General features: G+C 56.7%; 49 protein-coding genes, 2 tRNA genes and 1 rRNA gene (1 of these 52 running past the window's edge). 24 read left to right on the top strand and 28 right to left on the bottom strand.

Translation table 11 applies throughout. The features are described 5' to 3' along the window. Positions 1 to 36: 36 nt before the first annotated feature. From rrf to ACWKXX_RS20945, 3 genes are all read left to right on the top strand, one after another. Positions 37 to 152 (top strand): 5S ribosomal RNA (gene rrf / locus ACWKXX_RS20935). Positions 153 to 207: 55 nt separating this feature from the next. Next, positions 208 to 284: transfer RNA gene (locus ACWKXX_RS20940), tRNA-Asp, on the top strand. Between the two features lie 52 nt (positions 285 to 336). Then, positions 337 to 412: transfer RNA gene (locus ACWKXX_RS20945), tRNA-Trp, on the top strand. Between the two features lie 99 nt (positions 413 to 511). Here the strand turns inward: ACWKXX_RS20945 and hdfR are convergent. Further along, complete coding sequence (gene hdfR / locus ACWKXX_RS20950; protein WP_045339136.1) at positions 512 to 1333, bottom strand: HTH-type transcriptional regulator HdfR; 822 nt, start codon at positions 1331 to 1333, stop codon at positions 512 to 514. Positions 1334 to 1451: 118 nt separating this feature from the next. Between hdfR and ACWKXX_RS20955 the strand changes: the two genes are divergently transcribed. Next, positions 1452 to 1790, top strand: coding sequence for a DUF413 domain-containing protein (locus ACWKXX_RS20955; protein WP_006808641.1), 339 nt, complete (start codon positions 1452 to 1454; stop codon positions 1788 to 1790). 27 nt (positions 1791 to 1817) lie between these two features. Here ACWKXX_RS20955 and ACWKXX_RS20960 read toward each other — a convergent pair whose 3' ends face one another. Beyond that, a complete protein-coding gene (locus ACWKXX_RS20960; protein WP_032620478.1) occupies positions 1818 to 3338 on the bottom strand; it encodes a YifB family Mg chelatase-like AAA ATPase in 1521 nt (506 codons plus the stop codon). A 340-nt stretch (positions 3339 to 3678) separates the two neighbouring features. Here ACWKXX_RS20960 and ilvL point away from each other — a divergent pair, with 340 nt between their 5' ends. The 7 genes from ilvL (at position 3679) to ilvA (ending at position 10229) form a co-directional block, all read left to right on the top strand. Further along, positions 3679 to 3777, top strand: a complete 99-nt coding sequence (gene ilvL / locus ACWKXX_RS20965) for an ilv operon leader peptide (protein ID WP_001311244.1) — start codon at positions 3679 to 3681, stop codon at positions 3775 to 3777. An 86-nt stretch (positions 3778 to 3863) separates the two neighbouring features. Beyond that, positions 3864 to 3914, top strand: coding sequence for a peptide IlvX (gene ilvX / locus ACWKXX_RS20970; RefSeq protein WP_166792073.1), 51 nt, complete (start codon positions 3864 to 3866; stop codon positions 3912 to 3914). Positions 3915 to 3916: 2 nt separating this feature from the next. Beyond that, positions 3917 to 5563 (top strand): acetolactate synthase 2 catalytic subunit, encoded by a 1647-nt coding sequence (gene ilvG, locus ACWKXX_RS20975; protein WP_023304625.1) that lies wholly within the window; start codon positions 3917 to 3919, stop codon positions 5561 to 5563. After that, the gene (ilvM, locus tag ACWKXX_RS20980) at positions 5560 to 5823 is read left to right on the top strand and encodes an acetolactate synthase 2 small subunit (protein WP_003860184.1); all 264 of its coding nucleotides are present in this window, start codon (positions 5560 to 5562) and stop codon (positions 5821 to 5823) included. Before ilvG ends, ilvM begins: the two co-directional genes overlap by 4 nt. Before the next feature lie 18 nt (positions 5824 to 5841). Further along, a complete protein-coding gene (gene ilvE / locus ACWKXX_RS20985) occupies positions 5842 to 6771 on the top strand; it encodes a branched-chain-amino-acid transaminase (protein ID WP_003860182.1) in 930 nt (309 codons plus the stop codon). Between the two features lie 60 nt (positions 6772 to 6831). After that, the gene (gene ilvD / locus ACWKXX_RS20990) at positions 6832 to 8682 is read left to right on the top strand and encodes a dihydroxy-acid dehydratase (protein ID WP_045339876.1); all 1851 of its coding nucleotides are present in this window, start codon (positions 6832 to 6834) and stop codon (positions 8680 to 8682) included. Positions 8683 to 8684: 2 nt separating this feature from the next. Continuing rightward, positions 8685 to 10229, top strand: coding sequence for a threonine ammonia-lyase, biosynthetic (gene ilvA, locus ACWKXX_RS20995; protein WP_086524719.1), 1545 nt, complete (start codon positions 8685 to 8687; stop codon positions 10227 to 10229). A gap of 97 nt (positions 10230 to 10326) precedes the next feature. Here ilvA and ilvY read toward each other — a convergent pair whose 3' ends face one another. Next, positions 10327 to 11217, bottom strand: coding sequence for an HTH-type transcriptional activator IlvY (gene ilvY, locus ACWKXX_RS21000; RefSeq protein WP_017693777.1), 891 nt, complete (start codon positions 11215 to 11217; stop codon positions 10327 to 10329). 152 nt (positions 11218 to 11369) lie between these two features. On the opposite strand from ilvY, the gene ilvC reads away from it, so the two are divergent. Continuing rightward, the gene (gene ilvC, locus ACWKXX_RS21005) at positions 11370 to 12845 is read left to right on the top strand and encodes a ketol-acid reductoisomerase (protein ID WP_006808634.1); all 1476 of its coding nucleotides are present in this window, start codon (positions 11370 to 11372) and stop codon (positions 12843 to 12845) included. Positions 12846 to 12883: 38 nt separating this feature from the next. Here ilvC and trmL read toward each other — a convergent pair whose 3' ends face one another. The 5 genes from trmL to lldP form a co-directional block, all read right to left on the bottom strand. Continuing rightward, the gene (gene trmL / locus ACWKXX_RS21010; RefSeq protein ID WP_003860178.1) at positions 12884 to 13357 is read right to left on the bottom strand and encodes a tRNA (uridine(34)/cytosine(34)/5-carboxymethylaminomethyluridine(34)-2'-O)-methyltransferase TrmL; all 474 of its coding nucleotides are present in this window, start codon (positions 13355 to 13357) and stop codon (positions 12884 to 12886) included. 45 nt (positions 13358 to 13402) lie between these two features. Beyond that, positions 13403 to 14743 (bottom strand): MFS transporter, encoded by a 1341-nt coding sequence (locus tag ACWKXX_RS21015; RefSeq protein ID WP_032651952.1) that lies wholly within the window; start codon positions 14741 to 14743, stop codon positions 13403 to 13405. A gap of 180 nt (positions 14744 to 14923) precedes the next feature. After that, positions 14924 to 16111, bottom strand: coding sequence for an FMN-dependent L-lactate dehydrogenase LldD (gene lldD, locus ACWKXX_RS21020; protein ID WP_261665901.1), 1188 nt, complete (start codon positions 16109 to 16111; stop codon positions 14924 to 14926). After that, the gene (lldR, locus tag ACWKXX_RS21025; RefSeq protein WP_006808630.1) at positions 16108 to 16881 is read right to left on the bottom strand and encodes a transcriptional regulator LldR; all 774 of its coding nucleotides are present in this window, start codon (positions 16879 to 16881) and stop codon (positions 16108 to 16110) included. Before lldR ends, lldD begins: the two co-directional genes overlap by 4 nt. Further along, positions 16878 to 18533: an L-lactate permease gene (gene lldP, locus ACWKXX_RS21030; protein WP_003860175.1), complete on the bottom strand. Its 1656-nt coding sequence runs from the start codon at positions 18531 to 18533 to the stop codon at positions 16878 to 16880. The genes lldR and lldP overlap by 4 nt, the downstream gene beginning before the upstream one ends. 1098 nt (positions 18534 to 19631) lie before the next feature. Between lldP and ACWKXX_RS21035 the strand changes: the two genes are divergently transcribed. From ACWKXX_RS21035 to ACWKXX_RS21050, 4 genes are read left to right on the top strand one after another with little or no spacing between them, the layout of a single operon-like run. Beyond that, positions 19632 to 20213, top strand: a complete 582-nt coding sequence (locus ACWKXX_RS21035) for a fimbrial protein (protein WP_015572771.1) — start codon at positions 19632 to 19634, stop codon at positions 20211 to 20213. A 30-nt stretch (positions 20214 to 20243) separates the two neighbouring features. After that, positions 20244 to 20918: a fimbrial biogenesis chaperone gene (locus tag ACWKXX_RS21040; RefSeq protein ID WP_261665902.1), complete on the top strand. Its 675-nt coding sequence runs from the start codon at positions 20244 to 20246 to the stop codon at positions 20916 to 20918. Positions 20919 to 20922: 4 nt separating this feature from the next. Then, complete coding sequence (locus tag ACWKXX_RS21045; protein ID WP_032651950.1) at positions 20923 to 23403, top strand: fimbria/pilus outer membrane usher protein; 2481 nt, start codon at positions 20923 to 20925, stop codon at positions 23401 to 23403. Between the two features lie 9 nt (positions 23404 to 23412). After that, positions 23413 to 24507, top strand: coding sequence for a fimbrial protein (locus tag ACWKXX_RS21050; protein WP_261665903.1), 1095 nt, complete (start codon positions 23413 to 23415; stop codon positions 24505 to 24507). A gap of 32 nt (positions 24508 to 24539) precedes the next feature. Here ACWKXX_RS21050 and ACWKXX_RS21055 read toward each other — a convergent pair whose 3' ends face one another. The 4 genes from ACWKXX_RS21055 to ACWKXX_RS21070 form a co-directional block, all read right to left on the bottom strand. Next, entirely contained in the window at positions 24540 to 24902 is a 363-nt protein-coding gene (locus ACWKXX_RS21055) for a YibL family ribosome-associated protein (protein ID WP_015572767.1), read from the bottom strand. 58 nt (positions 24903 to 24960) lie between these two features. Further along, complete coding sequence (gene mtlR, locus ACWKXX_RS21060; protein WP_261665905.1) at positions 24961 to 25551, bottom strand: mannitol operon repressor MtlR; 591 nt, start codon at positions 25549 to 25551, stop codon at positions 24961 to 24963. Continuing rightward, on the bottom strand, positions 25548 to 26696 hold the full coding sequence (mtlD, locus tag ACWKXX_RS21065) for a mannitol-1-phosphate 5-dehydrogenase (protein ID WP_017382581.1): 1149 nt from the start codon (positions 26694 to 26696) through the stop codon (positions 25548 to 25550). The genes mtlR and mtlD overlap by 4 nt, the downstream gene beginning before the upstream one ends. Before the next feature lie 101 nt (positions 26697 to 26797). Further along, complete coding sequence (locus ACWKXX_RS21070) at positions 26798 to 28705, bottom strand: PTS mannitol transporter subunit IICBA (RefSeq protein WP_261665906.1); 1908 nt, start codon at positions 28703 to 28705, stop codon at positions 26798 to 26800. 436 nt (positions 28706 to 29141) lie between these two features. Here ACWKXX_RS21070 and ACWKXX_RS21075 point away from each other — a divergent pair, with 436 nt between their 5' ends. The 3 genes from ACWKXX_RS21075 to selB all read left to right on the top strand — a co-directional run bounded on the left by ACWKXX_RS21075 (position 29142) and on the right by selB (position 33074). Beyond that, a complete protein-coding gene (locus ACWKXX_RS21075) occupies positions 29142 to 29750 on the top strand; it encodes a glutathione S-transferase (RefSeq protein ID WP_045339422.1) in 609 nt (202 codons plus the stop codon). 103 nt (positions 29751 to 29853) lie between these two features. Continuing rightward, the gene (gene selA, locus ACWKXX_RS21080; RefSeq protein ID WP_023304616.1) at positions 29854 to 31239 is read left to right on the top strand and encodes an L-seryl-tRNA(Sec) selenium transferase; all 1386 of its coding nucleotides are present in this window, start codon (positions 29854 to 29856) and stop codon (positions 31237 to 31239) included. Continuing rightward, the gene (gene selB, locus ACWKXX_RS21085; RefSeq protein ID WP_063151746.1) at positions 31236 to 33074 is read left to right on the top strand and encodes a selenocysteine-specific translation elongation factor; all 1839 of its coding nucleotides are present in this window, start codon (positions 31236 to 31238) and stop codon (positions 33072 to 33074) included. The genes selA and selB overlap by 4 nt, the downstream gene beginning before the upstream one ends. 3 nt (positions 33075 to 33077) lie before the next feature. Here selB and ACWKXX_RS21090 read toward each other — a convergent pair whose 3' ends face one another. Next, on the bottom strand, positions 33078 to 33962 hold the full coding sequence (locus ACWKXX_RS21090) for an ROK family protein (protein WP_015572761.1): 885 nt from the start codon (positions 33960 to 33962) through the stop codon (positions 33078 to 33080). Positions 33963 to 34128: 166 nt separating this feature from the next. Between ACWKXX_RS21090 and aldB the strand changes: the two genes are divergently transcribed. Then, entirely contained in the window at positions 34129 to 35667 is a 1539-nt protein-coding gene (gene aldB, locus ACWKXX_RS21095; RefSeq protein WP_006808612.1) for an aldehyde dehydrogenase AldB, read from the top strand. Positions 35668 to 35804: 137 nt separating this feature from the next. Here the strand turns inward: aldB and ACWKXX_RS21100 are convergent, their stop codons facing one another. Further along, positions 35805 to 37754, bottom strand: coding sequence for a glycoside hydrolase family 127 protein (locus ACWKXX_RS21100; protein WP_454540877.1), 1950 nt, complete (start codon positions 37752 to 37754; stop codon positions 35805 to 35807). A 10-nt stretch (positions 37755 to 37764) separates the two neighbouring features. Continuing rightward, the gene (locus ACWKXX_RS21105; RefSeq protein ID WP_261665908.1) at positions 37765 to 39165 is read right to left on the bottom strand and encodes an MFS transporter; all 1401 of its coding nucleotides are present in this window, start codon (positions 39163 to 39165) and stop codon (positions 37765 to 37767) included. Positions 39166 to 39390: 225 nt separating this feature from the next. Here ACWKXX_RS21105 and ACWKXX_RS21110 point away from each other — a divergent pair, with 225 nt between their 5' ends. Then, on the top strand, positions 39391 to 40209 hold the full coding sequence (locus ACWKXX_RS21110) for an AraC family transcriptional regulator (protein ID WP_032649828.1): 819 nt from the start codon (positions 39391 to 39393) through the stop codon (positions 40207 to 40209). Here the strand turns inward: ACWKXX_RS21110 and araD are convergent, their stop codons facing one another. The 8 genes from araD to yiaK all read right to left on the bottom strand — a co-directional run bounded on the left by araD (position 40210) and on the right by yiaK (position 47788). After that, on the bottom strand, positions 40210 to 40905 hold the full coding sequence (gene araD, locus ACWKXX_RS21115; protein WP_045339157.1) for an L-ribulose-5-phosphate 4-epimerase: 696 nt from the start codon (positions 40903 to 40905) through the stop codon (positions 40210 to 40212). It abuts the gene before it with no gap. After that, entirely contained in the window at positions 40899 to 41759 is an 861-nt protein-coding gene (locus ACWKXX_RS21120; protein WP_017693794.1) for an L-ribulose-5-phosphate 3-epimerase, read from the bottom strand. The genes araD and ACWKXX_RS21120 overlap by 7 nt, the downstream gene beginning before the upstream one ends. Before the next feature lie 2 nt (positions 41760 to 41761). After that, positions 41762 to 42415: a 3-keto-L-gulonate-6-phosphate decarboxylase UlaD gene (gene ulaD / locus ACWKXX_RS21125; RefSeq protein ID WP_454540878.1), complete on the bottom strand. Its 654-nt coding sequence runs from the start codon at positions 42413 to 42415 to the stop codon at positions 41762 to 41764. Further along, positions 42412 to 43917: an FGGY-family carbohydrate kinase gene (locus ACWKXX_RS21130; protein WP_015572756.1), complete on the bottom strand. Its 1506-nt coding sequence runs from the start codon at positions 43915 to 43917 to the stop codon at positions 42412 to 42414. The genes ulaD and ACWKXX_RS21130 overlap by 4 nt, the downstream gene beginning before the upstream one ends. Positions 43918 to 43993: 76 nt before the next feature. Beyond that, a complete protein-coding gene (locus ACWKXX_RS21135) occupies positions 43994 to 45313 on the bottom strand; it encodes an MFS transporter (protein WP_022652031.1) in 1320 nt (439 codons plus the stop codon). 45 nt (positions 45314 to 45358) lie between these two features. Next, entirely contained in the window at positions 45359 to 46285 is a 927-nt protein-coding gene (locus ACWKXX_RS21140) for a DUF4862 family protein (protein WP_047740780.1), read from the bottom strand. Positions 46286 to 46311: 26 nt separating this feature from the next. Next, positions 46312 to 46779: a YhcH/YjgK/YiaL family protein gene (locus tag ACWKXX_RS21145; RefSeq protein WP_015572753.1), complete on the bottom strand. Its 468-nt coding sequence runs from the start codon at positions 46777 to 46779 to the stop codon at positions 46312 to 46314. Between the two features lie 10 nt (positions 46780 to 46789). Then, the gene (yiaK, locus tag ACWKXX_RS21150; protein WP_015572752.1) at positions 46790 to 47788 is read right to left on the bottom strand and encodes a 3-dehydro-L-gulonate 2-dehydrogenase; all 999 of its coding nucleotides are present in this window, start codon (positions 47786 to 47788) and stop codon (positions 46790 to 46792) included. 224 nt (positions 47789 to 48012) lie between these two features. Between yiaK and yiaJ the strand changes: the two genes are divergently transcribed. Then, positions 48013 to 48831: an IclR family transcriptional regulator YiaJ gene (yiaJ, locus tag ACWKXX_RS21155; protein ID WP_015572751.1), complete on the top strand. Its 819-nt coding sequence runs from the start codon at positions 48013 to 48015 to the stop codon at positions 48829 to 48831. Positions 48832 to 48834: 3 nt separating this feature from the next. Continuing rightward, entirely contained in the window at positions 48835 to 49290 is a 456-nt protein-coding gene (locus ACWKXX_RS21160; protein WP_023295598.1) for a 4Fe-4S dicluster domain-containing protein, read from the top strand. Positions 49291 to 49297: 7 nt separating this feature from the next. On the opposite strand, the gene avtA is transcribed toward ACWKXX_RS21160, so the two are convergent. Both avtA and ACWKXX_RS21170 read right to left on the bottom strand, forming a co-directional pair. Beyond that, positions 49298 to 50551 (bottom strand): valine--pyruvate transaminase, encoded by a 1254-nt coding sequence (gene avtA, locus ACWKXX_RS21165; RefSeq protein WP_015572749.1) that lies wholly within the window; start codon positions 50549 to 50551, stop codon positions 49298 to 49300. Between the two features lie 624 nt (positions 50552 to 51175). Next, positions 51176 to 53206: an alpha-amylase gene (locus ACWKXX_RS21170; RefSeq protein ID WP_063660257.1), complete on the bottom strand. Its 2031-nt coding sequence runs from the start codon at positions 53204 to 53206 to the stop codon at positions 51176 to 51178. 314 nt (positions 53207 to 53520) lie between these two features. Here ACWKXX_RS21170 and ACWKXX_RS21175 point away from each other — a divergent pair, with 314 nt between their 5' ends. After that, positions 53521 to 54345, top strand: a complete 825-nt coding sequence (locus ACWKXX_RS21175; RefSeq protein ID WP_071888809.1) for a protein bax — start codon at positions 53521 to 53523, stop codon at positions 54343 to 54345. A 35-nt stretch (positions 54346 to 54380) separates the two neighbouring features. Here ACWKXX_RS21175 and xylR read toward each other — a convergent pair whose 3' ends face one another. The 3 genes in view from xylR to ACWKXX_RS21190 are tightly spaced (at most 33 nt apart) and all read right to left on the bottom strand, a layout consistent with a single transcriptional unit that may run on beyond the window. Beyond that, positions 54381 to 55559 (bottom strand): D-xylose utilization transcriptional activator XylR, encoded by a 1179-nt coding sequence (gene xylR / locus ACWKXX_RS21180; RefSeq protein WP_003860152.1) that lies wholly within the window; start codon positions 55557 to 55559, stop codon positions 54381 to 54383. A 33-nt stretch (positions 55560 to 55592) separates the two neighbouring features. Further along, positions 55593 to 56774 carry a xylose ABC transporter permease XylH gene (gene xylH / locus ACWKXX_RS21185; RefSeq protein ID WP_003860151.1) on the bottom strand — a complete coding sequence of 394 codons (1182 nt, stop codon included), beginning with the start codon at positions 56772 to 56774 and terminating at the stop codon, positions 55593 to 55595. Further along, positions 56752 to 57671 carry the 3' portion of a xylose ABC transporter ATP-binding protein gene (locus ACWKXX_RS21190; RefSeq protein WP_261665912.1) on the bottom strand. The gene runs 622 nt beyond the window's last position, so only the last 920 of its 1542 coding nucleotides appear in the window; its start codon lies off the right edge, out of view; it ends in the stop codon at positions 56752 to 56754. The genes xylH and ACWKXX_RS21190 overlap by 23 nt, the downstream gene beginning before the upstream one ends.

The following is a 57671-nucleotide window of genomic DNA, read 5'->3' on the forward strand; positions in this document are numbered from 1 at the left end:
TCAAATTTCAGCTTTGATACAGATTAACAGAATTTGCCTGGCGGCTTTAGCGCGGTGGTCCCACCTGACCCCATGCCGAACTCAGAAGTGAAACGCCGTAGCGCCGATGGTAGTGTGGGGTCTCCCCATGTGAGAGTAGGGAACTGCCAGGCATCAAATTAAGTAGTAAGCCGGTGCATTAATCCGGTGGTTACAGAAGTATTCGGTGGAGCGGTAGTTCAGTCGGTTAGAATACCTGCCTGTCACGCAGGGGGTCGCGGGTTCGAGTCCCGTCCGTTCCGCCACTTATTAAGACATTAAGCCTGCCCTTCCGGCAGGCTTAATGGCAAAAACTTTAGGGGCGTAGCTCAGTTGGTAGAGCACCGGTCTCCAAAACCGGGTGTCGCGAGTTCGAGTCTCTCCGCCCCTGCCATATAGAATCCTTTGCTTCGGCAAAGGATTTTTTTTGCCTGCAAAACAGCTCAACACCTTCCTGAAGAATAAGCAGCCTGCGTTTCCGCAGGCTTTTGCGTTAATCCAGTATGCTGGTTTTTAACAGATCTTTTATCTGCGACTGCTTATCGCTGTTTTGCAGCCAAATGGCATACAGCGGCCTGGAGAGCGTTGTCGAATCGGTGACAACATGGAGTGTAGGTTTATTATCCGCCCAGCGAACAGGTAACCAGGTACAGCCTTTCAATGCGGGAAGATGCTGGCATGCGATCTCCGCTGAGCTTGTCGTGAGCTGCGGGATATCATCGCTGGCAATTAACCCCGTCTCGTGTTGCTGAAAATCAGGCCCCCATTCCAGGCGTAAATAATTCAGGTCGGCCTTCATCATTGCAGGCTCCGATGCATAGAGCGCCAGGCTAAACTGTCCAACAATCTGGCTGCTAAATTCGTCCATCTTGGGGGCTTCTGTGGTGATCAGCAGATCAAGCTGCCGCTCGTGGAGTTGCTTAACCAGCGACTGACGTTGCGCAATCCTCGCCTCAAATTGCAGATGGTTGTGTGTGCGATATAGCCGCATAAGCCATTGGCTGAGCATGCATTCCCATAGCGATGCGCTGGCACCGATCGAGAATTCATTATGCCGGGAGGTGTGCGCAACCTCCTTTCGCGCTGCCTGCCAGGTATTCATCAGGGTTTCTGCATAAGGCAACAACTTTTCACCAGCCGGAGTTAAACGAATATTGTTGCGATGGCGGGTAAAAAGGTTCACACCCAGTTGATTTTCCAGCTGTCGAATACGAAAACTGACTGCTGACTGCGTCAGGTAGAGGGCTTCAGCTGCTCGCCCAAAGTGTCGCGTTCTGCTCACTTCGAGGAAAGTTTTTAGCAATTCCGTATCCACATCTTTCTCCACAAAATTATTTGTCGTTATGATTTAAATGTTTTGTTTTACACTCTGTCAAGCGTAACTAATACTCCGCGCCATAAATAGCTCGGCCAAAGAATTAGGAGCGTGTAGGATGGCGGAAAGCTTTACGACGACTAATCGTTTTTTCGACAATAAACATTACCCGCGCGGGTTCTCTCGTCACGGCGATTTCACTATCAAAGAAGCTCAACTTCTTGAGCGCCATGGTTATGCCTTTAACGAGCTGGATCTGGGTAAACGTGAACCGGCAACCGAAGATGAAAAACAGTTTGTCTCTGTTTGCCGTGGTGAGCGTGAGCCGCAGTCTGATGCAGAACGTGTATGGATCAAGTATATGGCTCGCATTAAGCGTCCTAAGCGTTTCCATACGCTGTCTGGCGGTAAGCCGCAGATGGAAGGTGCAGAAGACTACACCGAGTCTGACGATTAAGAAGAGAAGGGGCTACGGCCCCTTTTTTTATGCCAGCATTTTTTGCAGATGCAACAGCAGCCGATCGATCGCACGATAACTTAATGCCTCCTGCAAATGCCGCCTCTCTATTCCGGGGCAGCCCTCCACGTCGGCGACCGTGCGCGCTACTTTCAACAAACGCTGCCACGCGCGAATGGATAGCCCAAACCGCGTCAGTGTCTCTTCCAGCCAGCCTGCATCTTCAGCGTTGAGAGAACAAAACTGTCGGATCCCGCTGTTATCCAGCCGGGCATTCAGCCTGTTCTGACGAGCATACTGCCGCGCCTGCGCCGCAATAACCCGTTCACGCACAGTTGCTGAGCTTTCGCCCCTAATACCGGTTTGCCTCAGCAGACCGGGCGGGGGCAGGGGGATCTCGAGAGATAAATCAAAACGGTCGAGAAAGGGGCCAGACAGCTTACTCAGATAGCGCAGCGTCTGCTCCGGCGTACAGCGGTTATGATTGCCCTGATAATGACCCGTAGGGCTAGGGTTCATCGCCGCGACTAGCTGAAACTGCGCAGGGTAGCTTATTTTGGCCCGAGTACGAGACAAATGGATTTCGCCGGATTCAATCGGCTCCCGCAATGCATCCAGCACGCGGCGTTCAAACTCTGGCAATTCATCCAGAAACAAAATGCCGTTGTGCGCCAGTGAGATTTCACCCGGTCCGGGGATCGAACCCCCGCCCACCATCGCGGTAAGAGACGCACTGTGGTGTGGAGAGCGGAAAGGACGGCGGCGCCACTGTTTATGCAGCGACGTAGAACTGACCAGGCTAAATATCGCGGCGCTTTCCAGTGCTTCATGATTATTGAGGGGTGGCAACAGGCCGCTCAATCTGCTCGCCAGCATCGTTTTCCCCGTGCCTGGCGGACCTATCAGTAACAGGTTATGCCCACCCGCGGCCGTTATCTCTAACGCCCGCTTACCCTGTTCCTGACCCATAATATCGCTGAGATCTTCGGGCGAAGCTGGCGCCACCTCGTCATTCTCCTGCGGCTCGGCAAGCTCGTGTCGGCCTTCCAGCCAGGCGCAAACCTCTTGCAAATGTCCTGCGACAAGACACCCCTTTTCGGCGATAAGGCTTACTTCAGAGGCATTTTCATTGGCCACAATGATTTGTCTTCCCGCGCGTATGGCTTCAAGCGCACCCGAGATTGCTCCGGGAACGCCTCTTAACGCGCCTGTAAGCGCTAATTCACCCACGAACTCACACGAGCTTAGCCCTGGCGTATTGAGCTGTTCAGAAGCCGCGAGAAGCGCTATAGCAATAGGTAAATCATATCGCCCTCCCTCCTTTGGCAAATCGGCGGGCGCAAGGTTAATGGTGATCTTCTTCGCCGGAAAAGCATAACCGCTATTAATAATTGCGCTGCGCACGCGATCCCTCGCCTCTTTAACGGTCGTTTCTGGTAAGCCGACCAGCGTCAGTCCGGGCAGTCCATTACTTAAATGAACCTCTACAGAAATAAGCGGTGCCTTCACGCCGATGGCCGCGCGTGTATAAACAACTGACAGTGACATAAGCCCTCCTTGGCGGTGACTATGCCAGCATCATTTTTTCCTGTTTAGCACTAATTCACTGAATTACGGCGCTCGTTCCAGCCTTTTAGCGGCAAAATGTAATCCTTACATGTCGGTGGAATCGGCCTCGCAGAAAAGAAATCATGCGCGCCTTGCCGGATGAAGCAGGACAAAAAAATGAAAAATCTTCATTTCTATTTTTTCCCTATATAAAACAACGATTTTGAAAGAAATAGTTCGCATGCTACAGATATAGGTCATAAAAAAATCTTGTGTCAGATGAAATATCTGTGGTAACTCTTTAGGTATTCCTTCGAACAAGATGCAAAAAGAACTGAAAATGACAGCCCTTCTACGAGTGATTAGCCTGGTCGTGATTAGCGTGGTGGTGATTATTATCCCACCGTGCGGGGCTGCACTTGGACGAGGAAAGGCTTAGAAATCAAGCCTTAACGAACTAAGACCCCCGCACCGAAAGGTCCGGGGGTTTTTTTATGACTAAAAAACTTAAATGAGGAGCAGAGAATGACGACTAGCACAAAATTCTGTTTCTCCAGATTTATGACGGGGAACTAACTATGAATGGGGCACAATGGGTAGTACATGCGTTGCGCGCGCAGGGAGTCGAAACCGTATTCGGTTATCCGGGTGGCGCAATTATGCCGATTTACGATGCACTGTATGACGGCGGCGTGGAACACCTGTTGTGCCGACACGAGCAGGGCGCAGCGATGGCCGCCATCGGTTATGCCCGTGCGACCGGTAAAACCGGCGTCTGTATGGCCACCTCCGGTCCGGGCGCAACGAACCTGATCACCGGCCTGGCTGACGCGCTGCTCGATTCCGTACCCGTGGTGGCGATCACCGGCCAGGTGGCCTCTCCGTTCATCGGCACCGATGCCTTCCAGGAAGTGGATGTGCTCGGTTTATCGCTGGCCTGCACCAAACACAGCTTCCTCGTTCAGTCTCTCGAAGAGCTGCCGCGGGTGATGGCCGAAGCGTTCGAGGTTGCCAGCTCTGGCCGTCCTGGCCCGGTTCTGGTTGATATCCCGAAAGATATCCAGGTTGCACTCGGCGATCTGGAGCCGCATTTCTCTACCGTGGAAAGCGATAATGCGTTCCCGCATGCAGAGGTGGAAGAGGCGCGTCAGATGATGGCGCAGGCCAAACAACCGATGCTGTACGTAGGCGGCGGCGTGGGCATGGCGCAGGCTGTTCCGGCGCTTCGCGCGTTCATTGCGACCACGCAAATGCCCGCCACCTGCACGCTGAAAGGTCTCGGTGCGGTAGAGGCGGATTACCCGTACTACCTCGGCATGCTGGGGATGCATGGTACCAAAGCGGCAAACCTGGCGGTGCAGGAATGCGACTTGCTTATCGCCGTCGGCGCCCGTTTTGACGACCGCGTTACCGGCAAGCTGAATACCTTCGCGCCGAACGCCAAAGTGATCCATATGGACATCGACCCGGCGGAGATGAACAAACTGCGTCAGGCGCATGTCGCGTTGCAGGGCGATCTTAACGCGCTGTTACCGGCGCTGGAGCAGCCGCTGGATATCAACCCATGGCGTCAGCACACCGCTGATATGCGTACTGAACACGCGTGGCGTTACGATCACCCAGGCGACGCCATCTATGCGCCGCTGCTGTTGAAACAGCTGTCAGACCGTAAACCCGCAGACAGCGTGGTAACGACGGATGTCGGCCAGCATCAGATGTGGTCAGCCCAGCACATGACCTACACCCGCCCGGAGAACTTTATCACCTCGAGCGGCTTAGGCACGATGGGCTTCGGTCTGCCAGCAGCCGTTGGCGCGCAGGTTGCCCGCCCGAACGATACCGTTATCTGTATCTCCGGTGACGGCTCCTTCATGATGAACGTCCAGGAGCTCGGCACCGTGAAGCGTAAGCAGTTACCGCTGAAGATCGTCTTGCTCGATAACCAGCGTTTAGGCATGGTTCGCCAGTGGCAGCAGCTGTTCTTCCAGGAGCGTTACAGCGAAACGACCCTGACCGATAACCCCGATTTCCTCACCCTGGCCAGCGCCTTCGGCATTCCTGGCCAGCACATCACCCGTAAAGACCAGGTTGAAGCGGCACTCGACACCATGCTGTCAAGCGAAGGGCCATACCTGCTTCATGTCTCAATCGACGAGCTTGAGAACGTCTGGCCGTTGGTACCGCCCGGTGCCAGTAACTCACAAATGCTGGAGAAATTATCATGATGCAACATCAGGTCGCCGTGCAGGCTCGCTTCAACCCGGAAACGTTAGAACGCGTATTGCGCGTGGTTCGCCACCGTGGCTTTCAGATTTGCTCTATGAATATGGAAACGGCCACCGACGCGCAGAACATCAGTATCGAATTAACCGTTGCCAGCCCGCGGCCGGTCGACTTACTGTTTAGTCAGTTATCAAAACTGGTAGACGTTGCCCATGTTGCCATCTGCCAGAGCACAACCACATCACAACAAATCCGCGCTTAAGCGTGACAGGACGAAAAAATGACGACAAAAAAAGCTGATTACATTTGGTTCAATGGTGAGATGGTTCGCTGGGAAGACGCGAAAGTTCACGTGATGTCCCACGCGCTGCACTACGGCACCTCCGTGTTTGAAGGGATCCGTTGCTACGACTCTCACAAAGGGCCAGTGGTGTTCCGCCATCGCGAACACATGCAGCGTCTGCATGACTCAGCCAAAATTTATCGTTTCCCGGTCTCCCAAAGCGTTGATGAGCTGATGGAAGCCTGCCGCGAGGTGATTCGCCAGAACAAACTGACCAGCGCCTATATTCGTCCGCTGGTCTTCGTGGGTGATGTCGGCATGGGCGTCAACCCGCCCGCTGGCTATAACACCGATGTGATCATTGCCGCGTTCCCGTGGGGCGCCTACCTGGGCGCGGAAGCGCTGGATCAGGGGATCGACGCAATGGTTTCTTCCTGGAACCGCGTGGCGCCAAACACTATCCCGACTGCGGCTAAAGCGGGCGGTAACTACCTTTCCTCACTGCTGGTCGGCAGCGAAGCGCGCCGTCACGGCTATCAGGAAGGTATCGCGCTGGATGTGAATGGCTACATCTCCGAAGGCGCGGGTGAAAACCTGTTTGAAGTGAAAGACGGCATTCTGTTCACCCCGCCATTCACTTCGTCCGCGCTGCCGGGCATCACCCGCGACGCCATCATCAAGCTGGCAAAAGATCTGGGTATCGAAGTGCGCGAGCAGGTACTGTCCCGCGAATCCCTGTACCTGGCTGACGAAGTGTTCATGTCCGGTACCGCGGCTGAAATTACGCCGGTGCGTAGCGTCGATGGCATTCAGGTGGGCGAAGGCCGCTGTGGCCCGGTCACCAAACGCATTCAGCAAGCCTTCTTCGGCCTGTTCACCGGCGAAACAGAAGACAAATACGGCTGGTTGGATCAGGTTAATCACTAAATATAAATTTGGGACGGCACGCACCGTCCCATTAAATAGTCAGACGGGAGTAAATAAAGCATGCCTAAGTATCGTTCAGCCACCACCACCCACGGCCGTAATATGGCGGGTGCCCGCGCACTGTGGCGCGCCACCGGAATGACCGACGCCGATTTCGGCAAGCCAATTATCGCCGTGGTGAACTCCTTCACCCAGTTTGTGCCGGGCCACGTGCACCTGCGCGATCTCGGTAAGCTGGTTGCCGAGCAAATCGAAGCCTCCGGCGGCGTGGCGAAAGAGTTCAACACCATTGCGGTGGATGACGGTATCGCAATGGGCCACGGGGGGATGCTCTATTCACTGCCGTCGCGCGAGCTGATCGCCGACTCGGTGGAGTACATGGTTAACGCCCACTGCGCTGATGCGATGGTCTGTATCTCCAACTGCGACAAAATCACCCCGGGGATGCTGATGGCCTCCCTGCGCCTGAACATTCCGGTGATCTTTGTTTCCGGCGGCCCGATGGAAGCGGGTAAAACCAAGCTTTCCGACAAAATCATCAAGCTCGACCTGGTCGATGCGATGATTCAGGGCGCGGACCCGAAAGTCTCTGACGAGCAGAGCGACCAGGTGGAACGTTCCGCGTGCCCGACCTGCGGCTCCTGTTCCGGGATGTTCACCGCCAACTCCATGAACTGCCTGACCGAAGCGCTGGGCCTTTCTCAGCCGGGCAACGGCTCGCTGCTGGCAACCCACGCCGACCGTAAACAGCTGTTCCTTAACGCCGGTAAGCGCATCGTTGAGCTGACCAAACGCTACTACGAGCAGGACGACGCCAGCGCGCTGCCGCGCAACATCGCCAGCAAAGCGGCATTCGAAAACGCCATGACGCTGGATATCGCCATGGGCGGTTCCACCAACACCGTTCTGCACCTGCTGGCCGCCGCTCAGGAAGCCGAAATCGACTTCACCATGAGCGACATCGACAAGCTCTCCCGCAAAGTGCCGCAGCTGTGTAAAGTCGCGCCGAGTACCCAGAAGTACCACATGGAAGATGTCCACCGTGCGGGTGGTGTGATTGGTATTCTCGGCGAGCTGGATCGCGCCGGGCTGCTGAACCGCGACGTGAAAAACGTGCTCGGCCTGACGCTGCCGGAGTCGCTGGAGCATTACGACGTGATGCTGACCAAAGACGACGCGGTGAAAAACATGTATCGCGCCGGTCCGGCGGGCATCCGTACCACCCAGGCGTTCTCGCAGGATTGCCGCTGGGACACGCTGGATGACGATCGCGCCGAAGGCTGCATTCGCTCGCTGGAACATGCCTACAGCAAAGACGGCGGTCTGGCGGTGCTGTACGGTAACTTCGCGGAAAACGGCTGCATCGTGAAAACCGCAGGCGTGGACGACAGCATCCTCAAATTCACCGGTCCGGCAAAAGTGTATGAAAGCCAGGACGAAGCGGTAGACGCCATCCTCGGCGGCAAAGTGGTGGAAGGCGACGTGGTTGTCATTCGCTACGAAGGGCCGAAAGGCGGCCCCGGCATGCAGGAGATGCTCTACCCGACCACCTTCCTGAAATCGATGGGCCTCGGCAAAGCCTGCGCGCTGATCACCGATGGTCGTTTCTCCGGCGGCACGTCTGGTCTCTCCATCGGCCACGTCTCCCCGGAAGCGGCAAGCGGCGGCAACATCGCAATCATCGAAGATGGCGACCTGATCGAAATCGACATTCCGAATCGCGGCATTCAGCTGAAGCTGAGTGACCAGGAGATTGCGGCCCGTCGTGAAGCGCAGGAAGCCCGCGGCGCCAAAGCCTGGACGCCGAAAGATCGTCAGCGTGAAGTCTCCTTCGCCCTGCGCGCTTACGCGAGCCTTGCCACCAGTGCAGATAAAGGCGCGGTGCGCGATAAATCTAAACTTGGGGGCTAATGATGGCCGAGTCACAACCCTTATCCGCCGCCCCGGAGGGGGCGGAATACCTGAGAGCGGTGCTACGCGCGCCGGTCTATGAAGCGGTGCAGGTCACGCCCCTGCAAAAAATGGACAAAATCTCTTCGCGTCTCGACAACGTCATTCTGGTGAAGCGTGAAGACAGGCAGCCGGTGCACAGCTTCAAGCTGCGCGGCGCCTACGCGATGATGGCCGGGCTGACGGACGAGCAGAAAGCGCGCGGGGTGATTACCGCCTCGGCGGGCAATCACGCGCAGGGCGTGGCGTTCTCCTCGGCGCGTCTGGGGCTGAAGGCGCTGATCGTGATGCCGGTCGCCACCGCAGATATCAAGGTCGACGCGGTGCGCGGGTTCGGCGGAGAAGTGCTGCTTCACGGCGCTAACTTTGACGAAGCCAAAGCCAAAGCGATTGAGCTGGCGCAGCAGCAGGGCTTCACCTGGGTGCCGCCGTTCGATCACCCGATGGTGATTGCCGGGCAGGGTACGCTGGCGCTGGAACTGTTGCAGCAGGACGCCCATCTCGACCGCGTTTTCGTCCCGGTGGGCGGCGGTGGCTTAGCCGCAGGTGTGGCGGTGCTGATCAAACAGCTGATGCCGCAGATCAAAGTGATTGCGGTTGAAGCGGAAGACTCTGCCTGCCTGAAGGCGGCGCTGGACGCCGGACATCCGGTAGATCTGCCGCGCGTCGGGCTGTTCGCCGAGGGCGTGGCGGTGAAGCGCATTGGCGACGAAACGTTCCGCCTGTGCCAGGAGTATCTCGACGATATCGTCACCGTCGACAGCGACGCTATCTGCGCGGCGATGAAAGATCTCTTCGAGGATGTGCGTGCGGTGGCGGAACCATCCGGCGCGCTGGCGCTGGCGGGAATGAAAAAATACATCGCCCAGCACAATATTCGCGGCGAGCGTCTGGCGCACGTGCTTTCCGGTGCCAACGTGAACTTCCACGGTCTGCGCTACGTTTCCGAGCGCTGTGAGCTGGGTGAGCAGCGTGAAGCGCTGCTGGCGGTGACCATTCCGGAAGAGAAGGGCAGCTTCCTGAAGTTCTGTCAGCTGCTGGGCGGCCGCTCGGTAACGGAGTTCAACTACCGCTTTGCCGATGCCAAAGATGCGTGCATTTTTGTCGGCGTGCGTCTGAGCCGTGGCGTGGAGGAGCGCAAAGAGATCCTCAGCCTGCTGCATGACGGCGGTTACAGCGTGGTCGATCTCTCCGACGACGAGATGGCGAAGCTGCACGTGCGTTACATGGTCGGCGGCCGTCCATCCAAGCCGCTGAAGGAACGCCTGTTCAGCTTCGAGTTCCCGGAATCGCCGGGCGCGCTGCTCAAGTTCCTGCATACTCTTGGAACACACTGGAACATTTCCCTGTTCCACTACCGCAGCCACGGCACCGACTACGGCCGCGTGCTGGCGGCGTTCGAACTGGGCGAGCACGAGCCGGATTTCGAAACGCGCCTGAACGAGCTGGGCTATGAGTGCCATGACGAAACCCACAACCCGGCGTTCCGTTTCTTCCTGGCGGGTTAGGTTGTTCGGGAAAATGCCTGATGGCGCTGCGCTTATCAGGCCTACGTTCTAAGGTTTGAACTGCGTGTAGGCCGTGTAAGCGCAGCTCCACCCGGCTTTAGTGGTTCGGCAATATCGTCCAGAACGCATCAATAAGCGGCTCATGCAGCCGCTTTTTTTGTGCGCACACGCCTAGCTCGAACGGCGTTTTCTCGTCGCTGCGTTCTAAAATCATCACGCGATTGCGCACCGGCTCTGGGCTGTTTTCCAGCACCACTTCCGGTAGCAGCGCTACGCCGCAGCCGAGCGCCACCATCGATACCATCGCCTCATGGCCGCCGACCGTGGCGTAAATCGACGGGTTACTGATCTTCTGGCGGCGGAACCACAGCTCAATGCGGCGGCGCACCGGCCCTTGATCGGCCATGATAAACGGCACCGTGGACCAGTCCGGTTTCTCCACCGAAACCTGGTTGCGCACCGGGCAGGGCAGCGCCGGGGCAATCAGCACTACCGCCAGATTCTCCAGCATCGAGAACGCCACCGCCCCCGGCAGCGTTTCAGGTTTTCCGGCAATCGCCAGATCCGCTTCGCCCGTCACCACTTTTTCCATCGCGTCGGCGGCATCGCCGGTGGTGAGCTTAATTTCAACCGACGGATGTTCCGCGCGGAAGCGGTCGAGAATGGGGGGAAGATGGCTGTAGGCAGCGGTCACGGAACAGAAAATATGCAGCTCGCCGGAAAGCGACGGCCCCTGCTGGTCGATGGTGTGTCGCAGCTGCTGGTACTGTAATAACGTCTGCTGAGCAAAGATGCGCAGCTCTTCACCTGCTTCCGTGAGGGTGACGGTGCGGTTATCGCGCACGAACAGCGGCTGGCCGAGGTCTTCCTCAAGGCGCTGGATCTGGCGCGACAGCGTGGAGGGGCTGACGTGCATCGCCCGGGCGCTACGGCCAAAGTGACGGCTTTCCGCCAGGTGCAGGAACATTTTCAGATCGCGTAAATCCACCGATTCCACTCCCTCTTTTTACATTGCATAAATTGCAATGTGACGTTGTGAATATATCAATTTCCGCAATAAATTTCCTGTTGTAATGTGGGTACATTCTCGCTGAAACGCGAACCGAACAATAAGACACACAACATCACGAGGTATCACCCATGGCTAACTACTTTAATACACTGAACTTGCGCCAGCAGCTGGCGCAGCTGGGCAAATGCCGCTTCATGGCGCGCGATGAATTTGCTGATGGCGCGAGCTACCTTCAGGGTAAAAAAGTGGTCATTGTCGGCTGTGGCGCACAGGGTCTGAACCAGGGCCTGAACATGCGTGACTCCGGGCTGGATATCTCCTACGCCCTGCGTAAAGAAGCGATTGCTGAAAAGCGCGCGTCCTGGCGTAAAGCGACCGAAAACGGCTTCAAAGTGGGCACCTACGAAGAGCTGATCCCGCAGGCGGATCTGGTGGTTAACCTGACGCCGGACAAGCAGCACTCTGACGTTGTGCGTTCCGTACAGCCGCTGATGAAAGACGGCGCCGCGCTGGGTTACTCCCACGGCTTCAACATCGTTGAAGTGGGCGAGCAGATCCGTAAAGACATCACCGTGGTGATGGTGGCACCGAAGTGCCCGGGCACCGAAGTGCGCGAAGAGTACAAACGTGGCTTCGGCGTACCGACGCTGATCGCCGTTCACCCGGAAAACGATCCGAAAGGCGAAGGCATGGCGATTGCCAAAGCCTGGGCTGCGGCCACTGGCGGCCATCGTGCGGGCGTGCTGGAATCTTCCTTCGTTGCGGAAGTGAAATCTGACCTGATGGGCGAGCAGACCATCCTGTGCGGCATGCTCCAGGCCGGCTCTCTGCTGTGCTTCGACAAGCTGGTGGAAGAAGGCACCGATCCGGCATACGCGGAAAAACTGATTCAGTTCGGCTGGGAAACCATCACCGAAGCGCTGAAGCAGGGCGGCATTACGCTGATGATGGACCGACTGTCCAACCCGGCAAAACTGCGCGCGTTCGCACTCTCTGAACAGCTGAAAACCATCATGGCGCCGCTGTTCCAGAAACATATGGACGACATTATCTCCGGCGAGTTCTCTTCCGGCATGATGGCGGACTGGGCGAATGACGATAAGAAACTGCTGACCTGGCGCGAAGAGACCGGTAAAACCGCGTTCGAAACCGCACCACAGTATGACGGCAAGATCACCGAGCAGGAGTACTTCGATAAAGGCGTCCTGATGATCGCGATGGTGAAAGCGGGCGTTGAGCTGGCGTTCGAAACCATGGTGGATTCGGGCATCATTGAAGAATCTGCGTACTACGAATCGCTGCACGAGCTGCCGCTGATCGCAAACACCATCGCCCGTAAACGTCTGTATGAGATGAACGTGGTGATCTCCGATACTGCCGAGTACGGTAACTACCTGTTCTCTTACGCCTGCGTACCGCTGCTGAAAGAGTTCATGACCACCCTGCAAGCGGGCGATCTGGGCCAGGCGATTGCGGAAGGAGCGGTTGATAACGCGCAGCTGCGTGACGTCAACGAAGCGATTCGCAGCCACGAAATCGAGAAAGTGGGCCAGAAACTGCGTGGCTACATGACCGATATGAAACGTATCGCGGTAGCAGGCTAAACACGACGAATCGGGTGGCGTAAGCCACCCGAACTGTTTTAGCTACGCAATATCGCGCCGGGATAACCCAGCTGGCGCCACGCCTCATACACCACCACCGACACCGCATTCGACAGGTTCATGCTGCGGCTGTCCGGCATCATCGGAATACGAATTTTCTGCTCAGCGGGCAGGGCATCCAGAATGGTGGCCGGCAGGCCGCGGGTTTCCGGACCAAACATCAGATAATCCCCGTCCTGATAGCTTACGGCGCTGTGCGCTGGCGTACCTTTGGTGGTCAGGGCGAACATGCGCTGTGGTTTTTCGGATCCCAGAAACGCGGCGTAATCGTGATGACGAACGACGGCGGTAAACTCATGGTAGTCCAGCCCCGCGCGGCGCAGACGTTTGTCGTCCCACGTAAAGCCCATCGGCTCAATAATGTGCAGACGAAAACCGGTGTTGGCGCACAGGCGGATAATATTGCCGGTGTTCGGCGGAATTTCTGGTTCGAATAAGACGATGTTAAGCATGCTGCCCCCTTAATTGCGGGGGCAGAATAGCAGAAAAGAGAGGGACTAGGCGACGCCCGGCTCCTGCGCGCGGCTATACAGCATTTTGTAGACGGTTGCCGCCGCAGCCACGAGAGCAGGTACGCTGAGGATCATTAAAATACTGTCCGCCTGCCACTGCATGGAAAGAAGCTGGGCGCTGGTCATGGTGCCCGCCACGCCGCCGAAGCGGCCGATCCCCTGCATCCAGGCGATACCCGTCGCTCGGCACTCGGTAGGGTAAAAGGTGGCGGCCAGGGTCTGCATGCCCGACTGCGCGCCGTTCATCGCGATCCCCATCAGGAAGATTAACCCGCCAAACAGGGCGATATGGTTATGCTCAATGCCGAGTAAAAGAATCAGGCCCATCGTCAGCACGAAACCACACGCGACCACCTTGTGCGCTTCCCAGCGGTCCATCATCCAGCCCGCGAGCAAAATGCCAGCGGTGCCGCCGAAGGTGAACAGCGAGGTGAGCCAGGCGGACTCCGCCAGCGCATACCCCATCCCCTGCATCAGCGTTGGCATCCAGCTCAGCAGGACGTAATAAATCACCAGTCCCATAAAGTAGGTGACCCACAGCATCAGGGTGCCGGGCAGCCAGGGCATGGAAAACAGCTGCGACACGCTGCCTTTTTTCGACGCGACTTTCTCCTCCGCGAGGAAAAAGCCCGTGACGCTATCCAGCGTGCTGCGGGCGAACCGGCTGGCGATGCGGCGAACCTGGGCGACGTCTTTCCCGCGCTGCACCAGAAACTTCACCGACTCCGGCAACAGCAGCGCCAGCAGCACCGTTAAAATCAGCGGCGCAATCGCGCCGGTCAGCAGCACGCTTCGCCAGCCATGGTGAGGGATAAGCCAGGACGAGATCGCCCCGCCGCCCGCCGCACCCAGCGGAAAGCCGCAGTACATGGTGTTAATTGCCATGGCGCGGCAGCGCTGGGGGGCAAACTCGGAGATCAGCGTGATGGCGTTAGGCATCGCGGCACCCAGCCCGAGACCGGTCAGAAATCGCCATAGCGTCAGGGTATTCAGACTTTGCGCCCAGGCCGTGCCCAGGCTCGCCAGGCCGAAGAACAGGCATGAAAAGACCAGTACGCGCTTGCGTCCCATCCGGTCCGATACCGGACCTGCAATCAGGGCTCCCAGCGACAGCCCCAGCAGCGCCGCACTTAGCACCGGCCCCAGATCCTGTTTATGTATTCCCCACTCTGTCGACAGCGTAGGCGCAATGTAACCCATCGCTGCGGTATCAAACCCATCAATCGCCAGCACCAGAAAGCCCAGCACAATTAGAAGCCAGTGAAACCCTGAAAAAGGACTTTCATCGATCACCTGCTGAATATCCACCTTACCTGAATACGCCATACGCTCCACTCCGATCTGATGTTGTTTTTGTGTTCTTGTATTTGCTTGTCTATACAATTGCGGACGGCAGGTGGATGTCAAATTTTCTTATCCAGAATGTTACGCAGGTGTTATTTTCGACAAAAAAAGCGCCCGAGGGGGAAGTCGGGCGCGGAAGAAGGGGAGGCTAACCGGGGGAGATCAGGCCGCGTTTCCCTGAGAAAGAGGGGCCAGCGCCGCAGGCAGCTTACTGAGCTCCTGCACCAGCGAGTCTTTGCTGATTTCACCGATTGTTTTCGTACCGGTCAGCGTCATCGCCACCTTCATCTCTTTCTCGATCAGGTTCAGCAGATTCGCCACGCCCGCCTGGCCGCTGGTGGCCAGCGCGTACAGGTAAGCACGGCCCAGCAGCACGCTGTCCGCGCCCAGGGCGATCATGCGCACCACGTCCAGCCCGTTACGGATGCCGCTGTCGGCCAGGATCGCAATATCGCCTTTCACCGCATCGGCAATGGCCGGCAGGGCGCGGGCGGAGGAGAGCACCCCGTCAAGCTGGCGGCCACCATGGTTAGAGACCACGATCCCATCGGCGCCAAAACGTACCGCGTCGCGGGCATCTTCCGGGTCGAGGATCCCTTTGATCACCATCGGGCCGTCCCAGAATTCGCGGATCCACTCCAGGTCTTTCCATGAGATCGACGGATCGAAATTGTTCGCCAGCCAGCCGATGTAATCTTCCAGCCCGGTCGGTTTACCCAGGTAGGCCGAAATATTGCCCAGATCGTGCGGACGGCCGTTCAGCCCGACATCCCACGCCCACTGCGGGTGCGTCACCGCCTGCCAGTAACGGCGCAGGGCCGCGTTAGGGCCGCTCATGCCGGAGTGGGCGTCGCGGTAGCGCGCGCCGGGGGTCGGCATGTCGACGGTAAAGACCAGCGTTGAGCAGCCCGCCGCTTTGGCGCGCTCCAGCGCGTTGCGCATAAAACCGCGATCGCGCAGGACGTACAGCTGGAACCACATCGGGCGCTTGATGGTCGGGGCGACTTCTTCAATCGGGCAGACGGACACGGTGGAAAGGGTAAACGGAATGCCTTTGGCATCTGCGGCGGCGGCGGCCTGCACTTCACCGCGACGGGCATACATGCCGCATAAACCGACAGGTGCGAGCGCTACCGGCATGGAGAGCGTTTCGTTAAACAGCTTCGTCTCAAGGCTCAGGTCAGACATATTCTTCAGCACGCGCTGGCGCAGGGCCACCTCCGACAGGTCTTCCACGTTGCGGCGCAGGGTGTATTCGGCATACGCCCCGCCGTCAATGTAGTGGAACAGGAACGGGGGCAAAATGCGCTGCGCCGCGGCGCGATAATCACTGGCTGCTGAAATAATCATGCTTTGTTCTCCCTGGAAATATCACTCTCGCCAGGCAGACGGGTAATACGCGCCTGTCGGGCCTGATCTTCATCGAATCGTTTAATGGTGGTATGCACGAAGCCGAGATGCGCCATCATCGCCTTGCGCGCGGCCTCGGCATCACCGGCCAGAATGGCGTTGAGCACCGCCTCGTGCTGTTCGGTCAGCTGAGCAAACACCGGCGGGACCAGATACATGCGCTGGCGGCTCTGCTTCACGGAGGATTGCAGCAGGTCGAAGAACCCGCGCATGGTTTGCAGCAGCACCACGTTGTGCGAGGCCTCGGCAATCGCCAGATGGAACCGCACGTCCGCCTGGGAGGCGATGTCCGGGTCGCTGCTTTGCGTGGCCTCAAAACAGGCTTTGAGCTTCTCTTTGTCGGCGTCGGTTGCCCGCATCGCCGCGTGCCACGCTGTACTGGTTTCGATGGCGTGACGCGCTTCGAGGATGTCGAAGCTGTAGTCCGGGTCGTTTTCCATCAGCGTCTTCAGCGGCTGCACGATGTTTTGTTCGGACCAGTCGTCATGCTGCCAGCGCACGAAGGTGCCGCCGCCGCGACGGCTCAGCAGCACCCCTTCACTAACCAGCGTCGCCAGCGCCTCGCGCAGTGAGTTGCGCGACACGCCAAGCTGAGCGGCAAGCTGACGCTCGGCGGGCAATCTCATGCCCGCTTCCAGCTGTTGTTCTTCTATCAGCGCCCGTACGCGAGTGGCAATCTCGTCGGACAGGCGTCTGGGCATCACTATCATGGAATCATCCAGGTTAAGACATAGGCCTGCAATGTGGTGATCACGCCCACCATGCAGGTAAATATCAGGCTGTGTTTAACGGTAAAGCGGAACAGATCCGACTCTTTGCCTACCAGCCCCACCGCGGCACAGGCAATGGCGATGGACTGCGGCGAGATCATCTTCCCGGTCACGCCGCCGGTGGTGTTCGCGGCGACCAGCAGCACGTCCGAGACGCCAATCTGCTGCGCAGCCGTGGCCTGTAGGGCGGCAAACAGGGCGTTAGATGACGTATCTGAACCAGTCAGGAACACCCCCAGCCAGCCGAGGAACGGCGAGAAGAAGGTAAACGCGTGGCCGGTATGCGCCAGCGCTAACGCCAGCGTCGACGACAGGCCGGAGTAGTTCGAAATAAACGCGAACGCCAGCACCATGCCGATGGAGTAAATCGGCAGCATCAGCTCTTTAATCGTCGCCGCAAAGGTCTGCACCGCGGCGGCAGGCTTCATGCGCAGCCACACTACGGAAAGGATAGCGGCAAACAGGATGGCCGTGCCGGTGGCTGAGAACCAGTCGAACTTAAACACTGCCGCATATGGCGTGGCGTCGTGCACCACCGGCGGCATACGGGCGACCATTTTGTCGAGGAACGGCACGGAGATATTAATCACCATGTCGTACAGCGCGCCGCCCGGGGCGAACAGGGCTTTAAAAGGCGGAATGCTCCACAGCGTCACGGTGGCGGTCAGGAACAGGAACGGTGACCATGCGCGCACAATCTGTCCGGCGGTATAGCCGGTGCGCGCCAGCGTCTGATCCACGTGCGATGCGCCCATGTCAGCAAAGCGGAAGATACGTACCGGCTGCCAGCGTTTCAGGAACAGCGTCAGACAGACCAGCGACACCAGGGAAGAGATGATGTCCGGCAGTTCCGGGCCGAGGAAGTTGGAGCTGAGATACTGGGCAATGGCGAACGAACCGCCCGCTACCATCACCGCAGGCCAGGTCTCCTTCACGCCGCGCCAGCCGTCCATAATCGCCATGATCCAGAACAGCACGATAATGGTCAGGAACGGCAGCTGGCGACCCACCATCTGGCCGATCTCGAAGCTGTCCAGCCCGGTCACCTGGCCCGCCACCAGAATCGGAATGCCCATCGCGCCAAACGCCACCGGGGCGGTGTTCACAATCAGGCACAGGCCAGCGGCATACAGCGGGTTAAAGCCCAGCCCGACCAGCAGAGCGGCGGTGATCGCCACCGGCGCGCCAAATCCTGCCGCCCCTTCAAGGAACGCCCCGAAGGAGAAACCGACAATCAGCATCTGTAAACGCTGGTCCGGTGTAATAGAGAGAATCGACGAGCGAATAATATCGAACTGCCCGGTTTTGACCGAGATTTTGTAGACAAAGACGGCGGCGATGATGATCCACGCAATCGGCCACAGGCCGTAGAAGAAACCATACACCACGGAGGCCAGCGCGCGATCGACCGGCATTTTATAGAAGAACAGCGCCACCAGCAGGGCGATGGCAACGGTGTACGTTGCGGCAAGGTAGCCCTTCAGCTTGAGCTTAATTAGCGCAAAGAAGAAGAACAGGATCGGTAGCGATGCGATCAGGCTCGACAGCCAGATATTCCCGGCCGGATCGTAGTTTTGTTGCCAGAGGCTCATGCAGGTCTCCTGAGGACCACACAGGTGTTCGTCGGGTGAGTCTCTGCTCATCTCAGCGTCACACTTAGTGTAAAAGTGGTCCATCCAATATTGTGATGTAGGGTTAATGGCAATAAATGGTTAACCAGGTGTTGCTATTCGGCAATGGTTTTGTGAAGTGGAGCATCAAAAATGTGAACGATGGATAGCTTTACGCATGATTGGTAGGACCAAACCCGCAAAATTAACTCACCGTGTGCGTTGGGAGCGGTAGTCAGGTGGAGAGCATTACATTCGTTTTTGAGCAGATACGACGCGTAAAAGATGTTGAATAAAATGGGGAGGTGATAATATTACGTGAATTGAATGAGGTTTGTTTGCTTTATTTGTGTTTTTGAAAAGCTGTATATATGTGAGCAGAGTGATTTATTTCCTATAAATAAAATTTTTTTTGGTTAAAAATGCGAAATCTAAGCTGTAGCAAAAAATTTTAATTAAGGTAAATTTCACATATAGATTTTAACAGTGTATTACAAACGATCAATTGCTGATCGATAAAGAAATATCCTGTTTAACCGTGATTTTTCAGGATAAAGGGCAAGATTTTTTTGCTGAAGTGACATTTTTTGGCTAATAATATTCTGAAATAAATTGATCAAACAATGATCAGTTGGCTCTCTTGTAATTTAGTTACGGTATTAAAAGCAAATTAATAATTATCAGGGCAATCGAAAGGGGTTAAATTTGTTAGCTGAGTGTTAATTCCAGAGTGTTTACAGACGCGGCGTACTGCTTTTCAATACGTAGACGCTAAAAGGCATATGATTTACTATTTATTCAGAAGCAACGTTACAGAAGACATTAAATTTATTACTAACCACAACGTATTCAGTGTTATTTTCGGCCAGAAGTCATTTCCTCAGTTGCAGGATATCTGTGTATGGCCTTCTGAAAATATACGGATTATCACCATGGGATGGACCCTGCTTTATTCTATAAGGTCGCGTCACCCATTCTGCTAAAACCCTTTTGGTGGCGTTTTTAAATCCTTATAGCGGTTATTGTACCTGGTACAACAAGTCTATATCTGTTTAATTTACAGAGGGGAAAGTGTTCCAAATGAAAATCAAAAATGTGGCGCTGGCGATTGCCGCGGCGGGGCTGCTGTTATCTTCTCAATCAGTACTGGCAAGCAGTGATTCTGGCGTTAATGCTTCCCTGGATACAGGCGCTGGCTCGCAGAGTACAGGCGGCGTGATCAACTTTACCGGGAAAATCACTCTTATTTCCTGTGATATTACCCCTGCGTCAAAAAGCAAAACGGTAGACCTCGGCGCGTGGGCGAAAAGCTACTTCGACGATCACAGCGAAACGACGCCGCGTGAGTTCAAAATCAACGTAGAGAACTGCCCGGAGACGGTTGAATCTGTTGCGGTACTGTTTGACGGAACCAAAGATACGGTGAATGACACACTTCTACAGGTTACCCCAGGCGAAGGTATGGCGACGGGCGTCGGCGTGAAGCTTTATAACAGCGATCGCAGCACCGCGATTAAACCGGGTACGGTATCTGAAACAACCGCACCGGATGCTGAAGGCAATGCTGAATTAACGTTTTATGCCTCTCTCGACAAAGACGGGTCGGAAATTAACGCGGGCGACGTCAATGCCGTTTCCAACTTCCTGATGGTTTATAACTGATTTCACTCTCAGCCACCTCCAGAGATAATAATGATGAAACGTTTATCGTATATTATGCTCACTGCATTAATGGTTAGTTCTGCGTCAGTTTCCGCTGGCGTTGTAATGGGGGGAACACGGATCGTATACCCACAACACAGCAAGGAGGTGGCATTTTCTGTTTCTAATATGGAAAGTGCGGTTCCCTATCTTATTCAGTCGTGGGATGAAGGTAATGGGCAGGATAAAAATAACGCTGCGCCATTTATTGTCACACCACCTCTGTTCAGACTTGATCCGGAGCAGACCAACACGCTGCGTATTCAATATACCGGCGCTCCGCTGCCCACAGATCGTGAATCTGTATTCTGGCTCGATATTAAAGCGATTGCGCCAAAGCCAAAAGAGAGCAGCAACGAATTACAAGTTAACGTTAAATCGAAATTTAAAATTTTCTACCGCCCGGACAACCTTAAAGGGGACGCTGCCACTGCCTGGCAGAAAATAACGTTTTCGCGGACGGGAAAAGGGCTTAAGGCCGCCAACCCGACGCCATACTACGTCTCTTTTTATCGACTGTCCGTTGGCGGGCATAAAATTGAGCAGCCGGGCATGATCGGTCCAGGGGAAATCCGCGAATGGCCTGTGTCCGCCTCCGGGGGCGTAAGCTGGTCGGCTATTAATGATTTTGGTGCCATCACCGCCACCCACACCCAGCCTCTTTAAGACCATGTCTTTTCGCCTGTTTCGTTACGCGCCGCTTTCGGTGTTGCTGCTTAGCTTCAGCCGCGCGGGGATGGCCGAGGATTACTTTGATCCCGCCGCGCTGGAGCTTTCCTCTACCGAACAGAAAACGGCGGATCTGCACTATTTCTCTGAAAAGGGCGGGCAGATGCCAGGCACCTGGCTCGTGACGCTGGAGATTAACGGACGCGAGGAGCGGCATCAGGAGATCACCTTCGTCAATGAGAAAGGCAGCCTGCAACCCGTTTTTAGCGTATCGCTGCTGGAAGCGCTTGGGGTGAATGTCAGGGCCATTCCTGCATTCTCACGGTTGCGGGAGGGAGAAACGTTCACGCACCTCGCGGATTTCATTCCGGCAGCGCGAACCTCCTATGATTTCAACCAGCAGCGTCTCTTTCTCAGCCTGCCGCAGGCGGCGATGAAACACCGCAGCCGTGGCTACGTGCCGCAGTCGCAGTGGGACGATGGTATCCCGGCGGCATTTACTGATTACAGTCTGTCGGGCGGCCAGGCACATCATCAGCGTGGCGTCACGACATCCAGCTATCTGAGCCTGCGTAACGGTATCAATCTGGGGGCGTGGCGGTTGCGCAACACCTCCGCCTGGAGCCACAGCGACGCGGGCGGCGACCATTTTCAGTCGCAAAGTAGCTGGCTGACCCGGGATATTCGCCGTCTTAACAGCCAGCTACGGATCGGCGATGCCTGGACCGCAGGCGACGTCTTCGATAGCGTGGCGTTTCGCGGGGTACAGCTTACATCAAGCGAAAGCATGTTGCCCGACAGCCAGCGCGGCTTCGCACCAACCATCCGCGGCGTCGCACACAGCTTCGCTAAAGTCTCCGTTTCGCAAAATGGCTATGTGATCTATGAAACCTGGGTGGCCGCCGGGCCATTTATCATTAACGATCTGTTCCCCGGCGCACAAAGTGGCGATCTACAGGTGACGGTCACGGAAAGTGACGGCTCAACGCGCGTCTTTACCCAACCCTATTCTGCGGTGCCGTTTATGCGACGCCTGGGCAGCCTGAAATACAGCCTCAACGCCGGACGATTTCACTCCGGCTCCGGCGATGCGCGTTCACCTGAGTTTGTTGAAGGCGCTTTCTTCTACGGTCTGCTCTCCAGGATGACGGTGTATGGCGGCTTTCGTACGGCGAGCAACTATCAGGCCGGTGCAATTGGCGTAGGCAGAGGGTTTGGCGCATTTGGCTCGCTGGGCATTGACGATACGCTGGCAAAAAGCCGTTTACCCAATGGCAAAAGCGCGATGGGGCAGGCGTGGCGCATTCAGTATCAGAAAGATTTCAGCGCTACCGGCACCGCCTTCAACCTGGCGAGTTATCGCTATGCCTCGCGCAATTACTATGAATTCAGTGAACTGAATCAGTCTGACAGCCAACAGCTGCAACTCAATAATCGCCGTAGCCGCTCGCAGGTCACCTTCTCACAGACGCTGGGTCAGTTCGGCAGCCTCAGCGTCTCGGCATGGATGCAGGATTACTGGCATACGTCCGGGCAGGATAAAACCATCCACATTGGCTGGTATACCAGCTGGCGAGGCATTACCTGGGGCGCGGGGTATGACTACACCGACTCAGCGCTTGAGCAGCATCCCGATCGTACCGTGTCGTTTAACGTCAATGTTCCGCTTGGTCACTGGTTACCGGACAGCTCGGTCAGTTACTTCATCAACCACAACAATCGTGGGATGACCACGCAGCAGGTGTCACTCAACGGCAGTGCGCTGGCGAATCGCAACCTTAATTACAGCGTTCAGCAGAGTAAGGCCAGCGAGGGACAAGCCGACAGTACCAGCCTGGCGCTGCAATACAACGGTGGCTACGGCAACGTCAGCCTCGGTTATGACCACAGCCGAAGCGGTAGCAACGCGAGCCTCGGACTCGCCGGAGGCGTTATCGCCACGCAGTATGGCGTCACGCTTAGCCAGCCGCTGGGCGATACCGTCGCCCTGCTACGCGTGCCCGGCGCGGCGAACGTTGAGCCGGAGGGCTACAACGGGATCCATACCGACAGCCGCGGCTATGCGGTCATGCCAACGCTCTCGGCGTACCGCAAAAATACCGTCAGTCTTGATACGGCGACGCTGGGTGAGAACGTCGACGTTGAGCAGAGCGGTCTGACGCTCATTCCCACCAGCGGCGCGGTGGTGCTGGCCAATTACAAAACCCACATTGGTTATCGCGTTCTGTTTTCCCTGCGCTACCACGGCGAACCGTTGCCGTTTGGCGCGCAGGCTGAAGTGGTGGAGCAGAACCGCCATTCTGCAAACCGAAGCATGGTCGCTGACGGCGGTCAGGCCTACCTGAGCGGGGTACCAGAGCGCGGCACCCTGCGCGTCAGCTGGTATCAGGACGGGGAGCAGCAGCAATGCCAGACACCTTTCAGACTGGGGAAAGCTCATATGGCCCCCGGTATCGCCACGCTATCCGTTGAGTGCCATTAGAGGAATATCATGCGTCGTTTTATTCACTGGTTTTTCTATCTGAGCCTTCTTTCGCTTTTTGGCATGCTGAGTTTTCATGCCCATGCTCAGACCTCATCTTGCCGCACCACGCGCGATCAGTGGGTCGTTCAGGTGCCCTACGCCATAGGGTATGCGCCCGGCACGGCGGACTGGACGCCGATATCTGCGCCGATACAGTCTACCGGGGCGGATTTCTACAGCTGTGATGGCGAGAATGATGCCTGGCGTAGTATCGGCTTTGTCGACGTGGATAACCCCGTCGGCACCGTGGTTGGTGAAGACGGCGCGTCACGTCACGTCTATAAAACTCAGATCGACGGCATCGGCTATGCGCTGGGGTTCCGGGAACAGCAGTACTGCGGCGCCGATGCGGTACGCTATATTGACGGCACAAGTCAGGTGAATGGCAATGAGTCCAGGCGCATTTGCGACGCATCGCAAAACCCCGCCTTTGCCAGCGCCTCAATGTATAAAATGCAGTTCTGGGTGGTGTTTTACAAAATTCCAACGACCAGCGCCATGCCTGACGATAACGCCAATTCCCAGGAGCAAAATGTCGGATCGCTGATATTGCAGGCGGGAGAAAATCAAGCCAGCGCCACCAACGTGGCGACACCGGTACAGATCCATCTCGCCAGCTTCACCGTCAGGCGTACCAGCTGTTCAGTGGGCTCTCGCAGCATTCTTGTTCCCATGGGGAGCGTGAGCCAGCGTGAATTTCATGGCATAGGCTCCCGCGCCGGAGGCGGACGCTTCAGCATTCCGGTGACCTGCGAAAATAACACGGCGGTGAAGATGGGTTTCTTTGGCGATACCACGCCGGGCAACGATCGGGCGCTGGCGTTGACGAAGCAGGAGGATAGCGCCAGCGGTGTCGGGATCGAACTGCTTTACGGTGACAATACCGGTTCGGTTCAGGGGCAGGTGGTACCGTGGAACACCCCACAGGTGTCAGCATTTGGGCAAGTGGGGGATAACCAGACGCAAACCTTCTGGTTTGATGCGCATTACCTTCAGACGGAAGAGAACGTGACGGCGGGAAAAGCGGATGCGATGGCGACGTTTAACCTGATTTACAACTGAGTTTCCCCTGCCGCAGCGGCAGGGGAGGACGATCAGAACGCGGTCTTACAAAAACCCGTCATCTCTTTCAGGCCCATTTCGCGACCAAGCTCAGTCATCGGGTGCACCACCACCAGGCCACGGACGCTTTTCTTCAGCTTGCCCATGTCGGCCTGCTCTTTTTTGGTGATCGCGCGGCGATGCGGCATGTTCATCAGCTTCTGCGCTTCTTTACTCAGCTTCTGGCCTTTCACTTCGCGCAGGCGTTCAATTTCCGCCTCCAGCTTCACGGACTCTTTTTCCAGCTCGGCATATTTCTCGGCAGAATCGACCAGGGAGAGGCCAGCCATCTGATGGCGGATCAGATCCAGACGGTCGCTCAGGCGTTTAATTTCGTTCTTTTCGACTTCTTTCATGACAAATAACTCTGAAAACGGGGAATTTACAGGGAAGGATACACCAATGTGTGCGGGCTTACTTCTGAAACGCTTTTTTTAAGCTGATTTTAGAAATCAGCTCAGTCAGGGAAAGCACCATGGTGGAGCGCACAACCTGTTGATAACGCAGCTTTTGCATCGCGTACAGATCAGGGTCGCTGTTATCAAACTGAGGTGTGGGAGGGAGCGCGGATACGCAGTGCAGTTCGCCGAAGGGCCCCAGTATCTCATCATCGGTAAAGGTGTACTCATTACCGTCATGATTGAGCTCTTCGCGCAGCGTCATTAACAGCTCGGCGTCTTCATACTCCTGGCGGTTCAGCACGCCAAGACCGTAAATCAGCTTCAGCCGTACCGATAAATCGCCCAGCGGTCCGTCTCCGTCCAGTAACGGTTCTACAGCATACTTTACCGCGTAGTCGTCTTTGCGAAACACCTGAAGCACCAGAATGTTCACCGCCTCGGTTAACAGCTCGACGGCGGCAATCAGGAAACTTCGTACGGTTTTGCCAGCATTCAGACGCTCAAGCACACGATTTTCAAAGGCCTGGGTTTGTTCCATTATTGCCTGCATATCTGACAATCTGTTATTCGGGCGCAGGCTAACCTGCGCCGGACTCTGCATCATTTGGTTGCGTTGTATGCGCTGACCGCCTCCGCAACTACGTCACTGTTGGCATCCAGACCGGAGATCTGCGCCAGCGCAGCCTGCGCGCCTTTGTCATCAATCAGCTGAGCCAGCTCAATCGCCTGCGGGTCCTGCTCGCTGCGGTAGTGCATGGCGGCAGCGATGCCCTTCACCAGGTTAGCGTGCGGCAGGCCGTATTCCAGCGTGCCCAGCAGCGGTTTAATCAGGCGGTCGCCCGCGCTTAGTTTACGCAGCGGCTGACGACCCACGCGCTCAACGTCATCTTTCAGATACGGGTTTTCAAAACGACCGAGGATTTTCTGGATGTATGCCGCGTGTTTATCAGCATCAAAACCGTAGCGTTTGATCAGCACCGCGCCGCTCTCTTCCATTGCCCCTTTGACCACCGCACGGATGTTCTCATCGAGGATCGCGTCACGAATCGTCTGATGACCGGCCAATTTTCCGAGGTACGCGGTTATAGCATGCCCGGTGTTCAGCGTGAAGAGTTTACGTTCGACAAATGCCATCAGGTTATCGGTTAATTCCATTCCCGGAATGGTCGGCAGCGCACCCTTAAACTGGGTTTTATCAACGATCCACTCGCTGAAGGTTTCCACGGTCACTTCCAGCGGGTCGTTGGTGGCGGATGCTGACGGCGGAACGATGCGATCCACGGCGGAATCCACAAAACCCACGTGCGCTTCAACCCAGGCTTTATCTTCGTCGGCGACGGCCGCAAGAACGTGGCCTTTCAGCTGCGTGGTGCCGCGCACCATGTTTTCACAGGCGATGATGTTCAGCGGTGTTTCAACGCCCTGTGCTTTACGCTTCGCCAGGCCTTTCGCAACCGCCGGGGCGATACGCTCAAGCACCACCGGACCCACGGCGGTGGTGACCAGATCAACGCTCGCGATAAGGTCAATCACGTCGTCGCCAATGCTGCTTACCGCGTTGACGCCAGAGACCGTTTCAACCTGTTCGTTTTCACCCACCACGTGAACCTGATAGCTATGACGGGCATTCAGGGCATCCAGAACCACCTGATTCACATCGGCGAATGTCAGGGTAATGCCCGCGTCTGCCAGCAGTTTACCGATAAAGCCACGACCAATATTACCTGCGCCAAAATGTAATGCTTTCATAGTGTTAACCTTCATCAATGTTTTTACCCGAGAGGGCTGGGGTGAGGAACGTTTTCCCCTCACCCTAGCCCTCTCCCCGGGGGGAGAGGGAAGAGGCGCTGTTATTTGTTCAGCAGGGCCAGAACTTCTTCAACGCTGGTGGTGTTGGCCAGACGCTCAATAACCGTTTCGTCATCCAGCGCGTTGGTCAGGCTGGTAATCACCTGGATATGCTCGTTGTTGCGAGCGGCGATACCAATCACCAGACGGGCGATGTCGTCCTCTTCTTCACCGAAGCGCACACCATCAGGATACTGACAGAACACCACGCCGGTTTTCAGCACGCGGTCTTTGGCTTCCACCGTACCGTGTGGAACCGCGATGGATTCACCCAGGTAGGTTGGGGTCAGCTTTTCGCGTTCCAGCATCGCCTCAACGTACTCAGGCTGAACGTAGCCGCCTTTCACCAGCTGCTCACCGGCGAAGCGAATGGCCTCTTCTTTATTGGTCGCCGTGCGGCCAAGGAAGATGTTTTCAGCGCCCAGTTTGAACAGATGCGCGTTGCTCTCGTCGAAGCTGTCTTGCAGGCTGGTACGCACTTTCACTTCGTTATCTTCATAGCGCTGCGCCGCCACCAGGCGTTCGGTCAGGCTGGCGTACAGGCCGCTGTCGAGGAAGTTGGTCAGGGAAATGTGCTGTGCCTGCGGTACCTGACGCATAGCGCGTTCGGTCAGATCGCGGTGCGTGATCACCAGGTCAACGTCCGGCGGCAGGCTGTTAATCGCGCTGTTGGTGACGGAGATGTTGGTCAGACCCGCATCCTGCACTTTCTTCCGCAGTACGCCCGCACCCATTGCGCTGGAGCCCATACCGGCATCACAGGCCACGATGATTTTACGCACGTGGCTCAGGTCGTTAGAGACATCTCCCGCCGCCAGCGGCGTTGCGCCTTTGGATTCGGCTTTCATGTCATGCATACGACGGGTTGCCGCTTCGATATCGTCGTCTTCTTTCACCTTGCTGGTTTTCAGCAGGATAGCGGAGGCCACGAAGGAGACCGCCATGGCCGCACAGATCGCCGCGATGTTCGCGAAGTAGGCGCCTTTCGGGGTCATCGCCAGCACCGCCAGGATAGAGCCTGGAGAAGCAGGAGACACCAGACCACCGCCCAGTACGCTCAGGGTGAACACGCCGGTCATACCGCCAAGGATAACGGCCAGGATCAGACGTGGGTTCATCAGCACATATGGGAAGTAAATTTCGTGAATACCGCCCAGGAAGTGAATGATCGCCGCGCCGCCAGCAGACTGTTTCGCGCTGCCGCGACCAAAGAACATGTATGCCAGCAGAACGCCCATACCCGGACCCGGGTTCGCTTCAATCAGGAAGAAGATGGACTTGCCGAGATCGTGTGACTGCTGAATACCCAGCGGTGAGAAGATACCGTGGTTGATGGCGTTGTTCAGGAACAGGATTTTCGCTGGTTCAACGAAGATAGACGCCAGTGGCAGCATGTCGTGCGCCACCATGAAGTTAACGCCTGCGGCCAGCAGCTTGGACAGCACTTCAACCGCCGGGCCAATGCCGAGGAACGCCAGAATCGCGAGGATCATCCCGATGATGCCCGCAGAGAAGTTGTTCACCAGCATTTCGAAGCCGGATTTGATCTTGCCATCAACCCAGACGTCAAATTTCTTGATCGCCCAGCCGCCCAGAGGACCGGCAATCATCGCACCGAGGAACATCGGCATATCCGCACCGACGATCACCCCCATGGTTGTGATGGCCCCCACGACGCCACCGCGGTCACCGCCCACCAGACGACCACCGGTATAACCGATGAGCAGTGGCAGGAGATAGGTAATCATTGGGCCAACAAGTTTTGCCAGCGTTTCGTTAGGCAACCACCCTGTCGGAATAAATAATGCGGTGATAATACCCCACGCGATAAACGCGCCGATATTTGGCATCACCATGTTGCTGAGGAAACGACCAAAGCTTTGCACTTTGATCTTGAAATCGGATGACATAAAACACCCCTTCTTATGTTTACGCTTAGGCTTGTGGCCCGAGGTTTATCGTTAATGTGCGGCGGCAGAGGTAGCCGGGCCCTGTTCTGATGCTGTGAAATCTGGCACTGAATCGTTCAACTGTCCAGACAGTGAAATTTTGTGTGATCTGAATCACATGAATGTAGGGGGTGAGGATATTAATGAAGTGATCGCGATCACAAAATGAGTGTGTAAAAAAAATACATCGCTCAGAAATACGCCATAATGGGCGGCGTTTTGTGATTTGCATCACAATGTTAAGTTGGTTGTTTGTTTCCAGATTGTGATTTGATTCACAAAATATTTTTATGCAGATTTCTCCCGTATCCCCTCATGGCAGGAATGCGATACGCACACCTGCCTTTTTCCACGGCTTGATCCATACTGACCTCTTTGTGGGCATTAAGGATAAGCAATGAAACTCATCGGCAGTTATACCAGTCCTTTCGTGCGTAAGATTTCGATTCTCCTGCTGGAGAAAGGGATTGAATTTGAATTCGTGAATGAACAGCCCTACAACGCAGAGAACGGCGTTGCGCAGTACAACCCGCTGGGGAAAGTCCCGGCGCTGGTAACGGACGAGGGCGACTACTGGTTTGATTCCCCGATCATTGCGGAGTACATCGAACTGCTTGGCGTTGCGCCAGCCATGCTGCCGGCGGACCCAAAAGCAGCGCTGGTGATGAAGCAAATTGAAGCCCTGGCGGATGGCATTATGGATGCGGCATTGACGTCCGTACGCGAGCAGGCAAGGCCCGCCGCCCAGCAGTCAGAAAATGAGCTGCTACGCCAGCGCGAAAAAATCAGCCGCAGCCTGGATATGTGCGAACAGCTGATCCGCGACGGGAAAATTCAGAGCGATAGCCTGAATCTGGCGACGATCGCCATCGCCTGCGCCATTGGCTACCTCAATTTCCGCCGCGTCTCGCCGGGCTGGTGCGTGGATCGTCCGCTGCTGGTCAAACTGGCGGAGACGCTCTTCCAGCGCGAAAGTTTTGCCCGGACTGAACCGCCAAAGGCTTGATGCGGGTTATAACACTTCCTGGCGGGAGGCGGTACAATCCCCCCACATGTTAACTCCCTCTCCCGTCGGGAGGGGGGAAGATATTTACTCGCCAGGCGCATTCATGACTACTCATCATTCCCTCTACAGCCAGATCCCCGCTACCGATCGTCTGCTTCGTGACCCGCGCATCACTGCGGTGCTGGAGCAGTTTGGCCATACTGCAACGGTCGACATGCTACGCCAGCTTCAGGACGATGCGCGTCGCCATATTCAGGCTGAGAACGCGCTACCCGGCTGGTGCGTGGCGTGGGAGCAGGAAGTTGAACGCAGGCTGAGCAAGCACGGGCAAAGCGCGTTGCGCCCGGTTATTAACCTGACAGGCACGGTTCTGCACACCAATCTGGGCCGGGCACAGCAGGCCGAAGAGGCAACAGAGGCCGTCACCCGTGCCATGCGCTCGCCGGTGACGCTGGAGTACGATCTGGACGGCGCCGGGCGTGGGCATCGCGATCGCGCACTGGCGGATCTTCTCTGCCAGATCACCGGCGCGGAAGATGCCTGCATTGTGAATAACAACGCGGCGGCGGTGCTGTTAATGCTGGCGGCCACCGCGAGCGGAAAAGAGGTTGTCGTCTCTCGCGGCGAGCTGGTGGAGATCGGCGGGGCGTTTCGTATTCCGGATGTCATGCGCCAGGCGGGCTGCACGCTGCATGAAGTGGGCACAACCAACCGTACCCATGCAAAAGATTATCGCGCGGCGGTGAATGAAAACACTGCCCTGCTGATGAAAGTGCATACCAGCAATTACCACATTGAGGGTTTCACCAAAACGGTGGAAGAGGCCGAACTGGCCGCCATTGGGCGCGAGCTAAACGTGCCGGTGATTGCCGATCTCGGCAGCGGGTCGCTGGTGGATATGCGCCAGTACGGTCTGCCGAAAGAGCCCATGGTGCAGGAAATGGTTGCCGCGGGCGTAAGCCTGGTCAGTTTCTCCGGTGATAAATTGCTGGGCGGGCCGCAGGCGGGGATTATCGTCGGCAGGCGCGAGCTGATTGCGCAGCTACAGCAGCACCCGCTGAAGCGCGCCCTGCGTGCCGATAAAATGACGCTGGCCGCGCTGGAAGCCACGCTGCGGCTCTATCTCCACCCGGAGAAACTGGCTGACCGCCTGCCCACGTTGCGTTTGCTGAGCCGTGATGCGGCCTCCATTCGCGCGCAGGCGGAAGCGCTACTGCCGCAGGTTGCTCCTCATTACCCTGAGTTTGACGTTCGTATCGAGCCTTGCCTGTCGCAAATTGGCAGCGGCTCGCTGCCGGTGGACAGGTTACCGAGCGAAGCGCTGACGTTCACCCCGCGCGACGGACGCGGAAGCCAGCTTGAGGCGCTGTCGGCGCGCTGGCGCGCATTACCGACGCCGGTGATTGGCCGGATCGGTGACGGGCGCATGTGGCTGGATTTACGCTGTCTGGAAGATGAAGTGCGGTTTCTGGAGATGATGTTGAAATGATTATTGCCACCGCCGGTCACGTTGACCACGGCAAAACCACGTTATTGCAGGCCATTACGGGCGTGAATGCCGATCGCCTGCCGGAAGAGAAAAAGCGCGGCATGACCATTGACCTGGGTTACGCCTACTGGCCGCAGCCCGACGGTCGCGTGCTCGGCTTTATCGATGTGCCCGGCCACGAGAAGTTTCTTTCCAATATGCTCGCGGGCGTGGGCGGGATCGATCACGCCCTGCTGGTGGTCGCGTGCGATGACGGGGTGATGGCGCAAACGCGCGAGCATCTGGCGATCCTCCAGCTGACGGGAAACCCGCAGTTGACCGTCGCCCTCACCAAAGCGGACCGTGTGGATGAGGCGCGTATCGACGAGGTGCGTGAAGAGGTGCTGGCGGCGCTGAGTGAGTACGGTTTTAGGGATGCCGCACTGTTTGTCACCGTGGCGACAGAAGGCCGCGGTATCGACGCTCTTCGCGACCATTTGCAGCAGATCCCGTCTCGTGAACATGCCAGCCATCACCGCTTCCGTCTGGCGATCGACAGGGCGTTTACCGTGAAAGGGGCTGGGCTGGTGGTGACCGGTACCGCGCTGAGCGGCGAAGTGAACGTGGGCGATACCCTGTGGCTGACGGGCGTGAACAAACCGATGCGCGTGCGCGGGCTTCACGCACAAAACCAGCCGGTGGAACAGGCCCACGCCGGGCAGCGTATCGCGCTGAATATTGCCGGTGATGCCGAAAAAGACCAGCTTAACCGCGGCGACTGGCTGCTGGCCGACGCGCCGCCGGAGCCTTCTGAACGGATCATCGTTTCACTCCAGACCCACACGCCGCTGACCCAGTGGCAGCCGCTGCATATCCACCACGCGGCCAGCCACATCACCGGACGCGTGTCGCTGCTGGAAAACGATCTCGCCGAACTGGTGTTCGACTCCCCGCTCTGGCTGGCGGATAACGACCGCCTGGTTCTGCGCGATATTTCGGCGCGGGAAACGCTGGCGGGCGCGCGCGTGGTCATGCTGGATCCGCCCCGTCGCGGCAAGCGTAAGCCCGAGTATTTACAGTGGCTGGCCGCACTGGCCCAGGCCCGCGATGATAAGTCTGCGTTAGATATCCACCTTGAGCGTGGTGCGGTGAATCTGGCGGCGTTCGCCTGGGCGCGCCAGCTCAGCGGCGAAGGATTGCGTCTTCTGACGCAGGAGCCAGGTTTTATTCAGGCCGGGAACAGCCTGCTGAACGCGCCGGTGGCGGCATGCTGGCAGCGCAAAGTGCTGAGCACGCTGGCGACCTACCATGAACAGCATCAGGATGAGCCCGGTCCGGGTCGTGAACGTCTGCGGCGCATGGCGTTGCCCATGGAAGACGACGCGCTGGTGCTGTTGCTGATTGAAAACATGCGTGAAAGCGGCGTGATTGCAAGTCATCACGGCTGGCTGCACCTGCCGGAACACAAGGCCGGTTTTACCGCTGAGCAGGACGCGGTCTGGCAAAAAGTGGCGGCGCTGTTTGGCGATGAACCGTGGTGGGTGCGCGATCTGGCGCGTGAAACCAATACCGATGAGCAGCTGATGCGTCAGGTACTGCGCCATGCGGCGCAGCAGGGGATGATTGTGGCGATCGTGAAAGATCGTTATTACCGCAACGATCGGATCGTGGCGTTTGCGAACCTGATCCGGGAGCTGGATCAGGCGCGCGGATCAACCTGCGCCGCAGACTTCCGCGATCGGCTGAACGTGGGACGCAAACTGGCGATTCAGATCCTGGAGTATTTCAACCGCATCGGGTTTACGCGTCGTCGTGGCAATGACCATGTGCTACGCGACGCGCAGTTATTTCCCTAAGCGTTAAGCGCTGCGCGCCTGCTTCTGCTTAGCCAGCCAGACCGCGCCCAGCCTTCCCGCCTGGTTACCCAGCTCGCAGGGAAGGATGGGCACCCGGAGCGCTTCCCACTCCTCGAATCGCTGTAGGTATTTATCCAGCAGGAGATAGATTTTCTCCTGCTCGCTAATGCCGCCGCCAATCAGCACCGCCTGCGGATCAAACATGGAGATCACGCTGTAGATGCCCCGCGAGAGGAAATGCGCCCACTCTTCTATGGCCTCACGCAGATGCACGTCGCTGTCCATGCGTCTAAACAGCTCCTCACCGTCAGGCATCTCATCTTCCGACACGGCCAGCGCGCGGCGGCAGGCTTTCATCAGGCCGCTGGCGGACGCCACTTCGTGCATCGGCTCGCCGTTGTTGCCAACGGGCAGCACGCCAAACTCACCCGCCCGGTAGTGCGACCCACGGTAAAGATCGCCCTCCATGACGATACCGCCGCCGATGCCGGTGCCGATGGTGATGCAGACAAAATGCTCATAGTCCTTACCGGCGCCCTGCCAGCGTTCGCCCAGCGCCGCGCAGTTGGCGTCATTTTCGGTTGTTACGGGGAGATCGGTCAGCTGTGCGAAAAGCTCGCACAGGTTTTCACCGTCAAGGTAATCCAGCGCCCCGGCCTTGGCCGCTTCGCCGGTATGGTGATTGATGTGGCCCGGAAAACTCACGCCGATGCCGACGATCTCATGCTCCTGGCGGTACTTATCCACCACCGCTTTCCACTTCTGTTTGAAGGTGCTTTCATCGTCAGGCGTATCATATTCATCGGATGTCAGTTCTTCGCCGTTTTCGTTGATCACGCCGTGTTTGATGTGGGTTCCGCCCACGTCAAAGCCGATAAATAGCTGCATTGCATTGTTCCTCATGAGCCCCTGAGCTATTAAGTATGGCTCCGGCGGCAGAAACGAAACGTAAAGTACGGTAATCCGTGATACGGCTCGTAAACCCGTTACCGACTGGCGAGAAAATCACCAGCCGGAACTACCCTTGTTGTACACCTACTGCAAGGAGACGGTCATGACAAACAATCCTCCCTCATCGCGTATCCAGCCAGGCGAGTATGGTTTTCCTCTTAAGCTGAAGCCCCGCTATGACAACTTCATCGGCGGCGACTGGGTGGCGCCCGTCGACGGTGAGTACTATTCCAACCTGACGCCCGTTACCGGCCAGCCGCTGTGTGAAATTGCCAGTTCGGGCAAGCGGGATATCGATTTAGCGCTGGATGCGGCGCATAAGGCGAAAGATAAGTGGGGACAAACGTCCGTTCAGGACAGAGCGGCCATTTTGTTCAAAATCGCCGATCGGATGGAGCAGAATCTGGAGCTGCTGGCGACCGCGGAAACGTGGGACAACGGCAAGCCGATCCGGGAAACCATGGCGGCGGACGTGCCGCTGGCGATTGATCATTTCCGCTATTTTGCGTCCTGCATTCGTGCCCAGGAGGGGGGAATAAGTGAAGTTGACAAAGATACCGTGGCGTATCACTTCCACGAGCCGCTCGGCGTGGTGGGGCAAATTATTCCGTGGAACTTCCCGCTGCTGATGGCGAGCTGGAAAATGGCGCCCGCGCTGGCGGCGGGTAACTGCGTGGTGCTGAAACCTGCACGCTTAACGCCGCTTTCGGTACTGCTGCTGATGGAGGTGATTGGCGACCTGTTGCCGCCGGGGGTCATTAACGTGGTCAACGGGGCCGGGGGAGAGATCGGCGAATATCTGGCTACTTCAAAGCGTATTGCTAAAGTGGCGTTTACCGGCTCAACGGAAGTGGGTCAGCAGATCATGCAGTACGCGACCCAGAACATCATTCCGGTCACCCTGGAGCTGGGCGGGAAATCGCCGAACATCTTCTTTGCCGACGTGATGGATGAAGAGGACGCCTTCTTCGACAAAGCGCTGGAAGGGTTTGCGCTGTTCGCGTTCAACCAGGGTGAAGTCTGCACCTGTCCGAGCCGCGCGCTGGTGCAGGAATCCATTTATGAGCGCTTTATGGAGCGGGCGATCCGGCGCGTGGAGTCGATTCGCAGCGGTAATCCGCTGGATAACGTCACCCAGATGGGAGCGCAGGTATCGCATGGCCAGCTGGAAACCATCCTCAACTATATTGATATCGGCAAAAAAGAGGGGGCCGATGTGTTGACCGGCGGTCGTCGTAAGGTGCTGGGCGGCGATTTGCAGGAGGGTTACTACCTTGAGCCGACCATCCTGTTCGGTAAGAACAACATGCGCGTTTTCCAGGAGGAAATTTTTGGACCGGTGCTGGCCGTCACCACGTTTAAAACCATGGACGAGGCGCTGGAGCTCGCCAACGACACGCAGTATGGCCTGGGGGCGGGCGTCTGGAGTCGTAACGGTAATCTGGCCTATAAAATGGGCCGCGGCATTCAGGCCGGACGCGTATGGACAAACTGCTATCACGCCTATCCGGCTCATGCGGCGTTTGGCGGCTACAAGCAGTCGGGCATCGGGCGTGAAACCCATAAGATGATGCTGGAGCACTACCAGCAAACGAAATGTCTGCTGGTCAGCTACTCCGATAAACCGCTGGGGCTGTTTTAATCTCCGGGCTCAGGTCGTTCCGGGTAGGGTGACCTGAGCCGGGTTAAAGCCGGGTGGCGGCTTCGCCTTACCCGGCCTACTTTTTACTCCCTCTCCCGTGGGAGAGGGCTGGGGTGAGGGCAACAGGCCGCAGTTATTCAGCTTTCATCCACCCATATCCGCATTTCCCCTTCTCCCCGGTTTGCCCAGCTGTACCACGGAATAAAGGTCAGCGTCCGGGGCTGACGTTCTACCGGCGAGTGGTCGTACTGCCACAGGGCATCAGTGTCCTTCGCCTGACACCCGATCCCTTCCGCCTGTATCAACATCTTGTGCGCGAAAATGCCTTTGCCTTCAAATACCCGAAACGCGCTGTCCTGGGGCAAAGAAAGGTTATGCAGATTTGCGCCGTTATCGGCTTCTTCCAGGCAGTAAACCAGCGGTCCACGCTGCAATGCGACTTTCCCCGCCTGCTGGCGCACCTGCGGGTTGCCGTACACGCGGCGGACCGGCATCGGTAACGTCAGCGTCAGCGTGTCGCCTTCCTGCCAGCTTCGGTTGAGGTATAAGTATCCACGGGAGACCTCGCCTGTAATGGCCTGACCATTGAGCGAAACAGCCGGTTCCGCACACCAGTCCGGCAGCCTCAGGGCCAGCGTGTGAGTCACCGGAACTGGTGAGGTAATCTCGATTTTCACCTGCTCATGCCACGGATAGTTCCCGCTAATCCGCAGCTGGAGGATGTTATCCACAACCGGAATGGCGACGTCGTTCCCCACGTACAGGTTGATCAACAGCGTGTCCGGGCGAACGGTATAAATGTAGTGCCCCAGCGAGGTCAGCACGCGCGCAATATTCGGCGGGCAACAGGCGCAGCCGAACCAGCGCTGGCGCACCGGTTTGACGTGGTCATAGATATGGTTAAAGGCCAGGGTTTTCGGGTGCACTTCCAGCGGATTCACATAAAAGAAATGCTTACCGTCCAGCGCCATGCCGCCCAGCACCGTGTTGTACAGCGCGCGCTCCATCACGTCGGCGTAGTGGCCGTCCGCCTCCATCTCCAGCATCCGGCGGGCAAACATCATCAGGCCGATGGAGGCGCAGCTTTCGGCGTACACCGTATCGTTGGGCAGATCGTAATCGCTGCTGAACGCCTCGCCGCTGCTTTGGGAGCCAATCCCGCCGGTGATGTACAGCTGGCGCTGTGCCATGTTGTTCCACAGCCGCAGGCAATCCTGACGTTTCCCTTCGTCGTTACTCAGGCGCGCCAGATGCGCCATGCCCGCCATCAGATAGACAAAACGCACGGCGTGGCCGATGGCCGTTTGTTGTTCCGCAAGGGGCAGATGCGCCTGGCTGTAGGCTTTGTCCTTGACCATCCACGCCGGGCCATAGGTGTTCCAGTATGACGTTCTGCCGCGCTTCTCGTATTCGATATCGTAGAAGTGAGGCTGCGCGCCGCGTTCCTCAATAAAGTATTTCACCAGATTGAGATAGCGCGGCTCCTGCGTGACGTCGTACAGCCGCATCAGCGCCAGCTCGATTTCCGGGTGGCCAGGGTAACCGTGCAGCTGGTTTTCGCCCGGGCCAAACACGCTGTCGATATGATCCGCCAGCCTGCACACCACGTCCAGCAGGCGGCGCTTTCCGGTTCCCTGGAAATACGCCACACCCGCTTCAATCATATGTCCGGCGCAGTACAGCTCGTGGCATTCGGCCAGATTGGTCCAGCGCTCGGCCGGTGCTTTCACCGTGAAATAGGTATTGAGATAGCCATCTTCGCACTGCGCCGCTGCGACCAGCGCGATCACCTCGTCGGCGGTTTTTTCCAGTTCAGCATCCGGCTTCTGGCACAGCGACCACGCCACGGCTTCGAGCCATTTCGCCACGTCGCTGTCCTGAAAGACCATCCCGTAGAACTCCCCCTGTTCCAGACCGGCGGCGATGCGGAAGTTGGCGATGGCGTGGCTGGGTTCGGCCTCCGCCACGCGATCGTTAAGCGCATCCCACTGGTAGGGGATCACCACATCGCGGACCAGCCGTTGGTACTGACCAAGAAACGGGTCGTTGATTTTCAGCTGATGCAGGTCGGCTTCCATTATGGTCATATCGTTCTCCTCAGGACTGTACATGACGCTGGCGCAAATCGGTGGCAATGCGCGACATCACGGGATTGTTAAGCCTGCACCAGCGGATAGCGACCGCCAGCAGCAGGTGGAAAAGGGCAGGAAGCAGCGTCTCCATGGCGGTGATGCCCTGCAATGAGGCGGGTGTCTGGTTACCTGCGCCTGGCTGATAGGCCACGGCAATAAACACCAGGCTGATGATCCCGGCGCTGGATGCCCACGCGAGCTTGATGAAAAACAGATTGAAGGCGAAGTTCATCCCCGATGAGCGCACGCCGGTTTTCCATTCGCCGTAGTCATCGGCAAAGGCCATCAGCGAGAAGTGCAGCGGCAGGGTGAAGCCCAGGATCACGCCGTTACTTAAAATCACGATTAGCCAGAGCGTCTGGTGCGCCGGGCCACCCGGCAGGAACCACATTCCCACCGCAAGCGCAGCGAGTATCAGGTTGGTGTAGTAGTAGAGTTTGACGGTATCAATCCGCCGCGACAGCGGACTGACGATCACCGCGCCCAGAATAGCGGCAAAGGTCACCATGGTGAAAAACAGCGAGGTGTACGCCGTGCTGCCCTGAAGCACGTAGGTGATGAAGTACATGTATCCGCCGCCGCGAATGTTGAAGACGTTGATCAGCAGAAACGACATCACCAGCATCAGCAGCAGCTGATCGTTTTTCCGCAGGCCCGCCAGGTGCTCGCGCAGGGAGAATTTACCCATCAGCGCAAGCGGGACGCGCTCGCGCACCCAGAAGAAGCAGCACAGGAACATCACCACGGCGATGGTGCACAGCACGCCGACGCCCAGCTGATAACCCCGGGCGGTATTGCCCTGTCCCAGCTCTGACACCAGCCACGGCAGGCCAACGGAGACCAGAAAGCCCGCCACGCCGCACAGTACGAAGCGCCAGGACTGGCAGGATATAACCTCGTTGTGGCGGGTGGTCATGGTGTTGATCAGCGCGCAATATGGCACGTTGATGGCGGTATAGCCCACTGAAAGCAACAGATAGGTGCCGAACGCCCAGGCGATTTTCACGCCCATGCTGGCGTCCGGGACGGTGAAGGTCAGCACGCCGACGATCCCGATGGGAAGCGCGACCCACAGCTGCCAGGGACGAAAACGCCCCCAGCGGCTCTGCGTGCGGTCGGCAATCACGCCCATCACCGGATCGGAAATCGCGTCAAATACCCGAAGGGCAATAAACAGCGTGCCCACCAGCGCGGGCGTCAGGCCAAATACATCGGTATAGAAAAAGGTCAGAAAGTTCATGATCAGGCAGGTAATTACCGTGCCGCCCGCGTCGCCCAGGCCGTAGCCAATTTTCTCGCGGACTGACAGCCGGTCATCGGCTGCCTGTTTTGCAACTTCTGCGTCTGTAATCGGTGTGGAAGTCATGGGGTAACTCCTCGATAAACGATTTTTTATCGTATTTGTGCAAGGTACCCCATTTATTCTGCATTCAACGGGCAGACCAACAAGGGAAGGGAAAAGTATAAAAAGGTGACGATTCCGACCTGATGGTGAAACTGTGAGTTTGATCGAGCCGTTCTGCTGATATTTATTAATAATCAAGGGATAAAGAAAATATTAGCCACCAAAAAAGCGGAAAAATGAATATCCATGCTTGAATTATCCATAGCACTTCCGATTAGAGTTCAAAATGGCGGGTTATTTATCTCCCGGGGCGTGGGCCGTCATCCCGCACGAAAATTATCTTCGTGGGAGATAATTTTTGTCGAAAAAGGGACATTAACGATCCAGGAGGAAAATACGCTGTTTGAGGTAAACGCTGGCGAGAGTTTATTACTTTGGCCGAAGCGGCGGCATGTCGGCGTGGAAGATTTTCCGGGCGATCTCAAATTTTACTGGCTGCATTTTGAGGTGGATGAACGCTTGCCGGTGTTGCCAGGCGCGACGCCGCTGTCGATTGAGCAACACTGTAGCGTGCGGGATCCGCAATATGTTATTGCGTTATTCCGTCAGTTTTTAAGCGAGCAGGAAAAATTACAGCGTAGCCAGGCGCTAGAGATAATTTTGCTGTTAATTTTGCAGCAGATATCGCTCTCGCCGGGATATGAAGATAAAGCGGATGATGCGGGCGCAGCAATGGCGTGGAAGGCCAAGCAGCTTATCCGCACGCACTTTCATTTGCCCCTGTCCACTTCGCAGCTGGCAAAAGAGCTGCACTGCAACGCAGATTACCTGGGGCGGGTATTTCGTCGGACGTTTCATTTAACCCTGACGGAGGCAATTCACCGCCAGCGCGTCAGGGCCGCTGAAAAACTGCTGCTGAACGATGCGGCCTCATTAACTGAAGTGGCCGCCCGGTGCGGTTTTAATGACGTGGGTTATTTCCGGCAAATATTCTCAAAACATACCGGGTTAACGCCCGCCGTCTGGAAACGGCGGTACTGTAAAGAGCATATTAATTCCGGATGATCACTGGCCGTAATAGGCATTTGCGCCATGCTTGCGCAGGTAATGCTTCTCCAGTAATTCCTGCTGCATAACCGGAAGCTGAGGTGCAAGCTGGCGCGAGAAAAGCCCCATATAGGCGCACTCTTCCAGCACCACGGCATTGTGTACCGCATCGGCAGCGTCTTTGCCCCAGGCAAACGGGCCGTGAGAATGAACCAGCACCGCCGGGACCTGCATCGGGCTTATGTCGCGCTCCTCGAAGGTTTTGATAATGACTTCCCCCGTCTGGTATTCATATTCACCCGCGATTTCAGCCGTGGTCATCAGCCGCGTGCAGGGGATCGCACCGTAAAAATAGTCCGCGTGCGTCGTTCCCCACGCGGGTAAATCCTGCCCCGCCTGCGACCAGATGGTGGCGTGGCGGGAATGGGTATGCACAATGCCGCCAATTTCCGGGTAACGACGATACAGCGCGAGATGGGTCGGGGTGTCGGAGGAGGGCTTTTTACTCCCCTCGACCACTTTACCCGTGGCGATATTTACCACCACCATATCTTCTGCGTTCATCTCGTCGTACTCCACGCCGGATGGTTTGATCACCATCATGCCGCTGGCACGGTCAACCGCGCTGACGTTGCCCCAGGTGAACGTCACCAGCTGGTGGGCGGGCAGGGCGAGATTTGCCGCCAGCACCTCGGCTTTGAGTTGTTCTAACATGTCATGCCTCCTTCCTGCATTCGGGCTTCAATCCAGCGGCGCGCCTGGATGATCTCCAGCACCGGCTCTTTGGCTTTCTCGGTCCACATTTCAATCAGAAATGCGCCGCGATAATTAAGTTGATTCAGCGTGTTAAACACGCCAACGAAATCGACGCAGCCCTCGCCAAACGGCACGTCGCGGAACTGTCCGGGGCTTTGCTCGGTAACGGGCCGGGTATCTTTCAGGTGGATAGCGGCGATGCGGTCAATGCCCAGCGTCAGCTCGGCGGTGACGTCGTTGCCCCACGCGCTCAGGTTGCCGACGTCCGGGTAAACGCTGAACCACGGCGAGGCGAGCATGTCGTCCCACTTTTTCCACTTGCTGATGGAGTTCATAAACGCAGTGTCCATGATCTCTACCGCCAGCATTACCTGCGCGGCGGCAGCCTGCTCTACGGCCCACGCCAGCCCTTCGGCAAAGCGCTGTTGCGTGCCCTCGTCGTGCTCCTCGTAGTACACGTCATAACCCGCAAGCTGGATGGTGCGAATACCCAAATCACGGGCCAGCCGGATGGCTTTGGTCATGATCTCGCGGGCGCGTTCGCGCACGATTTCATCGCGGCTGCCAAACGGGAAGCGACGATGGGCAGACAAGCACATCGACGGGATGGCCACGCCGGTCTCCAGCATCGCTTCCACAAGAGAGGCGCGCTGCGTGGTACTCCATTCAAGGCGCGATAAACGCTCGTCGGTCTCATCCACCGACATCTCCACAAAATCGAAGCCGCAGCTTTTTGCCAGAACCAGGCGCTCCGGCCAGGAGAGATCTTTTGGCAGCGCTTTTTCGTAAATGCCTAACGGATGCTGACGCATGGTTACTCTCCCCAGATGTCGCGGATTTGCGAATGGAATGCCTGTGCCACCTGCGGCGGATTATCGGCGCCTGCCAGCGCGCGCCCGGCAATGAAGGCTTTGACGTTGATCTGCTTAAACAGCGACAGGTCAGCGGGGGTGATACCGCCAGTTATAGAAAGCTGCAAACCGATATCGGACAGCGCCTTCATTTTGCTGAGATCCGCCTCACCCCACTGCTGGCCGCTGGCCTGTGCGTCGCGCCCGCGGTGGTAAATCGCCTGCTTCACCCCGATGCGATGCCACGCGCGCGCGTCGTCCAGCGTCCAGTTGCCAAACAGCTCCATCTGGATCTCGCCGCCGCCGCGCAGTGCGACCTCGTGGCCACGTTCAACGGTGGCCAGCGGGGCGGCACAGATGATGGTCATCCAGTTTGCGCCTGCGCCAAACGCCTGCTCAGCCAGCGTTTCTCCGGCATCGGCGACTTTCCAGTCCGCCACGATAATTTTATCCGGACACTGCGCACGCAGGGCGCGAACGGCGTTTAGCCCTTCGGTCAGGCATAGAATGGTGCCGGCTTCGACGATGTCGACGTGATCGGAAAGCGTCGCGACATCGCGCTGCGCGGCCTGAAGCGAGGTGTGGTCGAGCGCCAGCTGCAATGATGGTCGGCTCATAGGTCGTACTCCTTAACACGGGCGTGATAGCCCTGTAATGCTGAAATCAGTAGCTGGTAACGGTGATATTTGCGCTGGTAGGCGGCATGGGCACGCATGTCAGGTTCAATCATCCGGATGTCATGCCTGAGGGCGCGCTGAGCGGCGTAAAAATCGGGATAGAGGCCTGTACCGACGAGCGCGGCCAGCGCCGCACCGGAACAGCCGGTCTCTTCCACCTGCGGGAGTTCAATCGCCAGGCCGCTGACGTCTGCGAGCATCTGCATCCACACGTCCGAATGGGTTGGGCCGCCCGTCACACGCAAGGCCTGCACGTGGGGAAAGCGTTCGAGCATACGGTTGAGGTGGGTCATGTGGCTGAATACCACCCCTTCATAAACCGCCTGGAGGAGGTGCGCGCGGGTATGCAGCGCCTGCAAGCCATAGAAGCCGCTGGTCATCTCCAGCCCGGCGTTGCTGCCGTAGAGGAAAGGCAGGAAGAACACATCGCTTTCAGCTTTTGGCAGGCTGGCCACGGCGTGGTTAATCTCATCGAATGACATATCGCCCCATTGGGCCGTCAGCCATTCCAGGTTGCCGGACGACGTGGGGCTGGCTTCATGAACGATGAACTGCTGCGGATGGACGTAGCGGCCATAGACGTAGGGGAAAGGCTCGTTGTCGCGGATGCCGTGGGCAATCCCACTGGTTACGGCCCAGGTCCCCATTACGGCATTCAGCGTATGTTCGTCATGCAGCCCGGCGCAGATCGCGGTGGAAACCACATCAAACAGTCCACCAACGACGGGAGTACCCGCCGTGAGACCGGTCAGTGCGGCTGCCTGAGCGGTGATTTCCCCGCAAATTTCTGCTGAACCGATAATAGGCGGCAGGGCACCGTCAATGTCGCTGATGCCGAGCCAGCGCGTGAGCTGCGGATCGTACTGCCCGGTATTCATGTTGTAGAGATTGGATTCCGAGATGTTGCTCTCTTCGCAGCCTTTGACCCCGGTCAGACACCAGCGCAGGTAATCGTGCGCCATCATCACGCTGCCGATTTGCTGATACCGCTGCGGCTCGTTCTCTTTAACCCAGCGCAGGAGCGAGGCCGGATGCCCCGTCCACAGCGTCTGGCGAGTATGCGGATAGAGCTTTTCGGGTATACCGTCCTGCTGCCAGCGTTGCACGATCTCCAGCGCACGGCGATCGGAGGAGAGTATGGCGTTACCCAGGGGGCGATCCTGTTTATCGAGCAGAAACAGCCCTTTGCCCTGGGCTGAAATGCCAACGCCTTTGATCTGACCGCCGTCAGCGCCTGAATTTTTGAGCAGCAGGGCGACAGTTTTGTGGCAGTGCTGCCAGAGCTGGTGCATATCCCGCTCGGCGTAGCCGGCGCGGGGGCTGAGCGTGGCCACTGAGCGGCGTTCAATACAGACTTCTTTGCCCTGGCTGTTGTATAAACCGGCTTTCAGATAAGTACCGCCACAATCGATACCCAGCCAGAAGGGCTCTTTTTCACTCATCTTCTTCTCGCTTAATTGCCGGGTGGCGCTTCGCTTACCCGGCCTACGGTTTGGTTTAGTGGGTCAGGTGAGGGCCTCAGGCCGCACGTTTATGTGGAGTCACCGTGGGGTTGGGCTCTGCTCCGGCATCGCATTTCGCCGGTAACAGCAGGGCCAGCAGCGATGCCAGCGCCAGCGAAACTGCCAGGCAGTAAACGCCTGCGTCTTTGCTGTACAGGGTGATCAGTACGCCTACCGCATAAGGACCGCAGAACCCGCCGAGGTTGCCCAGGGCATTAATCACGCCGCGAGCGCCACCCGCCATCTCAGCGCTGAACAGACGCGCCGGTATGGTCCAGAACACCCCCGCTGCGGATTGCAGGAAGAAGCCACAGCCCACCAGCGCGGCATAGGCCAGCCAGGTGTGCTCTTTCAGCGCCACGGAGAGGAACATGCAGAGCGCAAAGCCAATCAATGGCAGGGAGACAAACAGCTTGCGCTTGCCGGTGCGGTCAGAGAGCGAAGAGAACAGGAACATACCGGCAATAGCGCCGATGTAAGGCAGAATGGCGAGCATTCCCACCTGGCCGATGCTGGTGTGCGTCAGCTCCTTCAGAATGGTGGGCAGCCAGAGGGTGTAACCGTAAATGCCAGTCTGGTAGAAGAAGTTGAGGGCGATCAGCTGCCACATGGTTTTGTCAGACAGCACCGCGCTGAGCGAGGCGTTTTTAACCTCTTTACCCGCAATGGCCTGCTGCTCTGCCGCCAGCGTTTGTACCAGGTAGTTTTTCTCGGCCTCAGAGATCCAGCGTGCTTCCTGCGGTCGGTCGTAGACGGTGAACGCCCACAGCACCAGCACAACAACGGACATCAGACCTTCAATAATGAACAGCCAGCGCCAGTCGAGAGCGGTAATAATCCAGCCCGACAGCGGGGCGGTGATGATCCCGGCGATGGGCACGAACATGATCACAATCGCGTTGGCGCGGCCGCGCTCGGCATCCGGGAACCAGTTACTGATCATCGTGAGCACAACGGGCAGCATCCCACCTTCCGCCACGCCGAGTAAGAAGCGCAGCACCAGCAGCTGATACTGGTTGGTCACAAGCCCGGTCAGAACCGAGATCACCGCCCAGGCAACCAGCGACCAGCCGATAAACTTCTTACCGCTGCCGTGCACGGCAATTTTGCCGCCGGGAACTTGCAGGAACAAATAGCCGATAAAAAAGATCCCCCCCGCCAGGCCCGCCATCGTGGCGGAAATGCCCAGCTCTTCATCCATACCGCCGGGCATCGCAAAAGCTATATTTACGCGGTCCATATAGGAAATAATGCAGGCGATAAGAATAGGGGGAATGATCCTTAGCCAGCGCTGGCGCGGAATGTCCGCGTGTAGAGCATTAGAAGAAATATTCATAGTTAATATCTCATTGAAGGTAACCGGAAAATGTATTCTTTATTTTTATTGTGACGCTTTATTCATAGCGCTAATGCCGTCGCGCAAAATAGCGATGCGATGGCTGACGTCAGCATTAGCATTTATTTCCAGTAATTTAATACCGGAGAATTTCAATGTTGCGGCGCTCGCCGCAGTAAACAGCGTTTTTACATGTTCAGCGGACATGAGACTGTCGGCGCAGAACGAAGAAAACGGCGCGTGCAGATCCTGCCATTCTCCATACTCACCGTGAGGGGTCGTGCCCGAAAACATCAGCGCCCCCAGCTTCCCGGCAGCGAGTGCCGCCTGAACATGTTCCAGCGGAAGGGCGGTGTTGCGACCTTCGATGGCCGAACGTGCCCAGTTGATACAGACGCTGATATCGGTCTCTTTCACTACCTCCAGCACCTGCTCTAAGGGCAAGAACCCTTTACGCGGCGCCGGGCCATTCATCGCATCACAGTGTTCCAGCACCAGATCGCAGCCCCAGTCCCAGCTCGCGATTTCCCGTACCGAGCGGGAGAATGCTTCTGTCGCTTGCTCGACAGAATCATTACCCGCCTGCGGTGCGGCCTGCATTTCCAGAGCGATCACTTTCCCGGGAAAGCGGGTGTTAACGGCATCAATCTTTTGATGCAGATGGCGGTAATATTCAATGCACGCTTTACGCTGTTCTTCGTCCGCGGACGCCAGGCCAAACGCGCCGTTGCTGCCGCGGCGGCGCATGGTTTCCATAACGGCTGTGACAACGATCTGCCAGTCGCCCGGCGTATGACGAAACAGCCATTCATCACCAAACGGATGGAGATTTTCAAGGCAAGGTTGTTCCAGCCCGCGAATATTTGGCGTGTCGGAAAGTTCCCGCCAGAAGGCGTATTCTTCCTGCTCCCCTTTCTGGTGAAATGAGGGTGCACAGGGGTACGCACCAATAATAAAACCGGTGTTGGTCATTTCGCATTCCTGTATTTATCAGAAAATTAATCTAATTCGCTGATGGCCACTTTCACCACAATTTTACGAATTGCGGATCCCTTGTTTTTAATACAGGCAGGACGATGAACATCCTGCGGGAAAAATATGGCGTAACTGCCAGGTATCATTTCGATAAATGACTCATGTTCGCTGTCGTGATAAAAAATAATATCCCGTTGCTCCAGCAATGATTCGCTGATTTTGTTATTCCCGGTATCAATAGCAATACCGATTTTTTCTTCGCCCCAGGCCAGAAACTGGATATCCAGATAGCGGCGATGTACTTCAGGGCGGTTCTCGTGCTGTTCCTTTGTGGTGAGGTCGAGAACCTGGGCAAAAATGTTGCGGCCTTCAATTTCGATCACGCCCGGCGCCAGGGTGGTGAAATCCGTGGTACGCAGAAAATTAAGCGCCTTTTCTATCGCCAGCGGCAGGCGACATGGATTTGGCTGTGCAATATGTCCGAATATCATGACCCACTCCTTACAGAGACTGGATTTTCGCCCACACGCTGTCGTCAACCGTGATGCCGTTGCGGCGATTCTCCTCCAGCAGGCGTGTGAACTCATGGCCTGGCAGACGGACGGCGACATTTTCATCAGCGCGTTCTGCGGTGGTGATGAAGTCCATGATGCGCTGTAGTTTGGCATCGCGGGTTGGACCGTCGATCAGGCGATCCACTTCGATGGCGATAAAGATCTGCGATACGCCGTATTCGTCGCTGTTGTCCTGGGTCACTTCCGCGACGGACGCGCCGTCAGAGAGCAGGGTGGCGATCATGTCGAGCACAATCGACAAGCCGGAACCTTTCCAGTAGCCCATGGGCAGAATGCGACGGTTTTTCTCAATCACGCCCGGCTCTCTGGTCAGATTGCCTTCATCGTCAAAGCCGCCGTCGACCGGTAATTCGCGTCCGGCCAGGCGATTCACCTCCAGCATGCCGTAGGAGAACATCGACATCGACATATCGACCATGGTGATTGGATTCGACGGGATAGCGACGATCAGCGGGTTTGTGCCGATGCAGCATTCTTTTGATCCCCACGCGGGCATCACGGCAATAGAGTTGGTCCAGCAGATGCCGATATAGCCTTTCTCCGCCGCCTGCCAGCCGTAGCTGCCGCCGCGCATCCAGTGGTTAGCGTTACGCAGCGCCACCAGGCCGATACCGTGATCGGACGCCAGCTCGGTAGCACGGTCCATCATCTTCTTCGCCGTCAGGTTGCCGATGGAACGCTGGGCATCCCACTGTTCGATGGCGCCTAATGTCGTTACGCGCTTCGGCTGGGCGTCAGGGATGATGTCGCCTGCGTCAAGCTGCTGAATAAATCGCGGGAAGCGGTTGACGCCGTGTGAATAAACGCCGGACTCCGTGGTGCGGGCGAACATCTCGGCGCAGGCGTCTGCGGTATCCGCTTTTACACCGCGATCGAGCAGAACCCGATTGAACGCCGCTTTCAACTCTTCGAAGGTCACTTTCATCCCTGTTCTCCTGTTTTTTTAGGGGCAAGTGCGAGTGCTTTTTTATCGCTAAATTTCACTATACGAAATCTGATTTCAAATATAGCGATCAAATTTTGTCAGATCAACGACATTCACGTTTTTCAAAATCGATTAAAATCAAATGGTTGTGTTTTTTCTGTTGAGATCGTGAACTAAACCACACTTTGCGCTACCATCAGGGCGCGATAAACAGGAGCCATTTGATGAGCATAAAAGAGAGCGAAATGACGCAAGAAAAAGAGAGGCCAGCAGGTAGCCAGAGCTTGTTTCGCGGCCTGATGCTGATTGAAATCCTCAGTAACTATCCGAACGGGTGTCCGCTTGCGCATTTATCAGAACTGGCGGGGCTGAATAAAAGCACCGTGCACCGGTTATTGCAGGGGTTGCAGTCGTGCGGGTACGTGACGCCGGCGCCGGCGGCAGGGAGCTATCGTCTGACCACCAAATTTATCGCCGTCGGGCAAAAGGCGCTTTCATCGCTCAATATTATTCACGTGGCGGCGCCGCACCTCGAGGCGCTGAACATTGCCACCGGCGAAACGGTCAACTTCTCCAGCCGTGAAGATGATCACGCGATCCTGATTTATAAGCTTGAGCCGACAACCGGTATGCTGCGCACGCGCGCATATATCGGCCAGCATATGCCACTCTATTGTTCTGCGATGGGCAAAATCTATATGGCGTTTGGTCATCAGGATTACGTGGCGAGCTACTGGGAAAGCCACCAGGAACAGATCCAACCTTTGACCCGCAACACCATCACCGAACTGAGCGCGATGTATGATGAGCTGGCGGAAATTCGCGATCACAGTATGGCGATGGATAAAGAAGAGAACGAGCTGGGGGTGTCATGTATCGCCGTGCCGGTCTTTGATATTCACGGGCGCGTGCCCTATGCCATCTCCATTTCGCTGTCGACGTCGCGCATGAAGCAGGTGGGTGAGAAAAACTTGCTAAAACCGCTGCGTGACACGGCGGAAGCTATCTCGAAAGAACTGGGGTTTAACGTGCGCGAGGCGTAACTGATGAACCGATTTATTCTGACGGATCCAGAAAAATGTATCGGGTGCCGCACCTGTGAGGTGGCGTGCATGATGTCGCATCAAAGCAGCGCCACGCCAGAAGCGCTTACGTCACGGATCCGCGTGGTTAAGGGGGGTACCTTCACCACGGCCGTGGGCTGCCACCAGTGTGAAGATGCGCCCTGCGCGAATGTCTGCCCGACGGGGGCCATTCACCGTGCTGCGGGAGCCTGGCTCGTTGAGCAGGCTCGCTGTATCGGCTGCAAAAGCTGTATGGTGGCGTGCCCGTTCGGGGCAATGCAGGTTCGGGTCGTGGAAGATCGCGTTCAGGCGCTGAAATGTGATTTGTGCGCGCATCGCGAGGGCGGTCCCGCCTGCGTCGAAGCCTGTCCCACCCACGCGCTGCGCTGCATAGACCCCGCCAGATTACGCGCGGAACGGCTGCGTAATCTGGCCTGAGGTTTTATTAACCGGCCTCGCGCCAGGCGTTCTCAATCTCTTCGGCGAGAATTTTCACACCCGCTTCGATTTTTTCCGGGTCCGGGACGTAGTTCATGCGCATGCACTGGTGCGTGTGCGGCCACGGCTTATCCAGCCCCGGGAAGAAGTAATCCCCTGGCACCATCAGTACGCCACGTTTTTTCAGACGCTGATAAAGCAGCTCTGTCGTAATGGGCAGATCCTTAAACCACAGCCACAGGAAAATTGCCCCTTCCGGTTTATGGATCAGGCAGCGTTCTTCCGGTAAGTAGCGGCGAAGGATGGCGATGGTTTCCTGAACGCGCTGAGAGTAAAACGGCTTAATCACCTCATTCGACAGGCGCAGCAGGTCGTTACGCCTGATCATCTCGCACATCATCGCCGGGCCGATGCCGCCAGGAGAAAGGCTAATAATGCCGTTCATATTGGTAATGGCGGTGATGATTTTCTCGTTAGCAATGATAATGCCGCAACGGCTGCCCGGCAGGCCCAGCTTGGAGAGGCTCATGCAGAGGATGATGTTCGGGTTCCATAGCGGACGCGCTTCGCTGAAGATGATCCCCGGGAACGGTACGCCATAGGCGTTATCGATCACCAGCGGGATGCCGTGCTGATTCGCCAGCGCATCCAGCTTCATCAGCTCGTCGTCGGTGATCACGTTGCCCGTCGGGTTGGTGGGACGTGATACGCAGATCATGCCCGTCTCTTCACCGATATGCAGATGTTCAAAATCGACGTGATATTTGAACTGGCCCTCTGGCAGCAACTCGATATTCGGACGTGCGGAAACAAACAGGTCTTCTTCGAGGCCGGCATCGGCATAGCCGATATACTCCGGTGCCAGCGGGAACAGCACTTTTTTCGTGGTGCCGTCGGCGCGGCGTCCGGCGAACAGATTGAATAAGTAGAAAAACGCGCTCTGACTGCCATTTGTCAGTGCAATATTCTGTGGTTCGATATCCCAACCCAGCGCTTCCCGCAGCATTGCCGCCAGAAGCGTCAGTAGTTCTGTTTTACCCTGAGGGCCGTCGTAATTACATAGCGCATCGGTTGCTTTACCGTTTTCCAGCATCTCTGCCAGCAGCGTCTGGAAGTAGGTGTTCATCTCCGGAATTTGAGCCGGGTTTCCGCCGCCAAGCATGATAGCGCCTGGGGTGCGCAGCCCGTCGTTGAGGTCCTCCATCAGGCGGGTAATGCCTGAATGGCGGGTAAATTTGTCGCCGAATAGTGAAAACGTCATAGCAGGTGATCTGTCGGGCTTAATATGAAAGGCAGTAACCATAACGCCAGCACCGTGTTGGTGCAAATCGGCGAATGTGGTCGGATTTGTTGTTTTATGTGGTAGGTTTGTATTTGTGTGGTGAATTGTTCTGGTGAATGCCCCTCACCCTAACCCTCTCCCCCTGGGGCTGAGAGTTCCCCACAAAATAATGCCTGCACAGACGGCCCCCTCTCCCTTGAGGGAGAGGGCTGGGGTGAGGGGGAACATACGGCTCTGGTGGTCATTCCGTTCACGTTATGTTCCTTGCTACTCTGTCACGACATAACCGGTGAACGTGCCAGGGTGGCTCAGTCGCCACCACCCTGGCGACCCGGGCTTCCGGCGGTAAATCGCCGCTTCGCGGTGCCTTCGGCTTATTCCTTCCGGCTTATCGGGGACGGGCGGAGGTAACATCCCTGTAAAGCCCGCCCTCTCGGCGCATCCCTGCGCCTCGCCCCGGCCTACAGGAAACGCCTCAGCGATTTACAGCCGGACCGAGGCATCGCTGAAAGCCCTCAGTTATTCTGAGGCAACGTTATAGCTTTTGCTTTCAAATTACTGGGGATCCCTCAGCCCCTGGGGAGAGGGTTAGGGTGAGGGGGTCTATTGATTACCCGCCCACACCACCATCACCTTATCGCCCTTGTGCTCGCGCACAAAGCCGTAGCCTTCTTTCATCGACAGCGTTGTTTGCTTGCCTTCACCCACCGCCGGATGACGGGCGCGGAACTGCCCCAGAAGCTGCCAGTGGGCGACAGTTAACGCCTGTTTACCCGTGACGTCCTGCCAGTTCATATCCGAACGGGTTCCCTGTAGCGGATCGGAGCCCGTCGGGCCGAATGGACGCTCTGATTCATCGCCGTAATAGATCTGGACGCTTCCCGGTGCCAGCAGCAGTAACTCAGCGGCGCGCTGGCCCCCTTCACGGAACAGACGCGTATCGTGGGAGGAGAGATAGCTCAGCACATTAAAACTTTGCAGCTTTTCTGCCATTTGCTGCCAGGTCAAATCCATATCGGCCAGACAGTCCACCGCTTTCGCCGCCTGCTCCTGATAGTCAAAGTTGATCATCGCATCGAAACCGTGGCGGTAATAATCGCTCTGCATCACGCCGTGGCCCCAGGATTCACCGGTCATCCAGAATGGCGCATTGTCGAGTTTTTTGTCCGGGTTGGCGGCTTTCCACGCGGCCAGCGCCTGGCTGGCCTGGTTTTTCAGTTGCTGCCAGGCTTCAGGCTCAACGTGCTTAGCGGTATCGACCCGGAAGCCGTCGATGCCGTAGTCACGTACCCACTGGCTGAGCCAGTGGGTCAGGTAATCTCGCGGCGTGAAATTCGTCATCACTTTCGCGTTGGTGTCGGGCTTGTGTTGATAAAAGTTCGGCAAACCTGACGGGATCTTAGATTCCGTTTTCAGATCCGGCAGGAAGGCCAGCGACATGGTCAGATCGTCAAAGCCCGGGTTGTCATAATCACCGATATCGGTACGGATCCATTTTTTACCCCACCATTTTTCCCATGCGGCTTTGTCACTGAAGTTGATGTAATCGTTGAAGCTGTGCCAGCTTTGACCGGCGCCTGGCTTCCAGTCAGTCCAGCGCTCGCCGAGGGTTTTTTTCAGCTCATCGCCCTGCAAATAGAGTGCGCCAAACTGATACTCCTGCATATCTGCAAGCGTCGCATAACCCGCGTGGTTCATGACAATGTCAAACAGGACGCGGATACCGCGCCTGTGCGCGTCGTCGACAAGCTGGCGTAAATCATCTTCGCTGCCCATGTTGGCGTCGAGTTTCGTCCAGTCCTGAGTGTAATAGCCGTGATAGGCGTAGTGGGGGAAATCCCCTTTGGTGCCGCCGCCAACCCAGCCGTGGATTTGCTCCAGCGGTGAGCTTATCCAGAGCGCATTCACGCCCAGTTGCTGAAGGTAATCCAGTTTGCTGGTAAGCCCTTTCAGATCGCCGCCGTGGAAAGTACCAATCTCCTGCATACCGTCTTTATGGCGGCCATAGCTGTTGTCGTTGGTGGGGTCGCCATTTACGAAGCGATCGGTCAGCACGAAATAGACGGTGGCGTTTTGCCAGCTGAATGGCGCGGGTTTGTCCGTCTCGGCGCGCTCAAGCAGCAGCAGGCCATTGCTGTTGGCGGCTGGCTGAAGAATTACTTTGCCGTTTTGAACGGTCGCGGTCTGTTTGCTGTAAAAATCACGCACCACCGTGCCTTCCGGAAAGGTGTTAACGACATCGATCGTGAGCGGTTTGCCGTCCCACTTCGGGCACTGGCGGGTAACGTTTGCGACAGGCTGTGGCGCCGCACTTTGTACCGTCAACATCAGCGTCGGCGTTCCAGAGCGCGTATCAATACGCATCTGATAAACGCCGTCACGGAATAACCGCCACTGCGGTGGGGTCCCTTCGCAGGGTTTGAGCGACAGCATCTCGTTGAGCTTAATGGCACCTGTCGGCTGCCAGCACGCGTTATCAAAACTCAACGTCAGCGGGCGGGTACCCTTCGCAAGCGTTGCCTGGCTGGTAAAGACGCCGGTACCTTCAGCGCTAAACGCGTTAAATCCCGGCGATGACCAGTCGGCATGCGCGAATGCGGGTAACATCAGAACAGCTAATGCAGTGCGTTTCATTCCATTTTCCTGTCGCGGCATTTTTGACCAGTGTGCCACTCGGCTCAGGGGAAAAACTCCTCCTCTGAGGCTTTCTGCCAGGAGGACGCGAAGGGATGAGTGATCCCGCGCAAAATTAGGCAGTTATCTGCGATATCGCGCACATTTTTCCAGTGCTGGTGATTTAATGAGCATGTTCCGGATGACATAGTTTCGGAATTGGACTATTTGTATACGTGCTCTTGAGGACTATTTTTGGTATGATTTGAGATTCCGCTCTCAAATTTTTGAAGAAAATAAGGTGTTGGAATGTTTATATCCGACCAGGAGACCTAATGATATCGACTCCCATTCGACGATATGGGGCCGCGATACTCATGTTACTCACCATGGCATTTTCAGGTGAGGTGCTTGCAAAGACGCACGCGGATACAACGAGTAAGAAAGCCCACGTAATAAAGACGACAAGCAGTAAGGTTAGCAGTAAACAAGAGTATTCTCGCAATAGTGCAAAGAGTAGTTCACTTCCTGATTTGCGAAAATACCCTTCCGGGACACCAAGGAAAAAAGCGTTTCTCCGGACGGTAATGCCTTACATTAAAAGTCAAAATGCCGCGATTACTGCGGATCGTAACTGGCTGATCTCCAAACAGTACGATAGCCGCTGGTCGCCGTCTGAGCGCACTCGCCTGAAAGACATCGCCAAACGCTATAAAGTGAAGTGGAGCGGGAACACGCGTCGCGTGCCGTGGAACTCACTGTTAGAGCGTGTGGACATTATTCCAGGCAGTATGGTCGCGACAATGGCCGCCGCCGAAAGCGGTTGGGGCACCTCGAAGCTGGCGCGCAACAACAACAATCTGTTTGGCATGAAATGCGCAAAAGGTCGTTGTACTAATGCACCCGGCAAGGTGAAGGGCTATTCACAGTTTGAATCGGTGAAAGATTCCGTGAATGCCTATGTGGTGAACCTGAACACCCATCCGGCCTACTCCTCGTTCCGTAAGTCACGCGCTCAGCTGCGTAAGGCGGATCAGGAAGTAACGGCTACGGCGATGATCCACAAGCTGAAAGGTTATTCCACTCAGGGACAGCGTTATAACAATTACCTGTTCTCCATGTACCAGGATAACCAGCGTCTGATTGCCGCACATATGTAATGAAAAACGCCTTCCACTGGAAGGCGTTCTTTTTTCTAGAGCAGGACTTCACTGTACCGTTCCCGGTACTCCTTCGGCGTGGTGTCATACTCTTTTCTGAACACCGAATAGAAATACTGAAGCGACGGATAGCCGCACATCTGTGAAATCTCGTTGATCGACAGCGAGGTGGAGATCAGCAGACTGCGCGCTTTCTCCAGCTTTTCCGCATGGATCACGGCGTGAATCGTCTCACCGACTTCCTCTTTGAACCGCTTCTCCAGATTCGAACGTGAAATGCCGACCGAATCGAGCACCTGATCGACCTTAATCCCTTTGCAGGCATGATTGCGAATGTAGTGCATCGCCTGAATCACGGCCGGATCGTTTAAGGAGCGGTAGTCAGTTGAGCGACGCTCGACCACGCGAACGGGCGGAACCAGCAGACGCTGGAGCGGCAGGGATTCGTTGTCTAACAGTCTGTGCAGCAGCTTTGCGGCCTGATAGCCCATCTGACGGGTACCCTGAGCCACGGATGAGAGCGCCACGCGCGACAGATAGCGCGTAAGCTCTTCGTTATCAATACCAATCACGCACAGCTTTTCAGGCACCGGAATATGCAAATGTTCGCACACCTGTAATACGTGGCGGGCGCGGGCGTCCGTCACGGCGATAATCCCTGTCTGGGGTGGCAGAGTTTGCAGCCAGTCAGCCAGGCGATTTTGTGCGTGCTGCCAGTTTTCTGGCGCGGTTTCCAGCCCCTGATAAACGACGCCGCGATACTTCTCCTGGGCAACCAGCTGGCAGAAGGCATATTCACGCTCCATCGCCCAGCGCTTTCCGCTGGTGGCGGGCAATCCGTAAAACGCAAAACGATGTACGCCTTTCTCCTTTAAATGGAGGAAGGCGGTCTCGACCAGAGCATGGTTATCCGTGGCGATGTAGTGAACGGGGGGGTAATGTTCCGGTGTATGGTAAGAGCCGCCAACGCCCACGATAGGCACGTCGACGCCACTCAGCAACTGTTCAATCACGGGGTCGTCAAAGTCAGCGATGACCCCGTCTCCCAGCCAGTCTTTGATGTTCTCCAGACGGGTACGAAAATCTTCTTCGATGAAAATATCCCATTCGGATTGCGACGCCTGCAAATATTCGCCAACCCCTTCAACCACCTGCCGGTCATAGGCTTTATTGGCATTGAATAACAACGTAATGCGGTGACGCTTTTCAAACATGGCTCATTTCCCAAATTAGTCACGATAGTGTTATCAGGCGCGCCGCTTGGTGGCAGAGTCCATCCAGACTGCCAGCAAAAGAATGGCCCCCTTGACGATATACTGCCAAAACGTCGGCACGTCCATCATACTCATCCCGTTATCCAGCGAAGCCATAATAAATGCGCCCATCACCGCCCCCGCCACGCTGCCAATGCCCCCGGCGAGGCTGGTCCCGCCAATCACGCAGGCGGCGATGGCGTCCAGCTCGGCAATATTACCCGCAGACGGGGAGCCCGCCCCCAGTCGCGAACTGAGGATCAGCCCCGCGATGGCCACCATCAGGCCGTTGATGGCAAAGACGGCGAGTTTGGTGCGTTCTACGTTGATACCAGATAAACGCGCGGCTTCCAGATTGCCGCCGATGGCATAAATACGGCGACCGAATGCGGTACGTGTGGCCATAAACATTCCACCTAACAGCAACAGCGCCAGCAGCAGAACGGGCGTTGGGACGCCGCGATAATCGTTTAACAGCCAGATGGCGCCCAGCACAATCACCGCAGTAAGCGCCTGACGGCCGACAACCGAGGTTGAGGCAGGCGAGGCCAGCCCCAGCGCCTGGCGACGCATGCGTCCTCGCCATTGCCACGCGACAAACGCCATCAGCCCAACCACGCCGATCGTAAAACCGACGCCATCAGAGAGGTAGCTTTGGCCAATCTGGGACATCGAGGCGCTGGTCGGGGAGACGGTGGTGCCGTTGGTGATCCCAATCAGAATGCCGCGGAAGGCCAGCATCCCCGCTAAGGTGACGATAAACGACGGGACTTTACGGTAGGCCACCCACCAGCCATTCCACGCCCCCAGCAGCAGACCTAGCACCAGCGTGACCGCAATCGTCAGCGGCAGCGGCCAGCCTAGCCAGACGTCAAAAATTGCCGCCACGCCGCCGAGCAGACCCATCATCGACCCTACCGACAGGTCAATTTCCGCTGAGATAATCACAAAGACCATCCCCACCGCCAGGATCCCGGTGATGGCGGTCTGACGCAGCAGGTTAGAGACGTTACGTGCGCTCAAATAGGAGCCATCGGTCATCCAGGTAAAGAACAACATGATCACGATAATGGCGGCAATCATTACAAAAACTTGCAGATTCAGCGATTTAAGTCCTGCGAACGCACCGGGCGTCGGAACAGCGACTTTAATATCAGACGGGTTGCTTTTCGACATGGCGTTCGCTCCTTAAGGCAGCTTCCATCACCTGCTCTTGCGTCAGGTTCTGGTTGTTCAGGTTGGCTTTGAGTTTCCCTTCATGCATGACCAGCACGCGGTCGCTCAGCCCCAGCACTTCAGGCAATTCGGACGAGATAACAATGACGGCAATCCCTTGCTGCACAAGCTGGTTGATCAGCTTGTAGATTTCATACTTCGCGCCGATATCGATCCCGCGGGTGGGTTCGTCCAGAATTAAAATGCGCGGATTAAGCAGCAGGCAGCGCGCCAGAATCGCTTTCTGCTGGTTGCCGCCGCTCAGGCGTCCTATCGCCAGCTCCGGCGAGGAGGTTTTCACCTTAAGCCGGGCAAGCGACTGGAGAATACACTGCTGTTCTGCGGCATCATCCACGCTGCTCAGCGCGCCGGAAAACTGGCTGAGCGCCGCCAGCGTGATATTTTTTCCCACCGCCATTACCGGCACGATGCCGTCTTTTTTGCGGTCTTCTGGCACCATGGCAATGCCCTTAGCAATAGCCTGCTGGCAGTTGTCGATTTTTACCGGCTGACCGTCGATATAAATTTTGCCTTCCCAGCGCCCCGGCCAGACGCCAAAGAGACACTGCACGGCCTCGGTTCTTCCCGCACCCACTAAACCCGCAATGCCGAGAATTTCGCCGCGGTGCAGCGAGAAGGAGAGGTTATCCACGCGCTTGATATGGCGGTTAACGGGATGCCACGCCGTCAGGTTTTCCACGCGCAGGAGCTCTTCGCCGATGGTGTGCGGTTCGTTGGGATACAGCGCGGTGAGTTCTCGGCCCACCATCATGGTGATGATGTCATCCTCGCTCATGCCTTCTGCTTCACGCGTGCCGATGTGCTGCCCGTCGCGGATGACGCAGATGGTGTCGGAAA

This window comes from Enterobacter sp. UPMP2061, assembly GCF_053709615.1.

Bases quoted from the DNA above. Each gene is read 5' to 3' on its own strand.
- ACWKXX_RS20955 (WP_006808641.1), top strand. From the start codon at position 1,452: ATGGCGGAAAGCTTTACGACGACTAATCGTTTTTTCGACAATAAACAT.
- ACWKXX_RS20960 (WP_032620478.1), bottom strand. From the start codon at position 3,338: ATGTCACTGTCAGTTGTTTATACACGCGCGGCCATCGGCGTGAAGGCA.
- ilvL (WP_001311244.1), top strand. From the start codon at position 3,679: ATGACAGCCCTTCTACGAGTGATTAGCCTGGTCGTGATTAGCGTGGTG.
- ilvG (WP_023304625.1), top strand. From the start codon at position 3,917: ATGAATGGGGCACAATGGGTAGTACATGCGTTGCGCGCGCAGGGAGTC.
- ilvM (WP_003860184.1), top strand. From the start codon at position 5,560: ATGATGCAACATCAGGTCGCCGTGCAGGCTCGCTTCAACCCGGAAACG.
- ilvE (WP_003860182.1), top strand. From the start codon at position 5,842: ATGACGACAAAAAAAGCTGATTACATTTGGTTCAATGGTGAGATGGTT.
- ilvD (WP_045339876.1), top strand. From the start codon at position 6,832: ATGCCTAAGTATCGTTCAGCCACCACCACCCACGGCCGTAATATGGCG.
- ilvA (WP_086524719.1), top strand. From the start codon at position 8,685: ATGGCCGAGTCACAACCCTTATCCGCCGCCCCGGAGGGGGCGGAATAC.
- ilvC (WP_006808634.1), top strand. From the start codon at position 11,370: ATGGCTAACTACTTTAATACACTGAACTTGCGCCAGCAGCTGGCGCAG.
- trmL (WP_003860178.1), bottom strand. From the start codon at position 13,357: ATGCTTAACATCGTCTTATTCGAACCAGAAATTCCGCCGAACACCGGC.
- ACWKXX_RS21015 (WP_032651952.1), bottom strand. From the start codon at position 14,743: ATGGCGTATTCAGGTAAGGTGGATATTCAGCAGGTGATCGATGAAAGT.
- lldD (WP_261665901.1), bottom strand. From the start codon at position 16,111: ATGATTATTTCAGCAGCCAGTGATTATCGCGCCGCGGCGCAGCGCATT.
- lldR (WP_006808630.1), bottom strand. From the start codon at position 16,881: ATGATAGTGATGCCCAGACGCCTGTCCGACGAGATTGCCACTCGCGTA.
- lldP (WP_003860175.1), bottom strand. From the start codon at position 18,533: ATGAGCCTCTGGCAACAAAACTACGATCCGGCCGGGAATATCTGGCTG.
- ACWKXX_RS21035 (WP_015572771.1), top strand. From the start codon at position 19,632: ATGAAAATCAAAAATGTGGCGCTGGCGATTGCCGCGGCGGGGCTGCTG.
- ACWKXX_RS21040 (WP_261665902.1), top strand. From the start codon at position 20,244: ATGATGAAACGTTTATCGTATATTATGCTCACTGCATTAATGGTTAGT.
- ACWKXX_RS21045 (WP_032651950.1), top strand. From the start codon at position 20,923: ATGTCTTTTCGCCTGTTTCGTTACGCGCCGCTTTCGGTGTTGCTGCTT.
- ACWKXX_RS21050 (WP_261665903.1), top strand. From the start codon at position 23,413: ATGCGTCGTTTTATTCACTGGTTTTTCTATCTGAGCCTTCTTTCGCTT.
- ACWKXX_RS21055 (WP_015572767.1), bottom strand. From the start codon at position 24,902: ATGAAAGAAGTCGAAAAGAACGAAATTAAACGCCTGAGCGACCGTCTG.
- mtlR (WP_261665905.1), bottom strand. From the start codon at position 25,551: ATGATGCAGAGTCCGGCGCAGGTTAGCCTGCGCCCGAATAACAGATTG.
- mtlD (WP_017382581.1), bottom strand. From the start codon at position 26,696: ATGAAAGCATTACATTTTGGCGCAGGTAATATTGGTCGTGGCTTTATC.
- ACWKXX_RS21070 (WP_261665906.1), bottom strand. From the start codon at position 28,705: ATGTCATCCGATTTCAAGATCAAAGTGCAAAGCTTTGGTCGTTTCCTC.
- ACWKXX_RS21075 (WP_045339422.1), top strand. From the start codon at position 29,142: ATGAAACTCATCGGCAGTTATACCAGTCCTTTCGTGCGTAAGATTTCG.
- selA (WP_023304616.1), top strand. From the start codon at position 29,854: ATGACTACTCATCATTCCCTCTACAGCCAGATCCCCGCTACCGATCGT.
- selB (WP_063151746.1), top strand. From the start codon at position 31,236: ATGATTATTGCCACCGCCGGTCACGTTGACCACGGCAAAACCACGTTA.
- ACWKXX_RS21090 (WP_015572761.1), bottom strand. From the start codon at position 33,962: ATGCAGCTATTTATCGGCTTTGACGTGGGCGGAACCCACATCAAACAC.
- aldB (WP_006808612.1), top strand. From the start codon at position 34,129: ATGACAAACAATCCTCCCTCATCGCGTATCCAGCCAGGCGAGTATGGT.
- ACWKXX_RS21100 (WP_454540877.1), bottom strand. From the start codon at position 37,754: ATGACCATAATGGAAGCCGACCTGCATCAGCTGAAAATCAACGACCCG.
- ACWKXX_RS21105 (WP_261665908.1), bottom strand. From the start codon at position 39,165: ATGACTTCCACACCGATTACAGACGCAGAAGTTGCAAAACAGGCAGCC.
- ACWKXX_RS21110 (WP_032649828.1), top strand. From the start codon at position 39,391: ATGCTTGAATTATCCATAGCACTTCCGATTAGAGTTCAAAATGGCGGG.
- araD (WP_045339157.1), bottom strand. From the start codon at position 40,905: ATGTTAGAACAACTCAAAGCCGAGGTGCTGGCGGCAAATCTCGCCCTG.
- ACWKXX_RS21120 (WP_017693794.1), bottom strand. From the start codon at position 41,759: ATGCGTCAGCATCCGTTAGGCATTTACGAAAAAGCGCTGCCAAAAGAT.
- ulaD (WP_454540878.1), bottom strand. From the start codon at position 42,415: ATGAGCCGACCATCATTGCAGCTGGCGCTCGACCACACCTCGCTTCAG.
- ACWKXX_RS21130 (WP_015572756.1), bottom strand. From the start codon at position 43,917: ATGAGTGAAAAAGAGCCCTTCTGGCTGGGTATCGATTGTGGCGGTACT.
- ACWKXX_RS21135 (WP_022652031.1), bottom strand. From the start codon at position 45,313: ATGAATATTTCTTCTAATGCTCTACACGCGGACATTCCGCGCCAGCGC.
- ACWKXX_RS21140 (WP_047740780.1), bottom strand. From the start codon at position 46,285: ATGACCAACACCGGTTTTATTATTGGTGCGTACCCCTGTGCACCCTCA.
- ACWKXX_RS21145 (WP_015572753.1), bottom strand. From the start codon at position 46,779: ATGATATTCGGACATATTGCACAGCCAAATCCATGTCGCCTGCCGCTG.
- yiaK (WP_015572752.1), bottom strand. From the start codon at position 47,788: ATGAAAGTGACCTTCGAAGAGTTGAAAGCGGCGTTCAATCGGGTTCTG.
- yiaJ (WP_015572751.1), top strand. From the start codon at position 48,013: ATGAGCATAAAAGAGAGCGAAATGACGCAAGAAAAAGAGAGGCCAGCA.
- ACWKXX_RS21160 (WP_023295598.1), top strand. From the start codon at position 48,835: ATGAACCGATTTATTCTGACGGATCCAGAAAAATGTATCGGGTGCCGC.
- avtA (WP_015572749.1), bottom strand. From the start codon at position 50,551: ATGACGTTTTCACTATTCGGCGACAAATTTACCCGCCATTCAGGCATT.
- ACWKXX_RS21170 (WP_063660257.1), bottom strand. From the start codon at position 53,206: ATGAAACGCACTGCATTAGCTGTTCTGATGTTACCCGCATTCGCGCAT.
- ACWKXX_RS21175 (WP_071888809.1), top strand. From the start codon at position 53,521: ATGATATCGACTCCCATTCGACGATATGGGGCCGCGATACTCATGTTA.
- xylR (WP_003860152.1), bottom strand. From the start codon at position 55,559: ATGTTTGAAAAGCGTCACCGCATTACGTTGTTATTCAATGCCAATAAA.
- xylH (WP_003860151.1), bottom strand. From the start codon at position 56,774: ATGTCGAAAAGCAACCCGTCTGATATTAAAGTCGCTGTTCCGACGCCC.